The following is a 55,645-nucleotide window of genomic DNA, read 5'->3' on the forward strand; positions in this document are numbered from 1 at the left end:
ATACGCGCATCGCAGACCGACTGATGGAGGCTATTGCCAGCAAGCTGCAAGCTTGAACCAGCTAACAGCTTTGAGCTTGAAGCTTGCGGCCTGAAGCTCAAAGCCGGCAGACTGCGCGGCACTCCGAGCCGACCTATACGCGATGAACGCAGTTACCCGCCAGCCCACCCCCACCCCAACCCGCGTCCGTCCTGCCGACCGACTCGGCTTTACCCTGTTTCTTGCTGCAGTTCTTCACATCGCACTGATTCTCGGGCTCGGGTTCTCGATCGCCGAGCCCGAGCAGATCAGCAAGACACTCGAGATCACTCTGTCAACGTTCAAGAGCGAAGAAAAACCCAAGGAAGCCGACTTCCTCGCCCAGGACAATCAGCAGGGAAGCGGCACGCTGGAACACAAGGCATCGCCCAAGACGACGGTCCAGGCACCGTTTCAGGACACCGAGGTACGCAAGGTGTCACCACCGCCCACTCGCCCGCAGGCCATCCCGCAGGAGGCACCAAAGGCGGCGGTGGCCACGCGGAGCCCGCAACCCGACAAAACACCTACCAAGCAGCAACGACAGCCGCAGCCCGAACCGCAAGCTGCACCGGCGTTCGACAGCTCCCAGCTGAGTGCCGAAATCGCCAGCCTGGAGGCCGAACTGGCACAGGATGTTGAGCGCTACGCCAAGCGGCCGCGAGTCAGCCGGCAGAATAGCGCTGCCACCATGCGCGATATCAGCGCCTGGTACCGGGACGAGTGGCGCAAAAAGGTTGAACGCATCGGCAACCTCAATTACCCAGACGAAGCGCGCCGCCAGCAGATCTACGGCAGCCTGCGTATGCTGGTCACCATCAACCGGGATGGCACGGTACAAGAACTGCGCGTACTCGAATCATCCGGGCAGAACGTACTGGACGAGGCCGCCATGCGGATCGTCCGACTAGCAGCACCCTTTGCACCGTTCACCGGCGAACTGGCGCAGAAATTCGATCAGGTGGAGATCATCCGTACCTGGCGCTTCGAGCGAGGCGACAGGCTGTCCAGCCGCTGAGCGGCCCTCAGCCGCAGCCCTTACCGGGGCAAGCCAGTAGCCGACTGCCACGGCAGGCCTTAAGCTAGCCAGCATGAAAAGCACCACGCCCAGCTACCTCAAGCATCACTTCCTGATTGCCATGCCGCACATGGCCGATCCGAATTTTGCCCAGACGCTGATCTACCTGATCGAACATGGCCCGGAAGGCGCCATGGGCCTGATCATCAATCGCCCCAGCGGCTTGAGTCTGGCCGACGTCCTGGAACAATTGCGACCCGAACAACCGGTCGCGACATGCTGCCAAGCGCTGACGATCTACACTGGCGGCCCGGTACAGACCGATCGGGGCTTCGTCCTCCATCCAGCCGAACAGCAGTTTCAGGCCACCCTGACGCTCGGGCCGCTCGGGATGTCCACCTCCCAGGATGTGCTATTTGCAATCGCCGACGGCTGCGGACCGGACCAGCACTTCATTGCCCTTGGCTATGCAGGCTGGGATGCCGGCCAACTGGAAGCCGAACTTGCCGACAATACCTGGCTCAGCTGTCCGGCGGACCCGCGGATACTGTTCGAGCTGCCTGCCGAGCAGCGATTGCAGGCTGCGGCTGCCAGTCTCGGCGTAGACCTGCGCCTGCTGAGCAGCCAGGTAGGTCACGCATGAGCGCCCCACGCCTGCTGCTCGGCTTCGACTATGGCACCAAGCAGATCGGCGTCGCAGTCGGACAGGTCATCACCGGGCAAGCCCGCGAACTCTGTGTGCTGAAGGCGCAGAATGGTGTTCCGGACTGGAGCCAGATCGACGCCCTGCTGCGCGAATGGCAACCCGATGCGCTGGTGGTGGGGCTGCCACTGAACATGGATGGCAGCCCGAGTGAAATGAGCGCTCGCGCGGAAAAGTTCGCGCGCCGTCTCGGCGGGCGTTTCAACCTGCCGGTACACACTCACGATGAACGCCTGACAACCTTTGAAGCCAAGGGCGAACGCCTGCGTCAGGGCCAGCATGGCGGCTATCGTGAGCGTCCGGTCGACGCCCTTGCCGCCGCACTATTACTGGAAGGCTGGCTGAGCGAGCACGCCGCAGCCTGAGCCGGACACTCAAGGAGAATCCATGACCCTGCCCAAACCCGAGCAGCTGCTGCCCGAGATGACAGCGGCACTGAAGCATCACCTGAGCTGCCGCAATATCACCGCACCATGCTTCATCGGCATCCGTACCGGTGGTGTATGGGTGGCACAGGCGCTGCTCGCCAGCGGCGGGTGGGAAGAGCCGCTGGGTATCCTGGACGTGTCGTTCTACCGTGACGACTTCAGCCAAAGCGGGCTTCATCCCCAGGTCCGCCCGTCGGAGCTGCCGTTCGAGATCGAAGGTCGGCATCTGGTGCTGATCGACGATGTGCTGATGACCGGCCGCACCATACGCGCAGCACTCAACGAACTGTTCGACTATGGCCGCCCCGCCAGCGTGACGCTCGTTTGCCTGCTCGATCTGAATGCCCGCGAGCTGCCGATCCGGCCAGACGTGGTTGGCGCTACGCTGTCCCTGACGCCACAGCAACGCATAAAATTGCTCGGCCCGGCACCGCTCGCGCTTGAGCTGCAGACCCTCGATTCCGCCAACTGAGACATTGCGATGACGCCCATCGACGTTAAGCGCCCGCTGCAGCTGAACGACAACGGCCAGCTGCGCCACTTCCTTTCGCTGGACGGCCTGTCCCGCGAGCTGCTCACCGAGATTCTCGATACTGCCGACTCCTTCCTCGAGGTCGGCGCGCGCGCCGTGAAAAAAGTTCCCCTGCTGCGCGGCAAGACGGTGTGCAACGTGTTCTTCGAGAACTCCACGCGCACCCGCACGACCTTCGAACTGGCCGCGCAGCGCCTGTCGGCGGATGTCATCACGCTCAATGTGTCGACCTCATCGACCAGCAAGGGCGAGACGCTGACCGACACCCTGCGCAACCTCGAGGCGATGGCGGCCGACATGTTCGTGGTGCGACATGCCGACTCCGGCGCGGCGCACTTCATCGCCGAGCATGTCTGCCCCAACGTGGCGGTGATCAACGGTGGCGATGGCCGCCACGCGCATCCGACCCAGGGCATGCTCGACATGCTGACCATCCGCCGGCATAAGGGCGGCTTCGAGAATCTCTCGGTAGCGATCGTCGGTGACATCCTGCACTCGCGAGTGGCGCGCTCCGACATGTTGGCGTTGAAGACCCTCGGCTGCCCGGATATCCGCGTGATAGGACCGAAGACGCTGCTCCCTGCTGGACTCGAGCAGTACGGCGTGCGGGTATTCCACGACATGAACGAGGGCATTCGTGACGTCGACGTGATCATCATGCTGCGCCTGCAGCGCGAGCGTATGCAGGGCGGCCTGTTACCCAGCGAGGGCGAGTTCTACAAGCTCTACGGACTGACCGCACAGCGCCTACGCCTGGCGCGACCAGACGCCATCGTCATGCATCCGGGGCCGATTAATCGCGGCGTGGAGATCGAATCGGCAGTGGCCGACGGCCCGCAATCGGTGATTCTCAACCAGGTGACCTATGGCATTGCGATCCGCATGGCCGTGCTGTCGATGGCGATGAGCGGGCAAGCTGCGCAGCGCCAGCTCGAGTCCGAAACCGCATCCGAGGAGCTGAACTGATGCTTACCCACATTCTCGGTGCGCGTGTGGTCGATCCAAGCAGCGGGCGCGACGAGGTCGCGGACATCTATCTGCAAGACGGCAAGATCGCCGCGATCGGCCAGCAGCCCAGCGACTTCGTTGCGCAACAGAGCATCGACGCCCGCGGCCTGATCGCCGCGCCTGGGCTGGTCGATCTTTCCGTGGCCCTGCGCGAACCCGGCTACAGCCGCAAGGGCAGCATCGCTAGCGAAACCCTCGCCGCCGCCGCCGGTGGTATCACCACGCTGTGCTGTCCACCGCAAACCAAGCCGGTCCTCGATACCGCCGCAGTAACCGAGCTGATCCTCGACCGCGCTCGCGAGTCCGGGCACGCCAAGGTGCATCCAATCGGCGCACTGACCCGCAATCTGGCCGGCGAGCAACTGTCTGAACTCGTCGCCCTGCGCGAGGCCGGTTGCGTGGCCTTCGGCAACGGACTGGCCAGTTTCGGCAGCACACGCAACCTGCGGCGCGCCTTGGAATATGCGGCAACCTTCGACCTGACGATCATCCTGCACTCCCAGGACCATGACCTGGCCGAAGGCGGGCTCGCCCACGAAGGGCCGGCCGCCAGCTTCCTCGGTCTGCCGGGCATTCCCGAAACCGCCGAAACGGTGGCACTGGCGCGTAATCTGCTGCTCGTCGAACAGGCCGGCGTGCGCGCCCATTTCAGCCAACTGACCAGCGCGCGCGGCGTGCAGATGATCGCCGAAGCGCAGGCGCGCGGCCTGCCGGTTACCGCCGATGTCGCGCTGTATCAACTGATTCTCACCGACGAAGCACTGCATGGCTTCTCCAGCCTCTATCACGTGCAACCACCGCTGCGCAGCCGGGCGGATCGCGACGGCCTGCGCGAAGCGGTCAGGAGCGGCGTGGTCTCGGCAATCTCCAGCCACCACCAGCCGCATGAGGCCGATGCCAAACTCGCCCCGTTCGGCGACACGGCCCCGGGCATCAGCAGCGCGGAAATTCTCCTGCCGTTGGCCATGACGCTGGTCGAGGACGGTCTGCTCGACCTGCCGACGTTGATCGCGCGACTCAGCAATGGTCCGGCAAACGCCCTGCGCCTACCAGCAGGCCAACTGGCCGCCGGTCAGGCCGCGGATCTGGTGCTGTTCGATCCGCATAGCTCGACGCTGGTGGGCGAGAACTGGTACTCCAAAGGTCGCAATTGCCCGTTCCTCGGTCACTGCCTGCCGAGTGCCGTGCGCTATACCGTGATGGACGGCCGGATCAGCTATCAGCGCTGATCACGACAGAGCAGCACTCCCCGGCCAATAAAAAAGCGCCTCTCGACCACCGGTCCAGAGGCGCTTTTTATCCAGCTGACTTTAGCCGCGCTCAGCGTTACGCAGAGAAACCTGCTCGTTCAGCGTCCAGAAGTCGTAGAGCACGCCGAGGAAGAACAAGCCCCCGGTGCACAGGTAGATAAGCCCGCTGATCCACTTGCCCTGATACATACGGTGCACACCGAAGACACCGAGGAATGTCAGCAGGATCCAGGCGACGTTGTAGTCGATCGCTCCGGCCTGGAAGCGAAGATCAGCCTCGCGATCCATCGAAGGAATCAGGAACAGGTCGATGATCCAGCCGATGAAGAACAGCCCCAGGGTGAAGAACCAGATGGTTCCAGTGACCGGTCGCCCATAGTAGAAGCGGTGCGATCCGAGAAAGCCGAATATCCACAACAGATATCCGATTACCTTGCTGTGAGTGTCCTGTTGCACGCTCGCCTCCTTTTATCACCGTCCCAAGCAGTGCGACTCAGTATCGCCCCACCGGCGGAAAGCACAACCGCTTCGCCCTTGCGCGCTAGCGGAAGCTGCGTCCCGGATCGTCGTCGCTGACTTCCAGACTCAGCCCCTGCGAGACCGAGCTCAGGTGCTCGCTGTCGGTTTCCGAGCCGAGCTTGATCAGCAGACGCAGGTCGTTGGCCGAGTCAGCATGCGCCAACGCATCCTCGTAAGTGATCTCGCCCTGCACGTAGAGGTTGTATAGCGCCTGGTCGAAGGTCTGCATGCCCAGTTCGGTGGAGCGCTTCATCAATCCCTTGAGTTCGTGCACCTCGCCCTTGCGGATCAGGTCGGCGGCCAGCGGCGTGTTGATCAGCACCTCGATGACCGCCCGACGCCCCTTGCCATCCGGCGTCGGCACCAACTGCTGGGCGACGATGGCCTTGAGATTGAGCGACAGGTCCATCCACACCTGCTGCTGCCGGTCGGCCGGAAAGAAGTTGATGATGCGGTCCAGCGCCTGGTTGGCGTTGTTGGCGTGCAGAGTGGCCAGGCAGAGGTGACCGGTCTCGGCAAACGCCACCGCATAGTCCATGGTTTCGCGAGTACGCACCTCGCCGATGAGAATGACATCCGGCGCCTGGCGCAGGGTGTTCTTCAGCGCCACATCGAAGGACTCGGTATCGATGCCCACTTCGCGCTGGGTGACGATGCAGCTCTGGTGCTGGTGGATGAACTCGATCGGGTCCTCGATGGAGATGATGTGACCACTGGAGTTCTTGTTGCGGTAACCGATCATCGCCGCCAGCGAGGTGGACTTGCCGGTACCCGTCGCGCCGACGAACAGCACCAGACCGCGCTTGGTCATCGCCAGCTTCTTCAGTACGTCGGGCAGTTTGAGGTCTTCGATGGTCGGAATGTTGGTTTCGATGCGGCGCAGCACCATACCCGCCAAATTGCGCTGATAGAAGGCACTAACCCGGAAGCGGCCAATGCCCCGCGCGCTGATGGCGAAGTTGCACTCATGATTTTCGGTGAACTCGCGGCGCTGCTGCTCGTTCATCACGCCGTGCACCGTTTCGCGGGTCATCTCCGGCGACATTGGGGTCTTGCTCACGGGCATGATCTTGCCGTTGATCTTCATCGACGGCGGGACGCCCGCCGTGATGAACAGGTCGGAGCCGCCCTTTTCCACCATCAGGCGCAACAGTTTCTCGAATTCCATCGTCGTACTCGCAAGTCACGGCACGGCCGACTCAAGCGGCGCCGCAGAGGTGATTGTCAGAAGTTTTCCGGCTGTTTGGCCTTTTCCTTGGCACTGTCACGGCTGATCAGGCCTTTGGCGACCAGTCCCTTAAGGCACATGTCGAGCGTCTGCATGCCCAACGCCCCACCGGTCTGAATCGACGAGTACATCTGCGCGACCTTGTCCTCGCGAATCAGGTTACGGATCGCCGGGGTGCCGATCATGATTTCGTGTGCCGCCACCCGACCGCCGCCGATCTTCTTCAGCAGGGATTGGGAGATCACTGCCTGCAGGGATTCAGAAAGCATCGAGCGCACCATCGACTTTTCCTCGGCCGGAAATACGTCGACCACGCGGTCGATGGTCTTGGCTGCCGAGGTGGTGTGCAGGGTGCCGAACACCAGGTGTCCGGTCTCCGCGGCGGTCAGCGCCAGACGGATGGTTTCCAGGTCGCGCATCTCGCCAACCAGGATGATGTCCGGGTCCTCACGCAGGGCCGAGCGCAGCGCCTCGGAGAAGCCCAGCGTGTCACGGTGCACTTCGCGCTGGTTGACCAGACACTTCTTCGACTCGTGGACGAATTCGATCGGATCTTCGATCGTCAGGATATGGTGATACTTGGTGTTGTTCAGGTAATCGAGCATCGCCGCCAGGGTGGTCGACTTGCCCGAACCGGTCGGCCCGGTCACCAGGACCAAGCCACGCGGCACGTCGGTGATCTTGCGGAACACCTCGCCCATGCCCAGATCTTCCATGGTCAGCACCTTGGAAGGAATGGTCCGGAATACCGCACCAGAACCACGGTTCTGGTTGAACGCGTTGACCCGGAAACGCGCGACACCAGGCACCTCGAAGGAGAAGTCGGTCTCGAGGAACTCCTCGTAGTCCTTGCGCTGCTTGTCGTTCATGATGTCGTAGATCAGCGCATGCACCTGCTTGTGGTCCATGGCCGGCAGGTTGATCCTGCGCACATCGCCATCGACGCGGATCATCGGCGGCAGGCCGGAGGAAAGGTGCAGGTCGGAGGCGCCCTGCTTGGCGCTGAAGGCCAGCAGTTCTGTGATATCCATGGGACTCCCCAATTACAGGCAAGCGGGTAGAATGCCGCGCAGACCCTTAGGCGGCGGGCGCAGGTAATGTCCACGATAGCGAACAATATTGCAAAGGTCGCAGCGCGCATCCGTGAGGCGGCGCAAGCTGTGGGCCGGCAGCCGGCCACCGTCGGCCTGCTGGCGGTGAGCAAGACCCAGCCGGCCAGCGCAATCCGCGAAGCCTTTGCCGCCGGCCTGCGCGACTTCGGCGAGAATTACCTGCAGGAAGCCCTGGAAAAGCAGGCGTCTCTCTCTGATCTCCCTCTGACCTGGCACTTCATTGGCCCCATTCAATCGAACAAGACCAAGGCGATTGCCGAGCACTTCGACTGGGTGCATTCGGTGGACCGGCTGAAGATTGCCCAGCGTCTGTCCGACCAGCGCCCCGCCAACCTGCCGCCGCTGAACATCTGCCTGCAGGTGAATGTCAGCGGCGAGCAGAGCAAATCCGGTTGCGCACCGAATCAGGTACAGCAGCTGGCCGATGCCATCGCCGGTCTGCCGCGACTGAAACTGCGTGGTCTGATGTGCATTCCGGCCCCCAGCGACGACCCTGACGAGCAGCGAGCAGCTTTCGCGCGTCTGCGCGGATTGCGCGATGAGCTGAACCATGAGCTGGACACACTATCCATGGGTATGAGCCAGGATCTGGAAGCAGCCATCGCCGAGGGCGCGACCTTCGTCCGCATCGGCACAGCCCTCTTCGGCGCCCGCGATTACGGGCGCTCCGCCTGACTGAATAAGGAACCTCGCATGAGCAATCCCCGCATCGCCTTCATCGGCGCCGGCAACATGGCCGCCAGCCTGATCGGCGGACTGCGCGCCCAGGGCGTCGCGGCCGACGCCATCCGCGCCAGCGATCCAGGTATCGAACAGCGCGCGAAGATCAGCGCCGAGCACGGCATCCGGACCTTTGCCGACAATGGCGAGGCGATTGCCGGCGCGGACGTCGTCGTGCTGGCGGTCAAGCCACAGGTGATGCAAGCGGTCTGTCAGGACCTGCGCCAGCACCTCGACCACGCCCCGCTGGTTGTCTCCATCGCCGCCGGCATCACCTGCGACAGCCTGCAGCGCTGGCTCGGCCCACAGCCGCAGGCGATCGTGCGTTGCATGCCCAACACCCCGGCGCTGCTGCGCCAGGGCGTCAGCGGGTTGTTCGCCAACGCCCAGGTCAGTGCCGAGCAGAAGCTGCAGGCGGAAACGCTGCTGTCGGCTGTCGGCATGGCGCTGTGGCTCGATGAGGAACACCTGATCGACGCGGTCACCGCAGTGTCCGGTAGCGGTCCGGCGTACTTCTTCCTGCTCATCGAGGCGATGACCGCCGCCGGCGAACGCCTCGGCCTGCCGCGTGAGACCGCCGCGCAGCTGACCCTGCAGACCGCTCTCGGCGCGGCGCGGATGGCCTGCGAGAGCGACGTCGACGCCGCCGAACTGCGACGCCGGGTCACCTCACCGAACGGAACCACCGAAGCCGCGATCAAAGCCTTCCAGGCGGGCGGCTTCGAGCAACTGGTGCAACAGGCACTGAACGCCGCCGCGTACCGCTCGGCCGAACTCGCCGAACAACTGGGCAAATAAGGAGCATTCATGTCCCAACTTTCGCAAGCCCTGATCCTGATCATCCAGACGCTCGGCAGCCTGTACCTGCTGATCGTGCTGCTGCGCTTCATCCTGCAACTGGTGCGCGCCGACTTCTACAACCCGCTCAGCCAGTTCATCGTCAAGGCCACGCACCCACTGCTGCGTCCGATGCGTCGCGTCATCCCGAGCATGGGCACGCTGGATCTGTCTTCGTTGCTGCTGGCGCTGATCGTGCAGATAGTGCTGATGGCGGCGATCCTGCTGGTCGCCTACGGCACCACCGGTAATCCGCTGCTGCTGTTGATCTGGGCGCTGATCGGCATCACCGGGCTATTTCTCAACATCTTCTTCTGGGCGCTGATCATCAGCGTCATCCTGTCCTGGGTCGCACCCGGCAGCCACAACCCGGGCGCGCAGCTCGTCGGCCAGCTCTGCGAGCCGGTGCTGGCGCCGTTCCGTCGCCTGCTGCCGAACCTCGGAGGGCTGGATATCTCGCCGATCTTCGCCTTCCTGGCAATCAAGCTGCTGGACATGCTGGTAGTCAACAACCTTGCAACCATGACCCACATGCCCAATATCCTGCGCATGCTGATCTGACGGCGATGACCGCCCGGCCCCCTAACTGGCCCTCCGGGCGGCTGCTGGCCAGCGGTGGATTGACCGCATATCGGCGAATCGGATAATCGCCGCATACCTACTTCCCACACGGACCGGGGATGAGCATGGAACGACTCGATCGACAGGTGGATGCCTACGTCACCTGGAAGCGCGACCTGATCCGCGAGATCACGCGTTATCGCAGCTGGCTGGCGCACAATCGGCTGAGCAGCGAAGCAGTCGAATCCCGTCTCGATCGGGCGCTGCGCATCCTGCGGACCGACCACATCACGATGGCCTTCGTCGGCGAGTATTCGCGTGGCAAGACCGAGCTGATCAACAGCCTGCTGTTCTCCGGCTACGGCCAGCGCATCCTGCCCTCACGCGCAGGCCGTACCACCATGTGTCCGACCGAGCTGTTCTTCGATCCACGCTCGGAGCGTTCCTACATTCGCCTGCTGCCCATTGAGTCGCGCCTGGAAGACACCAGCATCGCCCAGCTCAAGCGCACGCCACGGCACTGGCTGAACATTCCGCTGGACCCGCAGGACCCGGACGAGATGGTCGAGGCCTTCACCCAGGTGGCGATGACCAAGGCCATGCCGGTCGAGCAGGCGATTCAGCTGGGTTTCCATCCCGATGCACTAGAGCGCAGCGATGATCCGGCCGAGGTACTGGTACCCGCCTGGCGCCATGCGCTGGTCAACTTCGATCACCCGTTGCTGCGCCAGGGCCTGCGCATTCTGGATACGCCGGGCCTGAATGCCCTAGGCAGCGAACCGGAACTGACGCTGTCGATGCTGCCCAACGCCCAAGCCGTGCTCTTCATGCTGTCAGCAGATGCCGGCGTCACCGCCAGCGACATGGAGATCTGGCAACAGCATGTGCGCCAGCTCGACGTCGACACCCACGGCAACCTGTTCGCCGTACTGAACAAGATCGATGTGCTCTGGGACGATCTTGCCGGCGACGACTTCGTCAGCGACGCAATCCGCCAGATGCGTGCCAGTACCGCTCAGCAACTGGGCATCGACAGCGAGCACGTGCTGCCGCTGTCTGCCAAGCAGGCACTGCTGGCCAAGGTCCGCGGCGACCAGGCATTGCTCGAGCGCAGCCAGATCGAACAATTGGAGCAGCTGCTGGCCACGCGCATTCTGGCGCAGAAGGAGCGCCTGCTCGAGGAGCAGGTGGTCCAGCAGGTGCTTGCGCTGTTGCACAACAGCCAGCATGTGCTGAACCTGCGTCGCGACAAGGTCATCGAACAGCGCGCCCTGCTCGACAGCCACCAGCAGGGCAACGGCCAGATGCTGCTGGAACTGACCGCACGCACCCGCCATGACCACAATCGCCATCACAAGCGCCTGTTAGAACTGCGAACCAACCAGCACCTGCTGCAGCGTCAGGGCGAGCTGCTTGGCGCGGCGATTCGTGCCGCGCGGCTGGAAGAGCATCTCACGCGTCTGCGCCGCAGCCTCACCGGCAGTCTGACGACGCTGGGCATCAACCTCGCCATCCTGCACTTCTTCCGCTCGGTGGAGCAGGATCTGAATGCGCTGGAGCTGGAGGCTGCACGCGCCAACAAGATGGTCGCCGCCATCTATAACCGGCACAACGAGGAAAACCCGTTGCAGGGTATCGACGCGCCGCAGTTCGAGATCCAACCGTTCCAGCGCGAACTGCGCAGCCTGCAGCTCAAGGCCGACCAGTTCCGCCTGCAGCTCAAGACTCTGCTCACCGAGCAGCGCACCCTCACCCGCCGCTTCTTCGCCACCCTGGTGCAGGAAGTGATCGGCTTGCACCAGCGCCTGCGGCAGGAAGCCACGCGTTGGGCCGGCGATGCTCTCACGCCACTGCTGCAGCACTCGCTGGAAAACAAGCAACAGCTGGAAACCCACATGCTGCGACTCAAGAGTCTGGCGCAGACCAACCAGCAGAACAGCCAGCGAGGCCAGCTGCTGACCCGCTATTGCAGCGAACTGGACCAGCAGCTGGCGCAGGCAGCGGAAATGCTGCGCGCACTGCGCCTGCCCGCGCCGCTGCGACGACAGGCCAAGGTGGTCAGCCTGACCGGCGCCGCTCGACACTGAGCCGCCGCTGCAATTGCAGGTGAATTGCGGCGCGCTTCCCTTTAGACTTTGCCGCCTTCTTTTCGCAAGAGCCAGGGTCGATGCCCACTGCTATCCCAGCCGATTCCGTTGGCCTGGTGAGTCCGAAGGTCGCGCACTTTGCCGAACCGCTGGCACTCGCCTGTGGCCGCACGCTGGCCGACTACCAGCTGATCTATGAAACCTATGGCGAACTGAACGCGGCACGCAGCAACGCCGTGCTGATCTGCCACGCGCTCTCCGGCCACCACCATGCCGCCGGCTATCACAGCATGGACGACCGCAAACCGGGCTGGTGGGACAGCTGCATCGGCCCCGGCAAGGCCATCGACACCGAACGCTTCTTCGTCGTCAGCCTGAATAACCTCGGTGGCTGCAACGGCTCGACCGGGCCAAGCAGTCTCAACCCGGCTACCGGCAAGCTCTACGGCGCCGATTTTCCGGTGGTCACGGTCGAGGACTGGGTACACAGCCAGGCGCGCCTCGCCGACCATCTGGGCATCGCGCAATGGGCGGCGGTGGTCGGCGGCAGCCTGGGCGGCATGCAGGCACTGCAGTGGACCATCAGCTACCCCGAGCGGGTACGGCACTGCCTGGCCATCGCCTCCGCGCCCAAGCTGTCTGCGCAGAACATCGCCTTCAATGAGGTGGCACGCCAGGCGATCCTCTCCGATCCTGAGTTCCATGGCGGTCATTTTCAGGAGCTAGGCGTAATTCCCAAGCGCGGGCTGATGCTGGCGCGCATGGTCGGCCACATCACCTACCTGTCCGATGATGCGATGGGTACCAAGTTCGGTCGCGGGCTGAAGAGCGAGAAGCTCAACTACGACTTCAACAGCGTGGAATTCCAGGTCGAAAGCTACCTGCGCTACCAGGGTGAGGAGTTCTCTGCACGCTTTGATGCCAACACCTATCTGCTGATGACCAAGGCGCTGGACTACTTCGACCCGGCAGCGGCGCACGACGATGACCTGGCCAAGACCTTCGCTGGCGCCCAGGCCAGCTTCTGCGTGATGTCGTTCACCACCGACTGGCGCTTCTCACCGGAGCGCTCGCGGGAGATCGTCGATGCGCTGCTCGCCGCGCGTAAGAACGTCTGCTACCTGGAGATCGACGCGCCGCAGGGCCACGATGCCTTCCTGATACCCAATCCTCGCTACCTGCAAGCCTTCCGCGGTTACATGAACCGCATAGCCGTATAAGGAACCAAGATGCGCGCCGATCTGGACATCATCCAAGACTGGATTCCGGCCGGCAGCCGGGTGCTCGACCTCGGCTGCGGCAACGGCGAGCTGCTGGCGTGGCTGCGTGACAACAAACAGGTCAGCGGCTACGGCCTGGAGATCGACCCGGACAACATCGCCGCCTGCATCGACAAGGGCGTCAACGTCATCGAACAGGATCTGGACAAGGGCCTGGGCAATTTCGCCAGCGACAGCTTCGACATGGTGGTGATGACCCAGGCCCTGCAGGCCGTGCACTATCCCGACAGGCTGATGAAGGAAATGCTGCGGGTCGGCCGCGAATGCATCATCACTTTCCCCAACTTTGGTCACTGGCGCTGCCGCTGGTACCTGGCGAGCAAGGGCCGCATGCCGGTTTCCGAGTTCCTCCCCTACACTTGGTACAACACACCGAACATTCACTTCTGCACCTTCGAGGATTTCGAGCGGCTCTGCCAGGAACGCGGCGCGCGGGTGCTGGAGCGACTGGCGGTGGATCGCGATCACCGACACGGCTGGGCCAGTCGACTGTGGCCCAACCTGCTAGGCGAGATCGGTATCTACCGCGTTACCGGACCGGCCCGATGACCGGCTGCACTGCTGGAGGTATATGACCATGAAACGTGCCCTGATCTGCCTGCTGGTCGCGCTGTTCGCGTTGCCGGCGTTCGCCGAGCGCAAGCACAGCGTCGGCGAATACGACATTCACTACATCGCCTTCAACTCCAGCTTCCTGCAGCCGGATGTCGCCGCGGCCGCCGGCCTGGTACGCAGCAAGGCGCAGGGCGTGGTCAACGTCTCGGTACTCAAGAGCGGCAAGCCGGTGCCGGCGCTGGTCAGCGGCACGGTGAAAAACCTGCTCGGCCAGGATCGCACGCTGACCTTCAAGCAGCTCAAGGAGAGCAACGAGGCGATCTACTACCTGGCGCAGTTCCCGATCGACTCCCAGGAAACGCTGCGCTTCAGCCTGACGGTGCAGCCGATGGATGCCGAGCCGGTCACTTTCGACTTCAATCAGGAAATCTATCCCGACGAATGATGCCTTTCACGCAACTGGTGCTGGCCAGCCACAACGCCGGCAAGCTCAAAGAACTTCAGGCCATGCTGGGCGACACCGTGCGTGTGCGCTCGATTGGCGAATTCAGTGACGTCGAGCCGGAAGAAACCGGCCTTTCCTTCGTCGAGAACGCCATCCTCAAGGCGCGCAATGCGGCAAGGATTTCCGGGTTGCCGGCACTGGCCGACGACTCCGGGCTGGCGGTCGATGCGCTGGGCGGGGCGCCTGGCATCTACTCGGCGCGCTATGCCGACGGCCAGGGCGATGCAGCGAACAATGCCAAGCTGCTGCAGGTGCTGCAGGATGTGCCGGACGCCGAGCGCAGTGCGCAGTTCGTCTGCGCGCTGGCACTGGTGCGGCATGCCGAGGATCCGCTGCCGATCATCTGCGAAGGTCTCTGGCACGGACGCATTCTGCATGCACCGCGCGGCGAACACGGCTTTGGCTATGACCCGCTGTTCTGGGTGCCCGAATGCGACTGTTCCAGCGCCGAGCTGCCGGCAGCCGAGAAGAACCAGCTCAGCCACCGCGCGCGTGCCATGTCCCTGCTCAAGCAGCGCTTGGGCATCGCGTGATCATTGCCTCGGACACGGCAGCCAGAGCGGTATCCGGGCAACACCAAACGGCGCCGCTCGACCCGCTACCACCGCTGGCGGCGTACGTGCATATCCCCTGGTGCGTGCGCAAATGCCCGTACTGCGACTTCAACTCCCACGCTGCCGGGCCCGAGCTGCCCGAGAGCGCCTATGTCGACGCGCTGCTGGCTGATCTTGAAGGCGACCTCGAGCATGTCCAAAGCCGCCGGCTGAATTCGATCTTCTTCGGCGGCGGCACGCCGAGCCTGTTCAGTGCCCGGGCGCTGGAGCGCATCCTCGCCGGGCTGGAGCGGCGGGTCGGCTTCGCCGATGACATCGAGATAACCCTGGAGGCTAATCCGGGTACCTTCGAACAGGCAAAATTCCGCGACTATCGCCAGCTCGGCATCAATCGCCTGTCGATCGGCGTGCAGAGCTTCCAGGCCGACAAGCTCAAGGCGCTGGGGCGCATCCACGACGGCGACGAGGCCATTCGCGCCGCCGACATGGCGCGCGCAGCCGGCTTCGACAATTTCAATCTGGACCTGATGCACGGCCTGCCACAGCAGAGCCTGGAGGACGCGCTGACGGATCTGCGCATCGCCATTGAGCAGCAGCCGACGCACCTGTCCTGGTACCAGCTGACCGTCGAGCCGAACACCGAGTTCTGGAGCCGGCCGCCGCAGCTGCCGGACGACGACATCCTCTGGGACATCCAGGAAGCCGGACGGGCGCTGCTTGCCGAACACGGCTATCGCCAGTACGAAACCTCGGCCTATGCGCAGCCCGGCCGGCAGGCCCGACACAACCTGAACTACTGGACCTTCGGCGACTTCCTCGGCATCGGCGCCGGCGCCCACGCCAAGCTCAGCCAGGCCGACGGGCGCATCCTGCGCAGCTGGAAGACCCGCGCGCCGAAGGATTATCTCGACCCGGGCAAACCCTTTCGCGCCGGTGAAAAGCAGCTGCTGGCGGACGAGCTGCCCTTCGAATTCCTGATGAATGTGCTGCGCCTCACCGACGGCGTGCCGGCGCTGCTGTTCACTCAACGCACCGGCTTGCCGCTGGACCTGCTCGCTGCCGGGCGGCGCGAGGCGGAAGCCCGGGGCCTGCTGGCAGCCGATCCGCAGCGTCTGGTCGCCACACCCAAAGGCCAGCTGTTTCTCAACGACCTGCTACAACTCTTCCTGCCCTAAGGACACCGCATGGATTTGCTACTCGACCTGATCGCCAGCCTGTCGCGCTGGAGCCGCAGTCACCTGTCGGACATCTCGCTGGCGATCATGGCCACGCTGTTCGTACTGTTCGGCCCGGCACTCAATGCCTGGGTGCAGAAGAACATCGGCGGGCTGAATTTCGTCCTGCGCACGCTGCTGTTCGTGATCTTCTGCGCAATCGTCTACGGCCTCGGCATCATCTACCTGAGCCCCTGGCTTGCGAAGGGACTGGCGCAGTTCAACAACTACACCCTGGCACCGGTATTGTTGCTGGTGCTGTTCATCATCGGTGTGATTGCCGATCGCAACTGAGCACGGCGTCGGCCGTCATGAAAACGCCGCCCGAGGGCGGCGTTTTTCGTTGCACGCGACTCAGTTGGCGCCACGCCGCAGCGCCTGCGGCGAGAAGTCGTGGGGGCTCAGGCGCACGCCGAAGTCGTACATCGGCTCGCCGTTGTCCAGTCCATCGACGAAGTAGTTGCCATCCTTGAGGTGATACAGCGTCTCCAGGGTGCTGTTGAACATCGGCACCTCGTAATAGCTGATCGGATGGCTTTCCTGCAGACCGATCAGCTGGCCGCCGTCATCGAACAGGTCCACCGCGAGAATCTGCCAGCTGTCCTCGTCGAGGTAGAAGCGCCGCTTGGCGTAGGGATGGGTGAAGCCGGTGCGCAGAGTTGCCTCGACCACCCACACGCGATGCAGCTCGTAACGCAGCAGCTCGGGATTGAGCGTGCGCGGCAGCACGATGTCATCGTAGGGAATGCCCTGCTGATGCACCGCGTAGCTGTTGTAGGGCATCAGCATCTCGCGCTTGCCGAGCAGCTGCCAGTCGTAGCGGTCCGGCGCGCCGTTGAACGAATCGACCACGTCGGCAGTGGCCAGGCCACTGGTATCCGGCTGCACCGAATCGTAGGCCAGCGACGGCAAACGGCGGACTCGGCGATCCCCCGGACTGTAGCGCCAGGCCTTGCGGGTGGTCAGCACCTGATCCATCGGGTCCTGTACCACCAGCGAGGTGCCGGCCAGCTTGGCTGGTGCGGTCACCCGGTACTTGTAGTACAGCAGGGTGTTGTTCAGATCACCCTGCTCCATGCCCTCGCGGTTGTAGACGTAATACACGTGACGATCGCGCTTGATGTAATTGGCACGGCCGCCGATCACCACCGCCTGGTGGTTGATCATGTGGGTCTGCTCGCCCTTGTAGTGCAGCACGTGGTTCCAGATCGCTTCCATGCCGTTCTGCGGCAATGGGAAGGGAATGCCGGCCGCCGCGCCCTGGATACCGTTACCGTTGGCGATCAGCTCGGCGGACTGCGCATTGGCGCGGGTCGCCTCATAGATGCGCTGCGGTGCGGCGGCACTGCGGCGAGTCGGGAATACACGCAGGTGGAAATCGGGATAACGCTCAAGCAGCGCGGCGAGGCCCTCGGGTAGCCGCTCGGCATGCTCGGCGAGGTTGTTCTTGTCGACGCGGTAGAGCAGCGGGTCGTCGGCAAACGGATCAGGATGGTGCATGCCCGGCTCATAACCGGCCGGCGGAGTGACACCGCCGGTCCAGGCCGGAATGGTCCCGGCAGCGTTGCCCGGTCGTTCCGCACCGAGCGGCGTGAGGTCCTGCCCCAGGCGCGCGGCCTGGCTGGCATCCACCTTGGCCTGCGCCTGCCAACTGGCACAGGCTGCCAGCAACAGCACTCCAATCTTCACGTACATCGTCTATCCCCCTTGCGGCGGACGACGATTGGCTGTGCGCGTATGCAGGCCCGCCGCCATCCGCTGGCGTTGTTTTGTCGGTTTGGGCAGGCAAGCCATCCTGGCGCGGCGCTTTCCTACGGCCGCTTCGATGCGGCTCTATGGATACGGGCGTCGCGCGTCACTTCAATCGACGCGCTGGAACTTCAGGTCCCAGACACCGTGGCCAAGACGCTCGCCACGGCGCTCGAACTTGGTCACCGGGCGCTCTTCGGGCCGCGGCACGAAACGCCCGTCAGCAGCCAGATTGCGATAGCCCGGTGCCGCGCTCATCACCTCGAGCATGTGTTCGGCATAGGGCTCCCAGTCGGTGGCCATATGCAGCACGCCGCCGATCTTGAGTTTCTGCCGAATCAGCTCAGCAAAAGCTGGTTGCACGATACGGCGCTTATGGTGCCGGCTTTTGTGCCAAGGATCGGGGAAAAACAGCAGAACCCGATCGAGACTGGCGTCGGCGACGCATTCACGCAAGACCTCGAGCGCGTCGCAACTGTAGACGCGCACATTCTGCAGATTTTGTGACAGAAGTCCGCTCAGCAGCGCCCCCACCCCCGGCTTGTGCACTTCGACGCCGATGAAATCCTGCTCCGGCGCCGCCGCGGCCATCTCCAACGTGGAGTGCCCCATGCCAAAGCCGATCTCGAAGGTACGCGGCGCGCAGCGACCAAAGACCTGATCGAAATCGCGCATGCCATCCGCCAGTTCCAGGCCGAACTTCGGCCAGCCCTGCTCGAGGCCGCGCTGCTGGCCGAGAGTGGTGCGCCCGGCGCGCATCACGAAGCTCTTGATGGTGCGCCGGTGCTCGGGCGCGGGAGTCTGCTCTGTCATGGTGTACCTGCGAGAAATAAAAAAGCCGGTCCCGACCCGATGTCAGGACCGGCCACGAAGCGTTGTCAGCGAATCAGCCCTTCCAGGGGCGACGAAGCGCTGGCATAGAGTTTCTTCGGCATGCGCCCGGCGAGATAGGCCAGGCGCCCGGCCTCGATGGCGTACTTCATCGCCTGGGCCATCAGCACCGGATTCTGCGCATGGGCGATGGCGCTGTTCATCAGCACCGCCTCGCAGCCCAGCTCCATGGCGATGGTGGCATCGGATGCGGTGCCGACGCCGGCATCCACCAGCACCGGCACGGTCGCCTCCTCGAGGATGATGCGCAGGTTGTACGGATTGCAGATGCCCAGGCCGGTGCCGATCAGGCCGGCCAGCGGCATCACTGCAATGCAGCCCATCTCGGCCAGCTGGCGAGCGATGATCGGGTCGTCGCTGGTGTAGACCATCACGTCGAAGCCATCCTTGATCAGTACTTCGGCGGCCTTGAGCGTCTCGATCACGTTGGGGAACAGGGTCTTCTGGTCGGCCAGCACTTCCAGCTTGACCAGCTTGTGGCCATCGAGCAGTTCGCGCGCCAGGCGGCAGGTGCGCACCGCATCCTCGGCGGTGAAGCAGCCGGCGGTGTTCGGCAGGATGGTGTAGCGCTCCGGGCTGATCACGTCGAGCAGATTCGGCTCATCGGGATTCTGGCCGATGTTGGTGCGGCGCACGGCGACGGTGACGATTTCGGCGCCGGAAGCTTCGATGGCCGCGCGCGTCTCCTCAAGGTCCTTGTACTTGCCGGTACCGACCAGCAGGCGTGACTGATAGGTGCGACCGGCCAGGGTGAAAGGCTTGTCGTTCGGAACTGGGCGCATGGGAAATCCTCGTCGGACGTGTTGCAGCAGACTGGACGCCGCACTGGCGGCGCAATTCGGTAATGGAGTGCGGACCGGGCTAGCCGCCACCGATGGCGTGCACCACTTCAACATGGTCGCCTTCGCGGAGCTCGGTGGAAGCATGCGCGCTGCGCGGAACGATATCGCGGTTGAGTTCGACAGCCAGGCGTCGGCCGGTCAGTTCCAGCCGCGCCAGCAGCTCAGCCACCGTCTCGCCGGCGGGCAGCTCGTAGGGTTCGCCATTCAACTGAATCTGCATAGGATCGCCGCCATTGCGAAGGGGACGGCATTCTAGCCCGAACCACCGATGCGACCAAGGCGAAGGCCGCGGCCGTTCGTCCCGCTCAGCTGCGTATACGCCAGCCAGCCAGTGCCAGGCAGAGCCAGCCAGCCAGGAAGGCCGTGCCACCCAGCGGCGTGATGACACCCAGCTTGCCGACGCCACTCAGGGTCAGCAGATAGAGGCTGCCGGAGAACAGCACGACGCCGGCGCAGAACAACGCTCCGGCGGCGGTCAGCAGACGACTGGGCGCGTGCAGCCCCAGCAGCGCCACGCCGAACAGCGCCAGCGCATGAATCAGTTGGTACTGCACGCCGGTCTGGAAAATCGCCAGGTAAGCGGCGCTCAAGCTGGCCTTGAGACCGTGGGCGGCAAAGGCGCCAAGTGCGACGCCGCTGAAGCCGAACAGAGCGGCAAGCACGAGATAAGAACGAATCATGCCCTTTTCCGGTCGATGGCTTTAGGGGTCGCTATAATGCCCGCTCTTTTTGCCCACGACCACGTCCCATGCTCCGCTCTCTGCTGCGTCGCTCGTTCAAGCTGCTGCTCTGGCTCGCCGCCCTCTCGGCGGTGCTGGTCCTGCTGCTGCGCTGGGTGCCGCCGCCGTTCACCGCGCTGATGGTCGAACGCAAGATCGAGTCCTGGACCACCGGCGAGCCCATCGACCTGCAACGCGACTGGCGCCCCTGGCGCGAGCTGCCGGACGATCTGAAGATGGCGGTGATCGCCGCAGAGGACCAGAAGTTCGCCGGGCACTGGGGCTTCGACATCGCCGCGATCCGCGCCGCCTTCAGCCACAACGCCAGCGGCGGCTCGCTGCGTGGCGCCTCCACCTTGAGCCAGCAGGTTGCGAAGAACCTGTTTCTCTGGTCCGGCCGTAGCTGGCTCCGCAAGGGCATGGAGGTCTGGTTCACCGCCTTGATCGAGCTGCTGTGGCCAAAACAGCGGATTCTCGAGGTCTACCTCAACAGCGTGGAATGGGGTTCGGGGATTTTCGGTGCGGAAGCCGCCGCGCGCCATCACTTCGGCGTCCGCGCGCCCTACCTGTCGAGCCGTCAGGCCAGCCTGCTGGCCGCGGTGCTACCGAACCCGCGACAATGGAGCGCTGGCAAACCCAGCAGCCATGTGAACAATCGCGCCGCCTGGATTCGCCAACAGGTACGCCAGCTTGGTGGCAGCCACTACCTGCAGCGACTCGAAGCCGACCGCCCCAGTTGGTGGCCGGCATGGCTGTGAAGCAACCGGACCAATGGCGTGACATCAGCTGACCTGCCTGCGTCTAGTTGCGCAGCTTCTGCTCAACGGATTGAGTTCCCGACACCACAGCGCACCCTGTGGTTTTTTCGTGCAGCATCTTGAACGGATCCGTAAGCAGGATATGAATACGCCTCTCCTCCGGCTGAGCCTGGGTTACTTCTCCCTAGCAATGCTGTGGATTCTGATCAGCGACCCGCTACTGCGGCTGCTGACCCACGGCCAGGACGCCAGGTGGCAAACCGCCAAGGGCGCGCTGTTCGTGGTAATCACCAGCGTGCTGCTGTATCTGCTCGGACGCCAGTACTTCCGCCGGGTCGCCGAGCAGCAACAGGCTCAGCGCCGACAGGAAAGCAGCCTGCGCCAGGCCGCCGCGGTCTTCGACAGCACCCAGGAGGGCGTACTGGTGACCGATCCCCAGCAGCGCATCGTGCACGTCAATCCTGCCTTCAGCCGCATCACCGGCTACAGCATCGACGAGGTGCTCGGCCAGACACCCAAACTGTTCGCCTCCGGCAAGCACGACGCGCAGTTCTATCTGGACATGTGGCAGGCGCTACGCAGCGACGGCGTCTGGAGCGGCGAAATCTGGAACCGCCGCAAGAGCGGCGAGGTGTATCCGCAATGGCAGAACCTGCGCTGCATCCATGACGATCAGGGCGAGGTCAGCCATTACGTGGCGGTGTTCTCCGACCTCTCCGCACTCAAGCAGTCGCGCGAGGAGCTGGAACAGCTGGCGCACTACGATCCGTTGGTGCAGCTGCCGAACCGCCTGTTGTTCAGCGAGCGCGCCAAGCAGGATATCGAGCGTGCCCGTACGCTCAAGCGCGGCGGCGCGATGCTGCTGATCGACCTCGACCACTTCAAGAACATCAACGAAAGCCTGGGCCACAGCCTGGGTGACGCGCTGCTGCAGGCAGTCGCCAAGCGACTGGGTGAGCATCTGAAGGAGGGCATGACGCTGGCGCGCCTGGGTGGCGACGAGTTCGCCCTGCTCTGCGAGGACTGCAGTGCCAACCAGGCGGCGGCGCTCGCATTGCGCATTCTCGACTCACTGAACGCCCCCTTCCACCTCGGCGGTACCGATCTGTTCAGCAGCGCCAGCGTCGGCATCGCGCTCTACCCCTACCCGACCAATGTGCAGGACGTCGAGCAGCTGATGCGCAACGCCGATTCCGCGCTGTTCAAGGCTAAAAACAGCGGGCGTTCGACCTATGCCTTCTACTCAGAAGAGCTGACCAGCCAGGCGCGCCAGCGTGTCGCCCTCGCCACCGCACTGCGCCAGGCACTGGAACAGCAGCAGCTGCAAGTGCATTACCAGGCGATCTACGACCTGCCGCACGGCACGATCGTCGGGTTCGAGGCACTGGTGCGCTGGCACCATCCGGAACAGGGGCCGATCTCGCCGGCGACGTTCATTCCCATCGCCGAGGACAGTGGGCTGATCAACAGCATCGACCGCTGGGTGATGACGCAGGCCTGTCAGCAGATGCGGACCTGGCTGACCGAGGGCCGGCCGGTGCGCTTCATCGCGGTCAATGTTTCCAGCCGCATGTTCGGGCATGGCGAACTGGATCTGCAGGTGGCAACCATCCTCGCCGAAACCGGCCTGGCAGCGAAGCACCTGGAACTGGAGATCACTGAAAGCGCGATGATGCAGGACCCGGACGGCGCCATCGAACTGTTGGCGCGGTTGCGCGCGCTCGGTGTGCATCTGGCCATCGACGACTTCGGTACCGGCCATTCGTCGCTGCTACGCTTGAAGCGCATGAACGTGCACAAGCTGAAGATCGATCAGGGTTTCGTCCGCGGCCTGCCGGACAATCGCGAGGACGCGGCGATCACCCGCTCGGTCATCAGCCTGGCGCGCAACCTCGGACTGCAGGTCGTCGCCGAGGGCATCGAACAGCCGCAACAGGCGGCGTTCCTGCTGGAGCATGGCTGCGACTATGGCCAGGGCTTCGGTTTCGCCCGTCCGCAGGCTTCCGACGATATCGACTGGCAGAGCAGTGGCATGGAGTACGGCCAGCATTCGCTTGTTCGCTGAGCCGAATATCAGATTGCCAGCACGACAGGTAGGCATTCCCGCGCCAGTGCTCTACCCTGCGCAACAAGGCAGCCGCCCATAGGCGCATCGACACCTAGCCGTAGCCTGGCTGGCGACAGACATCAGGCGTTTCCCTGAAACACCGGCGATTGGCCGCTGAATTCGTCTCTATTCGCGCCCTGCGGCGCATGGCAGTGGACAGTATGGACGAACCCGCTATCGACAATGGTTCCACCACCGGCTTGCGTCAGCACGTCGCCTGGCGCAACGGCGTCGCCTGGCTGGTTCTGCTGTTCACCTTGCTGGTGCAGCTGGTGGTCTTCCAGCACCTGCGCAGCAATGAAACTCGCGCCGCCAACCAGCAGTTCGAGCTGCTCAGCGACAAGGTCACCGAAGCCATCCGCAAACGCCTGCACGACCACGAGCAGATCCTGCTCGGCGGCGCCGGATTGATCGATGCCGGCGGTCAGATCAGCCGCGAACAATGGCACACCTACGTGCAGCGTCTGCAGCTCAAGGAGCGCTACCCCGGTATCCAGGGCGTCGGTTTCAGCCTGGCGGTCAGGCCCGATGAGCGCGCGGCCCACGTCGCAGCGATCCGTGCCGCCGGCTTCCAGGACTACACCATCCATCCTGACGGCGAGCGACCGCTGTACACCTCGATCATCTACCTGGAACCGTTCGACCGCCGCAATCGCGCGGCTTTCGGCTACGACATGTATGCCGAACCGGCGCGGCACCAGGCCATGCGACGCGCGGCCACGTTGGGCAAGGCCAGCATCACCCGCAAGGTCACGCTGATGCAGGAAACCCACGGGAAGGTGCAGGCCGGCGTGTTGCTCTACGTTCCGGTGTACCGTCCCGGCCTGCCGCTGGATACTTCCGAGCAACGCCTGGCAGCGTTGCGCGGTTTCGTCTACAGCCCCTACCGGCTGGGCGATTTGATGCATGGAATTCTCGGCGACGTCGACCTACCGCTGGATCTCAGCATCTATGCCAGCGACCGCGAGCAGCCCGAGCACCTGCTGTTCACCACACGCCAGGCCGAGGCCCCCGATCGCTCGCCAACCTACACGCAGCTGCAGCAGCTGCACCTGTACGGGCAGACGTGGACGCTGCGCCTGGACAGCCTGCCGGAGTTCGAGGAGCGCTTTCATTCCAACGACACGCTGGTGGTCAGCCTGGGTCTCGGCCTGAGCCTGCTGCTGTTCTTCCTCACGTCCTCGCTCGCAATGCGCCACCAGCGGGCGCAGGCCCTTGCCGAGCAGATGACCTGGCACATCCGGCGCAACAAGCACGCCCTGCGACTGAGCGAGGAGCGCCTGTCACTGGCGCTCAAGGGCAGCAACGATGGCCTCTGGGACCTCGATCTCGAGGCCGGCACGCTGTACGCGTCGCCACGCGCCTGGGAGATGCTCGGCTATCGCCCCGGCGAGCTGCCGTCGGATCTCAAGCTGTGGGAGCGGGTCATGGTGTCCGAGGACGTGAGTCGCGAACGGGCTCGCCTGGCCCAGACGATGCTCTCCAATGTCGAGCACTTCACCACCGAGCTGCGCATGCAGCACAAGGGTGGCCAGGTCGTACCGGTGCTGTTGCGTGGCTACATCCAGCGCGATAGCCAGGGGCAGGCGCAGCGCATCAGCGGCACCATCATGGATCTGACCGAACGCAAGCGTATCGAGCAGATGAAGAACGAGTTCGTCTCCACGGTCAGCCATGAACTGCGCACTCCGCTGACCTCGATCAGCGGCGCCCTCGGCCTGATCACCGGCGGTGCGCTGGGCGAGGCACCGGAACCGATGCAGCAGATGCTCGATATCGCCTATCGCAACAGCCAGCGGCTGGGCCACCTGATCAACGACCTGCTCGACATGGAGAAGATGGCCGCCGGCAAGATGACCTTCGACCTGCGCGAACACGCCTTGCCGCGCCTGCTGGAAGATGCTGTGGCGAGCAACCAGGCGTTCGCCGAACAGCATCGGGTTCGCTGCGTGCTCGAGCCACCAGTCAACGTTAACGTCTGGGTCGACGGTCTGCGCCTGCAGCAGGTGCTGAACAATTTTCTCTCCAACGCCATCAAGTTCACGCCCGAGAATGGCGAGGTCCGCGTACGCAGCAGCCTGCGCGGCACGCAGGTGCGCATCAGCGTCAGTGATCAGGGACCGGGCATCCCGCAAGCGTTCCGCGAACATGTCTTCGAGAAGTTCGCCCAGGCCGACGCCTCCGACAGCCGCAAGATCGCCGGGACCGGGTTGGGGCTGGCGATCAGCAAGGAGCTCATGGAGCGGATGGGCGGCACCGTCGGCTTCGATTGCGTGGAGGGCGCCGGCACCACCTTCTGGTGCCAGCTGCCGATCCAGACACCGCTGTTCGGCGATAGCGCCACCAGCGAGGGTCAGCCTCGCCTACTGGTGGTCGAAGACGAGCCGGACACGGGCCGTCTGCTGCATCTGATGTTGCGCGAAGGCGGCTACGCCGTGGATCGTGTGCAGAGCCTGCACGCGGCGCGGGAAAAACTGGCCACCGGCAGCTACCAGGCCATGACCCTGGACTTGCACCTTCCCGACGGCAGCGGTCGTCAGCTGATCGAGGAGATCCGCCGCAACCCGGCGCTGCGGAATCTGCCGGTGATCGTCATCTCCGCCGCCAACCAGTTCGATCAGAGCGCACTGGCCGAACAGATCGTCTGGCTGCACAAGCCGATCACCAGCGCACAGCTGCTGACCAGCGTGCATAGCGCGCTGCAACCGACGTCGTCACCAGCCAAATAGTTACCACCGTCGCGGCGCTACCGACTCATCGGCAAAGCAAAGAAAAACGCGGGAGAGGCCGTCTGACCTCTCCCGCGTTTGATACAGCCGGATCGTCTGGCGTATCAGGCCTGGATCGAACCCTTGAGCTTGGTCATCGCATTCTTTTCCAGCTGACGAATGCGCTCGGCAGAGACGTTGTACTTGGCAGCCAGGTCATGCAGGGTCGCCTTGTCTTCGCTCAGCCAGCGCTGCTGGAGGATGTCACGACTGCGCTCGTCGAGACCTTCGAGCGCTTCATGCAGACTCGAGGTGGAGCTGTCGCTCCAGTCGGCATCTTCCAGCTGACGGGCCGGATCGTAGCGGTGGTCTTCCAGATAGTGCGCCGGCGACTGGAATGCGCTGTCGTCGTCAGCATCGGCGGCCGGATCGAAGGCCATGTCATGGCCGGTCAGACGGCTTTCCATCTCCCGCACTTCGTGCGGCTCGACGCCGAGGCTGTCGGCCACCCGGTTGACCTCGTCGTTGTTCAACCAGGCCAGGCGCTTCTTCTGGCTGCGCAGATTGAAGAACAACTTGCGCTGCGCCTTGGTAGTGGCGACTTTGACAATGCGCCAGTTGCGCAGGATGAACTCGTGGATCTCGGCCTTGATCCAGTGCACCGCGAAGGACACCAGACGCACGCCCATTTCCGGGTTGAAACGCTTGACCGCCTTCATCAGGCCGACATTGCCTTCCTGGATCAGATCGGCCTGGGCCAGCCCATAGCCGGAATAGCTGCGGGCGATGTGCACTACGAAACGTAGATGAGCCAGGACCATCTGGCGGGCAGCCTCGAGATCCTGGTGATAGAAGAGCCGCTCGCCCAGCTCGCGCTCCTGCTCGACGGTAAGCAGCGGCAGGCTGTTTACGGTCTGCACGTAGGCCTCGAGGTTGGCTCCCGGGACTAGGGCGTGAACAGGTTGCAGAGTAGTTGTCATGCAGTTCCTCCGATAGTGAAGCTGCAGCAGTTTAGCACTGCCGCATGAGACTGCAAGCGCTCGGAAAAGTTCACTTACTCATCCATTAAATTCTTATTTTTCAATAAGTTATCATCGAGGCGCGAGTTCACTGAGATGCCTCGCCACGGCCAGCCAGGCACCAATGTAGCCCAGCAGTACGGCACCCAGCACCAGCGAGAAACCATCCCCGGACGGCACGCCGGCCAGCCCGAAATCGCTGCCATACAGACCGGCCAGGCGGGTCACCGCCTCGTTCAGCCAGCCCAGCCCATAAGCCAGCAGCAGCCAGGCGATCAACCCGGCACCCAGACCGTAGAGCGCGCCCATGTAGAGAAATGGCCGCCGCACATACCCATCGGTGCCGCCCACCAGTTTTACCACCTCGATCTCGGTGCGGCGGTTTTCGATGTGCAGGCGGATGGTGTTACCGATCACCAGCAGCAACGTGGCGATCAGCAGCAGACTGAGGCCGAAGACGAAGCGGTCACCGAGCTTGAGGATCGCCGTCAGGCGTTCCACCCAGAGCAGGTCCAGCTGCGCCTGCTGCACGCCCGGCAGTTCGGCCAGCCGCTGGCGCAATGCCTCCAGCTTGTCCTTGTCGACTTCCTCGGGCGTCACCAGCACCACACCGGGCAGCGGATTCTCCGGTAGCTCCTTGAGCGCCTCGCCAAGCCCGGAAAGCTGCTGGAACTCTTCCAGCGCGGCCTCGCGACTGATCCACTCAGCTTCGGCCACATCGGGTAGCGCAGCCACCTCGTCGCGCAGCTTCTCGCCGCCGGCTGAATCCACCTCCAACTGCAGGAACAGCGAGATCTGTGCCGCGCGCTGCCAGGAGCCACCGAGCCGCTCGACGTTGTCCAGCAGCAGCGCCAGCCCCATCGGCAGGCTCAGGGCAACCGCCATTACCAGGCAGGTGAAGAAACTGCCGATCGGCTGCTTGAACAGCCGGCTGACGCTGTCCACCAGGCTGGCCCGATGGCTTTCCAGCCAGGCATGCAACAGCGCCTTGAAGTCCGGTTCGTCATTCTTGTGGTCAGTTTTCTTCACCGAGCCGCCAACTCGCTCGGCAGTGCTCGGATTCGATTTGGCGGTGGGCTTGTGTTCGGTGCTCATCAGCTGGCCTCCCCGTCACCGATCAGGCGACCTCGTTGCAGCGTGAGCATGCGGTGACGCATGCGCGCGATCAGCGCCAGGTCATGGCTGGCAATCAGCACGGTGGTGCCCAACCGGTTGATGTCCTCGAAAACTCCCATGATCTCGGCGGCCAGCCGCGGATCGAGGTTGCCGGTGGGTTCGTCGGCGAGCAGCAGCGCCGGCCGATGCACCACGGCGCGGGCAATACCGACACGCTGCTGCTGACCGGTGGACAGGTCCGCCGGGAACTGCAGCGCCTTGTCCTTTAGGCTGACGCGCTCCAGCGCGGTCATCACCCGCTGACCAATCTCGCGCTTGTTCAAGCCGAGGATCTGCAAGGGCAACGCGACGTTGTCGAACACCGTGCGGTCGAACAGCAACTGGTGGTTCTGGAACACCACGCCGATCTGTCGACGCAGGAAGGGAATCTGCGCATTGGTGATGCGCGACAGATCCTGGCCGGCCAGCAGCAGCTTGCCACTGGTAGGCCGCTCCATCGCCAGCAACAGGCGCAACAGGGTGCTCTTGCCGGCGCCGGAGTGCCCGGTAACGAAGAGGAATTCACCACGCTGCACATGGAAGGAAAGCTCGTGCAGCCCGACGTGACCGTTGGGATAGCGTTTGCCGACCTGATCGAAGCGGATCATTTGCCGTCCTGTTGACCGAACAGTGCCTTGACGAAGGCGTCCGCCTCGAAGGTACGCAGATCGTCGATTCCCTCGCCGACGCCAATGAAGCGGATCGGCGTGCCGAACTGCTTGGCCAGAGCGAAGATCACTCCGCCCTTGGCGGTGCCGTCGAGCTTGGTCAGTGCCAGGCCGGTAAGTTCGACCGCCTGGTTGAACTGGCGCGTCTGGTTGATCGCGTTCTGCCCGGTGCCGGCGTCGAGCACCAGCAGCACTTCGTGCGGCGCTGTTTCGTCGAGCTTGCCGATGACTCGACGGACCTTCTTCAGCTCCTCCATCAGATTGTCCTTGGTGTGCAGCCGCCCGGCGGTATCGGCGATCAGCACGTCGATGCCGCGCGCCTTGGCGGCCTGCACCGCATCGAAGATCACCGAGGCTGAATCGGCGCCGGTGTGCTGGGCAATCACCGGAATCCGGTTGCGCTCGCCCCACACCTGCAGCTGCTCGACCGCAGCGGCGCGGAAGGTGTCGCCGGCAGCGAGCATGACCTTCTTGCCTTCGAGCTGCAGCTTCTTGGCCAGCTTGCCGATGGTGGTGGTCTTGCCGACACCGTTCACCCCAACCACCAGGATCACGTACGGCCGCGCCTGGCTGTCGATGATCAGCGGCTGCTCGACCGGCTTGAGCAGGCCGCTCAGCTCTTCCTGCAGCGCGCCATACAGCGCACCGCTGTCGGCCAGCTCCTTGCGCGACACGCGGCGGGTGAGGTTCTGCATGATCACGCCGGTCGCCTCGACGCCGACGTCGGCGGTCAGCAGACGGGTTTCCAGCTCTTCCAGCAGGTCGTCGTCGATGGCCTTTTTACCGAGGAACAGGCTGGCCATGCCCTCGCCGATACTGGCGCTGGTCTTCGACAGCCCCTGCTTTAAGCGAGCGAAGAACCCGAGTCGACTTGGCGCCTCGGGTTCAGCCGTCGGCGCCGCCTCGACGACGGCTGTCGGCTCGGGTTCGGGTTCGGGCTCGGGTTCGGGTTCGGGTTCGGCCAAAACAACCGGCTCGACTGCAGCGGCAGGCTGCTCCGCTTCGGCTGCGGCAACGGGCTGCTCGGCGAGCGCCTCGGCAGTTTCGGCGGCGCGGCTGTCAGGCTGCTCGGCAAACGGCTGGCTATCTTCCGGCGCTTCGGTAGCAGGCGGCTCGGCGGCAGGCGCTTGGGGCTTCTTGCGCAGCCAGCCGAACAGGCCTTTCTTCTCGCCGGCATCGCCCGGCGTCTTCTTGTCGTCGTTGGAACCAAACATGGAGAAGATATTCTCAAGGATGCAAAACACCGGCAGTCACGCTGCCGGCCAGACGGGGGCTATCCTAGCACCTCCCCGCCGGGGTGCGCTAAACGCGGCCGGGCCAGCTTCGCCGGGAGCCGGCGCGGCCATCGTGGAACGCCCTGCTTTGCCTGATCCAGTCGCGCCAGTACCATGGCCGACGCGTTGCCCGCCCGGCCAGCCTGCCCCGACGGAATTCTACTGGGAAACCCTGCATATGCCCCTGATGTTATGCCGCGCCGCCGCCCTGCTGTTCGGCGCCCTGTACCTGCCGCTGCTCGCTGCGGCCGATAGCCAGCCCACCCACGAATTCTTCCTCGACAACGGGCTGAAAGTGATCGTGCGTGAGGATCATCGCGCGCCGGTGGTGGTCTCGCAGCTCTGGTACAAGGTCGGTTCCAGCTACGAGACCCCCGGCCACACCGGACTGTCCCACGCGCTCGAACACATGATGTTCAAGGGCAGCCGCAAGCTCGGCCCCGGCGAAGCCTCACGTATCCTGCGCGAGCTGGGCGCCGAGGAAAACGCCTTCACCAGCGATGACTACACCGCCTATTACCAGGTCCTGGCCCGCGACCGCCTGGCCGTCGCCTTTGAACTCGAGGCCGATCGCCTCTCCAGTCTCAAACTGCCGGTCGAAGAGTTCACCCGCGAGATCGAGGTCATCAAAGAAGAACGCCGCCTGCGTACCGACGACAAGCCCAGCTCGCTGGCGTTCGAGCGTTTCAAGGCGCTGGCCTACCCGGCGAGCGGTTACCACAACCCCACCATCGGCTGGATGGCCGATCTCGAGCGCATGCAGGCGGACGAGCTGCGCGCCTGGTACGAGCAGTGGTATGCGCCGAACAACGCCACTCTGGTGGTGGTCGGTGACGTCACCCTCCCCGAGGTGCGCGAGCTGGCCGAGCGCTATTTCGGTGCAATCGCCAAGCGCCCGGTGCCGTCAGCCAAGGCACCGCTGGAGCTGAGCGAGCCCGGCGAACGGCGCCTGCAACTGCACGTCAACACCCAGCTACCGAGCCTGTTGATGGCCTTCAACGTGCCGAGCCTGTCCACCGAGACGAACGCACGGCAGGTGCATGCCCTGCGCCTGATCGCCGCGCTGCTCGACGGCGGCTACAGCGCACGCCTGCCGCAACAGCTCGAGCGCGGCGAGGAACTGGTGACCAGCGCCTCGGCCTGGTACGACGCCTACGCCCGCGGCGATAGCCTGTTCGTGCTCTCGGCAGCGCCCAACGTACAAAAGGGCCGCACGCTGGCCGAGGTCGAAAGCGGATTGTGGAGCGAACTCGACAAGCTCAAGCAGGAAGCTCCCAGCCGCGAAGAGCTGGAGCGCGTGCGGGCCCAGGTCATCGCCGGACTGGTCTACGAGCGCGACTCGATCACCCGTCAGGCCACCACCATCGGCCAGCTGGAGACCGTCGGCCTGTCCTGGCGGCTGATGGACGAGGAGCTGGCGGCACTGGAAGCCGTTACTCCCGAAGATATCCAGCAAGCGGCACGCAGCTACTTCACCCGCACGCGCATGAGCGTGGCTCATGTGCTGCCCAAGGAGACTGGCAATGAATAACCCCGGCATTTTGCGGCACGGCCTGACCGGCCTACTGCTGGCGGCCTGTCTCGGGCTCGCCGGCTGTGACAAGGACACGCCCATCACGCCGCCGACCACGCAAACGGCGCCCGCGGCGACCGAGACCAATGCCGGCGGTCCAGCGCCCGCGTCGAACGAAAGCAGCACCGACCAGCCGCGACTGGAATCACTCGCCAGCCTCGGCGACCAGCCCCTGGCGCGGCGCAAACTGGACATCCAGACCTGGCAGACCGCCGAGGGCGCCAAGGTGCTGTTCGTCGAGGCCCACGAGCTGCCGATGTTCGACCTGCGCCTGACATTCGCTGCCGGCAGCAGCCAGGACAACGGCACGCCGGGCCTGGCGCTGCTGACCAATGCGATGCTCAACGAAGGCATCGCCGGCAAAGACGTCACGGCCATCGCCCAGGGCTTCGAGGGGCTCGGCGCGGACTTCAGCAACGGCTCCTACCGCGACATGGCGGTCGCCAGCCTGCGCAGCCTGAGCGCACCGGACAAACGCACCGCCGCGCTCGAGCTGTTCAGCGAAGTGGTTGGGCGGCCGACTTTCCCCGAGGACTCGCTGCAGCGGATCAAGAACCAGCTGCTGGCCGGCTTCGAATTCCAGAAGCAGAACCCCGGCAAGCTGGCCAGCCTGGCGTTGTTCGAGCAGCTCTATGGCGAACATCCCTACGCCCACGCCAGCGAAGGCACGGCCGAATCGGTGCCGACGATCAGCGTGCAGCAGCTACGCGATTTCCATCGCCAGGCTTACGCTGCCGGCAATCTGGTGATCGCGCTGGTCGGTGACCTCACTCGGGCGGATGCCGAGGCCACCGCCGCGCAGATTTCCGCGGCGCTGCCATCCGGCCCCGCGCTGCCGCCAACCCCGGCACCTAAGGCGCCGCCGGCCGGCAAGCACCACATCGAGTATCCGTCCAACCAGACTCACCTGCTGCTCGCCCAGCTCGGCATTCCCCGCGGCCATCCGGACTACGCAGCTCTGTATCTGGGTAACCAGATTCTCGGCGGCGGCGGCTTCGGCACCCGACTGATGGAAGAGGTGCGCGAGAAGCGCGGACTCACCTACGGCATCTACTCCGGCTTCAGCCCGATGCGTGCCAACGGCCCGTTCATGATCAGCATGCAGACCCGCGCCGAGCTTACCGACGGCGCGCTGGAGCTGGTGCAGCAGCTGGTACGCGACTACCTCGCCGAAGGCCCCAGCGAGGCAGAACTGGAACGCAGCAAGCGCGAGATCGCCGGCAGTTTCCCGCTGTCCACCGCCAGCAACGCCGACATCGTCGGCCAGCTCGGCAGCATCGGTTTCTACGATCTGCCGCTGACCTACCTGGAGGACTTCATGGGCGAGATCCAGACACTCACGGTCGAACAGGTCAAGACGGCGATGAACAAGCACCTGCAGGGCGACGGTTTCGTCATCGTCACTGCCGGCCCCAGCGTCGAGCAGCAGCCGCTGCCGCCCCCCACCGAACGACCTGTCGAACAGCCCAGCGCGGTTCCGGAGCATTGATGGCCAACCCACCGATTCGACCCAGCGCCCATGGCGGCCAGGGCCAGCTACGCATCATCGCCGGCGACTGGCGCTCGCGCCGCTTCAGCTTCCCCGACGCCGAAGGCCTGCGACCGACACCGGATCGCGTGCGCGAAACCCTGTTCAACTGGCTGATGCCCTACCTCTCGGGCGCACGGGTACTCGACCCCTTCACCGGCAGCGGTGCGCTCTACCTCGAGGCACTGTCACGTGGCGCGGGCATGGCGCTGGCGCTCGACGTCAACGCCAACGCCATCGCCAGCCTGCGCAAGCACCTGGACACGCTGAATTGCGGCAACGGCCAGCTGCTGCAGAGCGATGCCCTGCGCTATCTGGAAACCCAGACGCCGACACCGTTCGATCTGGTGTTCCTCGACCCGCCGTTCAACAAGAACCTGCTGCAGCCGGCCTGCACCTTGCTGGAAAGCAAGGGCTGGCTGGCCGAGCGCGCCTGGATCTACACCGAAAGCGAAGCGCTGCCGTCGAGCCTCGGGCTGCCGGGCAACTGGCGTCTGCATCGCGAGAAAAAGGCCGGCAAGGTGTATTACGCGCTGTGGGAGCGCACGGCCTGAGCGGATCAGGGGCCGCGGCTGACGCGCGGCACCGTGCGGTTCAGTAGAAGTCGACCGTCTGTCCGTCGCGGTCGAACGCAAGGAAGCGACCGATGTTGCCGGTCTCGATGGCACCGACCATCATCTTCAGCGGCTCCTCGGCGTCGTCGGAGCCGGGCGTAAAGCCCGCCTGACCGGGCAGTGCGGCGGCGAAGAACAGGTCCCAGGCCACACCGGTGCGCCGGGACTCCTCGCGCAGCGCGGCGAAGTCGGCCAACTCCTCGGGCAGCTTGTCGACGCAGAGCACCGGCTTGAGCGAGCCGCCGGCCTTTTCCTCGAAGCGCTGGCGCTCCGCCTCGGTGGCGTCGTCGGGGAGTTCCGCCGTGACGAAAACGAACAGCAGCCGCTGCGGCTCGCGTTCTTGCCGCGCGGCATTCAGGAGTTCATCGAACGGGGTGGTGGTCATGGCTTGGTTTCCAGGCTGCGAATTCACCGTGCACTGTTTACCCGCGGCGGCGCGCTGACCATATCTCCAAAGGCATATGCCCGCCGCAAGGCACTGCCATTCAACGCCTGCATGACGCTTTTCTTCCCGCTTGCGAGGCACTAACGTCGAGGCGATTCCGACGCTTGCGAGCAACCGTGACCGACCTTTTCCAACCCGCCTGGTGGCTGCCGGGGCCGCATCTGCAGACCCTGTGGAACCCGTTCTTCCGCACCGCGCCGACAATCGCGCGGCAGCGCGAACGACTGTGGCTGGCCGATGGCGACTTCATCGACCTCGACTGGCACGGCCCACACGAGGCCACGGCGCCGCTGGTGCTGGTGCTGCACGGGCTCACCGGCTCGTCCAGCTCGCTCTACGTGCTCGGTCTGCAGCAACAACTGGCCGCACGCAACTGGGCCAGCGTCGCCATCAACTGGCGCGGCTGCTCGGGCGAACCCAACCTGCTGCCGCGCGCCTATCACTCCGGCGCCAGCGACGATCTCGGCGAAGTTATCGCTCATCTGCAGGCCAAGCGCCCGCTGGCGCCGCTGTATGCCGTCGGCTACTCGCTGGGCGGCAACGTGCTGCTCAAGTACCTCGGCGAAAGTGGTGTCAGCAGCCCGCTGCGCAAGGCGGTGGCGGTGTCCGTGCCGTTTCGCCTGGACCAGTGCGCCGACCGCATCGGCCTGGGCTTCTCCCGCATCTACCAGGCGCACTTCATGAAAGCCATGGTCGCCTACGTGAAGAACAAGCAGCAGCGCTTCCAGCGCGAGGGGCTGGTCGAACACCTTGGCGCACTGCACCGCCTCGGCCCGCTGCAGGGCATGCGCACCTTCTGGGATTTCGACGGCCGCATCACCGCGCCGCTGCATGGCTACAAGGACGCCCAGGATTATTACCGGCGCGCCTCCAGCCGCTACTACCTGCCGACGATCGCGACACCGACGCTGCTGATCCAGGCCGCCGACGACCCCTTCGTGTTCCGCCACAGCGTGCCGGAAGCTGCCGAACTGTCACCAACCACCACGCTGGAGCTGCACGCCCACGGCGGGCACGTCGGCTTCATCGAGGGCACGCCACGCCGCCCGCGCTACTACCTGGAGCGGCGCATTCCGCAGTGGCTGGCGGGCTGAGACGTTTCAGCCGCCAAATGGCAACCATCGGTGCGGGAACCGTGCCTTGAGACCGAGCCGGTCAATACGCCACTCAGGCGGCAGGCCATCATGCACCCGCGCAATCACGCGCAGCCTGCGTGTCGGCGCACTGAACGGTGGGCGCAGTTCGACCGGCACCGGCGCGGCATCGTCCACCGCCTGAATCACTACCGCCTGGCGTTGGCTATGGTCGGGAAAGATCAGCGTCAGCAGCTTTCCGGGTGTGGCCTCGGCAGCGTGGCGCGGATCGAGATAAACCCAGACCTGCGCCTCGCCGTCGCCCTCGACGCGCAACAGGGGCGTGCCCGGCCCGACGTTCTCGCCAGGCGCGACGAGGATTTCGCCGACGCGGCCATCGTTCTCGGCACGCATTTCCAACCCCTGCAACCGGCTGTCCAGCCAGGCAAGCTCCAGGTCGCGCTGGCGCTGCTCGGGTCCGATCTCGGGCTGGAGCCGCTGCTCCAGCTGATACAGGTCGCGCAGCCGCGCGTCACGCTGGTCGGTGGCCGCCAGCAGTTCGCCACGGGTAGCCGCGCCCGCTTCGAACAGGCGCTGGACCTGCTGCACACGCGCCTCGGCACGAGAGAGCAAGCCCTGCAACAGTGCACGCTCCGCGGCCAGAGTCTCTGCGCCGGGACTATTCGATGGCACGCTCGCCGCCTGCAGCAGGAAGCGCCGCGCACGCCACTCCGGATTATCCAGACGAACCAGCACGTCGCCCGCCGTCACCCGTTGCCCCGGCTGCACCAGCACCTGCTGGACCTGCGCTCCGTCGCGCGCGCGCAACTCACTGCCCGGCAGGTGCAGCTGCGCAGGCGCCTCGATCAGCCAGAGCGTAAGCATCCAGCGGCCGACCAGCCACAACAGCGGGCTGAGCACCGCCAACAGGATGAGGTACCAGCGCAGCCGGAAGGCCAGGCGCTTGCCCGGCGCGTAGAGCACCTGCAGGCCCTGCTCCTGGGTCGGTTGCTGCTCCTTGGCGCTGGAGAATTTGATCTTCATGCGATGTGCTCAATGGGGATAGTGAGACCAGTCCTGCCAGTCGATGCCGGTGATGGCCTGCGTCTGCAGACCCTGACGCCAGCGTTCAGTCTGTGCCTGCAATCGCGCACGAGATGCGCCACTCCAGCTCTCATCCGGCGCCAGCTGCGGCTCCACGCTCTGTGCCAGCCGGAACGACAAGTCCGGCCAGCGCCGCGCGATCTCCGTCGCCAGCCCCGCGCTGCGTTCAGGGTTGCGGGTATAAATCATCAGGCTGACCCGATGCACGCCACGCTGCTGCAACCGACAGGGCACGCAGTATTCGCCGGCGCGCGGTGCGGCGAACCAGCGGTGATGGCTGGACAGCTCAAGGGGCCAGGGACTGACGCTCGCGGCCGCCGTCAGCGTATCCATCCAGTCGCGCAGCCGCGCCTCGGGGACCGGCCAGCCGAGCTGCTCGACTTCCAGATCCAGATGCAGACCGGCGAACGGCAGCGCCGTCAGCTCACCGAGCAGATCGAGCAACCCCCGACGACCCTCGGGTTGCAGCCAGTGCGGATCGCCGAGCAGCAGCAGCACCTCGAATCCCTGTTCGCGCGCGGCACCGAGCAACACGCGCAACTGGCCGCGCAAACGCTCCGGCTCAGCCACTTGGGCAGCGTCGAGGCCGAGGTAAAGACGCTGCATGCCGGCCGCTCGCAGTTGCGCCAGCACCTCGGCGCGCTGGCGCTCGTCGAACAGTGCGTGGCTGTTCCAGACATACACACCCTGGCGCCAGCTTGCTGAGTCAGTCGCCACGCGCTTGTACCGGTCCGGCTGCAGCGCCTGCCAGTCGTTCTCCGCTGGCCCCAGCAACGACGAACGTCCTCCACCCTCGTCAACGAACAAGCGCAACGCTGCTTCCCGCAGCCACAACCCGTGCCAGGCGGCAATCAGGCGCAAGCCGGCGTAGCCATGCTCCAGCTCGGCGGCCAGGCTGCCGAGGTAGGCCTGCTCGACATCGCCGTCGCGGCGCAGGCGCTGCTCGCGCACGGCTAACGCCGCCGCTTCCAGTTGCTCGCGCGCCTGCAGCAGTTCATCCGCGGCCAGGCGCTGGGCACGCAGCGCCTGCCCGAGCCCCTGTAGCAACTGCTCACGCTCGGCTTCGAGCTGGGCCAGTGCCACCCGATGACGCGCCTCACCCTCGTTGTCCCGCGCCTGACCGTAGGACAGCGGATCGAACGGAGCCGACAGGCTGATGCTCGCCACCAGGCCATTGCCTGGCTTGCTGCCACCGTTACGGTCTTCGTAGCTCTGCGCCACGCTGAAATTCGAGTCGACCGCTGCATACCAAGGGCTTTGCCGATTCCGCTCCGCCTGACTTACCTGGCCGCGCCGCTCCTGCAGACGTGGATGCACCTCGAGCTGCTGCAACCAGGCGCTCAGGGGCTGCGCGCTTGCCGCCAGTGCTTCGGCCTGGGCCTGGCTTTGCGGCTCGATGGGCTGCGCACTGAGTGACTGCAGGCTGTAGCGAGTTTCTTCCAGCACCGGCTCGACCGCCGCACAACGACGCTGCAACGCCTGCCAGCGGCCATCCTGCAGGCGCGCCTCGGAAGCCAGCAGCCAGCCCTCGCGCAGACGCGCCGCCAGCTGCTCGCGCGCGCGTCGCGCAGGCTCGGCCATCCCGTCGCACCAGCGCAGCTCCTCCTGTGCCCGCCACCAGTCGGCATAGGCGCTGCGCAGCGCCAGCCGTTGCTCGACGCGGGCCAGCTGCAGACGGGCCTGCTGTTGCTGACGCTGGTCTTCCACGCTGCGTACCGCATCCAGCTGGCGTTTCAGGCTGCCCAGCAGCGGATGGCGCAAACCAAGCGCCAGATCCCGACCGTAGTAGTCGTCGCGCACCGCTTCGGTCACCAGCTCCCGATAGCGCCCGGTCCCTGCCGAAGCGAACCACTGCCAACCGGCCTCAGCTTCGCGCTGCCGCTGCAGCGCCTCGAGGGCCACGCGTTCGGCCTCTGCCGCACGCAGGGCCGGCGCGCTATCGACGCGATCCAGCAACGTCGGCAGCGGCAGCACATCCGCCAGACAAGGCGAGCCCAGCCACAGCAGACCGAGCACAAAGAACGCTCGCAGCATCAGAACCTCTTCGCCTTGCGCAGCACCCACCAGGGCGCCATCGCGGTTTCCTCATGGCCACGCCGGATCATTTCGTTGAGGATCGCCACCGCGCTCCAGCAGCGCATGACGAACATGAACAGCGGGAACAGCGGCACAGCCCAGCACAGTCGCAGGTCCTGCCTCGGCCGCTCGGATACCATTGCCAGCAGCACCAGATAGGCCAGCAGGGTGTTGGCCAGATAGACCAGATACACCAGCAAGGCGAGCACGAGGAAGGTCGAAAGCGCCAGCGAATAGAGCCCGACGACGAAGTAGCCGAGGATGATGAACGGCAGCACCAGCTGGAAGAAGAAGCCGCTGACCAGCACCATCAGAAAGTTCGGCCAGCCCAGCAGGCGCGGCGTGAAGCTGTGACGATGCTTGCGCACATAGAGGAAGAACAGATCGCCGTCCCAGCGCAGGCGTTGCATGAGGAACTGGCGGAACGTCACCGGCGCGTCGGTATGGCCGATGGCGCAGGGCTCGAAAGGAATGCGCAGCGGGCGGCGGCCGAAGTAGTTCTTGATGCGCAGGGTGAGGTCCAGGTCTTCGGCAGTATGGGTGTCCCAGCCGCCGATCATCTGCAGGAAACTGCGGCGAAAAGCGCCGAACGCGCCGGACACGTTATTCACCAGATTCCATTCGCTGAGGCCGATCTTGGCCATCTGGATCGACAGCAGGTATTCCAGCGCCTGCATCGCCGTGGTCAGCGAGGCGCGCGCGTTGCGCACCCGCAGGCTACCGGCCACCGCCGGCACGTCCGGGTCCTGAAAATGCCGCACCACGTTGACCACCATGTCGTTGTCGAACGAGGTATCGCCATCCAGCGCCATGACGATCTCACCGGTGCTGTATTCCAGCCCGGCGTTCAGTGAAGACACCCGGCCGCCACGCTGCCATTTGGCGATCGGCCGCAGAAAGCGCCGCGGATAAAGCTGCGCATCGACACGGAAATCGCGCACGGCCTGCATCGTCGCGTGGTTGGCCGCGGCGCCGTCGACCACCGGAATCATCTCGATCTCGCCGCGATAGGTCTGCTCGCACAAGCTGAGCAGCGTGGTCTGCACATCACGACCTTCGCTGTAGCAGGTGATGACGCACGACACGCGCGGCTGGTAGCTGTTGCCTTCCGGCAGCTCGAACGGCTTGCGCACGAACCAGCGCAGCACGCCGAGCATGATCACCAGATTGAGTGGCACCTCCAGCAGCAGAAAGGCCGGAAACAGCATCACCAGCAGATAGCCCAGGCCGTCGGGCTTGTCGATTTCGCCGAGGACTCCCAGCCACTGCAGCCAGAACGCCTCCATCTCAGCCAAGCTCCCCGTTCAGACGCGCCAGCAGCAAGGCAGCATCTTCCTGATCGAGCAGATCAACCGGCGCAGTGAAGCCGACCTGGCGCAGCTGCAGCTGACCGATCTGCTCGCTGGCCAGGCGCTCGGCGCCTTCCTGCAGGCGTTTGCGCACGACTGCCAGACCGGCGGCGTCGGTGTGCGGCATCATGATCCAGAGAATCTCTTCGCTGACCCGGCTGCAGCGGTCGGTGTCGCGCACGGCTTCCTGCAGGCGCTCCACCAGACTGTCCACCAACGCATGGCCGCGCAGCTCGCCCAAGGCGCTGATGGTCGCCGCCAGATTGACGAACCGCAGCCCGAGCAGGGAGAACGCCGGCTGCTTGTAGCGCCGCACCAGCTGCAGCTGCCAGTTGAGCAGCTCGTGGAAGGACTTCTGGTTGAGCAGATTGAGCGTGCCGAACTGGTCAGTCTCCACCGCGCTGGCGGTGTAGCCCTGCCGACAGCGCAGCCGCCCGGCCTCGGCGAGGCGGAAGTGGCGGACCTCGCGCACCCGCAGCTTGTCCGGCGCATGGGCCTGGCCACAGTCCAGACAACGCGCCTCAACTTCGGCATCAACGAAGAAGGCCTGACAGCTGCGGCAGCGGTAGTTCTCCAGCGGGCGATCGTAGTCGCTGCCGATATGGCGCAGACGTGAGAAGCAGTTCGGGCAGAGCAGCAGGCCATCCTTGAGGAAGTGCTCCTGGGCGCCGACGTGGCCGCAGGTAAAACAGTGCAACGATGGCTGGCGGGCGATTTCCAGCGCCTGACACTCCGGGCAGACGTCCACGTAGTTCAGCCGGCCGGAGCCGCAGCTCACGCACAGGCGCACCCGATCGACCAGTTCGCCCTCCTCCAGCCAGCCCTGCTGGGTCATCAGCTGCAGCCAGGCGAACGCATTCGGCGACTCGTCGTCTTCCAGCGCCTCCAGCAGCGGATAGTGATAGTGCTGCGCCACGCCGGCATCGCGCACCGCGTGAATGGCACCATGCGGGCGCAGCCACAGCCAGGCCAGCACCCGCGCCTCGAAACGCTCCGGCGCCACCCCGCGGTTGAATAGCGCGAAGCGTTCCTGCCAGAGCCGCCAGAGCGGCACCAACGCGCTCAGGTCCACGGGTGGCGTACCGTCGCCCAGCGCCTTGCAGGACGCGTCCTGATCCTGGCAGCAGTAGATCAGACTGAAGCGGTAGCGCTTGTCCATGCGCAGGCTGCGCAACGCTTCGCCGGCACGAACCGGCGGCAGGTCCAGCAGCACAATGTCATACGGCGGCACTGCCGTGAGCGCGGACAGCTCTGTGTGCCGCTCGTAATCGATACCGACAACAGGAGAGGAAGACGCACCGAGGACGGCGACACGTGGCATGGAGGACATGGAAAATAAACCGAGTGATGGCAATACGACACTTTATCGCCATCATTGTACTGTTTCTCGTGGGGTTATTCGCCAGCTATTCGTCGTCTCGACGCATGTTTATTGATCAGCACCGGCTTAGTGCCATAAATCCGACGAAACGCCATGTCAACCATCCGTCAGGTACCGGCAGAGCAGCTCGGAGACCTCTTTTGCCGCGCCCGGCGACACGAAGCCGACCTCCAGCGCCAGCAGCTGGTAGATACCCCGGCGCAGCAGCTCGGGCTTGAGCTCGGCCGACGGCTCGCCGACGGTGCCGAGAAACCGGATCCAGGAGGTCATGATGATCCAGGCGTTGAGCGCCAACGCTTCAACCTCGGCCGGTTCCATCTGCAGGATGCCGACGTCGACGAAGCCCTGATAGATCGCCCGGGCGTTATCCAGACAGCGCGCAGCAAAGGTGCGGTAGCTCTGCGCCAGCTGCGCGTCGGCCTCCAGCAGATGCTCGAGATCCCGATGCAGGAAACGAAAGTCCCACATCGCGGCCAGCAGCGCCTCGAGATAGACGACCTTGTCGCCGAGGGTCAGCGCGCGCTCGGGAGGACGCAGGAAATCGTCGATCCGGGCCTCGTAACGCCTGAACAGCTCGGCGATGATCGCCTGCTTGTTGGCGAAGTGGTAATAGAGGTTGCCCGGCGATATCTGCAGGTGCGCGGCGATATGGTTGGTGGTCACGTTGCGCTCCCCCTGGGCATTGAACAGCTCGAGGCTGGCATCGAGGATGCGGTCGCGGGTCTTTGCTCGGGGCGCCATGGACGGGTGGATCTCGGAGAGAAAGTGGAGCCTGCAACGGTACAGCTGCGAGCCGGTACAGGCGAGTCGCGTTGACAGTCTAGAGCAATTACTCTAGAAATCTTCTTCCCTTTCCTGCCGCGCTGAGGAGGCTGCATGTCAGCCGCTATCCCGGACCCGCTCGCCGCACTGCAGCCGCTCTTCGCCCGTCAGCGCCAGGCCTTTGCCGCCGCGCCAATGCCCTCGACACAGACGCGCCGGCAAGGTCTGGAAGCGCTGCGCGACGTACTGGCGCGCAATCAGCAGGAGCTGATCGAGGCGATCTCGGCAGATTTCGGCAATCGCTCGGCCGACGAGACGCTGCTGGCCGAGATCATGCCGAGCCTGCATGGCATCCGCTACGCGCGGCGTCATCTGCGCGGCTGGATGAAGCCGTCGCGGCGCCGGGTCGGCCTGGCGTTCCAGCCGGCCAGTGCGCGGGTGATCTACCAGCCGCTGGGCGTGGTCGGCATCATCGTGCCGTGGAACTATCCGCTGTATCTGGCCATCGGCCCACTGGTAGGCGCATTGGCCGCCGGCAACCGGGTGATGCTGAAGATGAGCGAAGCGACACCGGCCACCGGCGCGCTGCTGCAACGGCTGCTGGCGCAAGTCTTTGCCGACGATCAGGTGGCGGTGGTGCTCGGCGACGTCGAGGTCGGCAAAGCCTTCGCGCGGCTGCCATTCGATCATCTGCTGTTCACCGGCGCGACGCATGTCGGTCGCGACGTGATGCGCGCCGCGGCAGACAACCTGACACCGGTGACGCTGGAGCTGGGCGGCAAGTCGCCGGCCATCGTTTCGGCCGAGGTGCCGCTGGCCGACGCCGCCGAGCGCATCGCCTTCGGCAAGACGCTCAACGCCGGGCAGACCTGCGTCGCGCCCGACTATGTGCTGGTGCCGCGCGCACGCCTCGACGACTTCGCCGAGGCCTACCGTGCGGCGGTGCGCCGCCTGCTGCCGAGCCTGGCGGACAACCCGGACTACACCGCGATCATCAATGCGCGGCAGTTCGCCCGGCTGCAGGATTACCTGGACGATGCCCGGGCCAAGGGCGCGCGAGTCATACCGCTGTTCGAGGAAGGTCAGCAGCGCCGCCTGCCCCATCATCTGCTGCTCGACGTCAACGAGCACATGCGGGTGATGCACGAGGAAATCTTCGGCCCGCTGCTGCCCGTGGTGCCGTACGACGATCTCGACGAGGCCATCGCCTACGTCAACGCCCGCCCGCGCCCGCTGGCGCTGTACTACTTCGGTTACGATCGCGCCGAGCAGCACCACGTGCTGCAACGCACCCATTCCGGCGGCGTCTGCCTCAACGACACGCTGTTGCACGTGGCCCAGGATGACCTGCCGTTCGGCGGCGTCGGTGCGTCCGGCATGGGCCACTATCACGGCCACGAAGGCTTCCTCACCTTCAGCAAAGCCCGAAGCATTTTCAGCAAGCCGCGCCTCAACACGGCGCGGCTGATCTATCCGCCGTACGGCAGATGGTGGCAGAGGCTGCTCTACCGGCTGCTGGTGCGCTGATGGCCGGCCCTGCACGCGCGCCCGCCGGTCTGTCGCTGAGCCGCCGCGGCCTGCTGCGCATCGGCCTGCTCGGCGGCGTCGTGTTGACCACCTCCAGCCTGGCCGCAAGTCTCGGAGGCTGCAGCCGCGAGCCACCGGCCCAAGGGTTTGCCCTGCTGCGTACCAGTGACCTGCCCTTGCTGCAGCGGCTGATCCCGCTGGTGCTGGCCGGCGCGGTCGCCACGCCGATACCGCCGGCGGTCATCGACGGCACGCTGTCCAGTCTGGATCGCAGCCTGGAGCATCTGTCGCCAGCCCTGGCCAAGCAGGTGCTGCAGCTGTTCGATCTGCTCGGACTACCACTCGCACGCGGCCCGCTGACCGGCATCTGGGGCAGCTGGGATGCGGCCAGCGACCAAGCCATGCAGGCCTTCCTGCAACGTTGGCAGAACAGTCCGCTGGCGCTGCTACGCCAGGGTCACAACGTCCTGCTGCAACTGGTGCTCATGGCCTGGTACGGGCGCCCGGAAGCCTGGGCACATTGCGGCTACCCCGGCCCGCCTGCGGTCTGATCATCAGGAGCGAACCGATGCCTGTTCCCGACCTCTTCACCGCCGGCCTTGCCCGCGGCTGGAAAACCCATGACGGCTCGCGCCTCGAAGACGACCTTTCCCTGGAAGCGGACGTCGCCATCGTCGGCAGTGGCGCGGGCGGCGCCACCAGCGCGGAGATTCTCAGCGCCGCCGGCTTCAAGGTGCTGCTGATCGAAGAAGGACCGCTGCGCACCAGCAGCGATTTCGACCTGCAGGAACCCACTGCCTATCAATCGCTATACCAGGAAGGCATCGGCCGCATGAGCAAGGACGGCGCCATCACCATCCTGCAGGGCCGCGCGGTGGGTGGCACCACGCTGGTGAACTGGACCTCGAGCTTTCGCACTCCGCCGCAGACACTCGAGCACTGGGCGCGCGAGCACGCCGTCAGCGGCCTCTCGGCAGAGGCGCTGGCACCCTGGTTCGAGCGCATCGAATCTCGCCTGGGCATCGCGCCCTGGACCATGCCACCGAACGCCAACAACGCAGTGCTGCAGCGTGGCTGCGAGCGTCTCGGCTATCGCTGGGCGGTGATTCCGCGCAATGTGCGCGGCTGCTGGAATCTCGGCTACTGCGGCATGGGCTGCCCGACCAATGCCAAGCAGTCGATGCTGGTAACCAGTATTCCCGCCACGCTGGATAGCGGTGGTGAGCTGCTCTACCTGGCACGTGCCGAGCGCCTGCAGATCCGCGCCGGGCGCATCGACGGGCTCGACTGCGTTGGCATGGATCGCCGCAGCGTAGCACCCAGCGGCCGGCGGATTCACGTCAGGGCCAGGCATTACGTGCTGGCCGGCGGCGGCATCAACAGCCCGGCGCTGTTGCTGCGTTCGGACGCGCCCGACCCGCACGGGCGCGTCGGCAAACGCACCTTCCTGCACCTGACCAGTTTCTGCGCGGCACAGTTCGACGAGGTCATCAATCCGTTCTACGGTGCACCGCAGTCGATCTATTCGGATCACTTCCAGTGGCGCGACGGCCCGCGTGGCCGCATGTCCTACAAGCTGGAAGTACCGCCACTGCATCCGGCATTGGCGGCAACGCTGCTCGGCCGCTTCGGCGTCGACAATGCCCTGCGCATGGAACAACTGCCGCATACCCACGCGATGATCGCCTTGCAGCGCGACGGCTTTCACCCGGACAGTGCCGAAGGCCGCGTCGAGCTACGCAGCGACGGCACGCCGGTGCTCGACTACCGCATGACCGCCTACAGCTGGGACGGCATCCGCCGCGCCTTCCACAGCATGGCCGAGATCCAGTTCGCCGCCGGCGCCCGCTCGGTGCTGCCGCTGCACGCCGATGCCGACTACGCGAACACGCCACGCGCCGCTCGCGAGCTGATCGATCGACTCGATCTGGCGCCGTATCGCACGCGTCTTGGCAGCGCCCACGTCATGGGGGGCTGCGCGATGGGCGATGACCCGCGCCAGGCGGTGACCGACAGCCTGGGACGGCACCACCTGCTGGAAAATCTCTCGATCCACGATGGCTCGTTGTTTCCCACCAGCATCGGCGCCAACCCGCAGCTGTCGATCTACGCGCTGTGCGCGAAACTCGCCAGTCAGCTCGCCGATCACCTGCGAAAGACCTGAGATCGCCTGCTTATCAGCGCAGATCGCCACACGGCCATTGAGGCTTTACGCTGCCGACATCCAGCCGCTACCATCCACACCCCCACGCATGCGTCAGGACGCCGCGATGAATCGAGTGTTGTATCCGGGAACCTTCGACCCCATCACCATGGGCCACGCCGATCTGGTGGAGCGCGCTTCTCGCCTGTTCGATCAGGTGATCATCGCCGTGGCGGCTAACCCGAAGAAGAACCCGCTGTTCCCGCTGGAGCAACGCGTCGAGCTGGCTCGCGAAGTCACCAAGCACCTGCCGAACGTCGAGGTTATGGGCTTCTCCACCCTGCTCGCCCACTTCGTCAAGGAGCAGCAGGCCAACATCCTGCTGCGCGGCCTGCGCGCGGTTTCCGACTTCGAATACGAATTCCAGCTGGCCAACATGAATCGTCAGCTGGCGCCGGACGTCGAAAGCCTGTTCCTCACGCCGTCGGAGAAGTATTCCTACATTTCCTCCACACTGGTGCGCGAGATCGCCTCGCTCCAGGGCGACGTGTCCAAGTTCGTGCATCCGGCGGTGATGGATGCGCTGAAGGTGCGCTTCGGCCAGCACTGAACGCTTCCCAGTGTGCACAGCGCCCGCCGATGCGGCACAATTACGCGTCGTTATTCTGCTGTGCCGTGGTCTGAGCCGCGGCAGGAGTTCGCTGGATGTCCCTGAAAATCACCGATGACTGCATCAACTGCGACGTATGCGAGCCCGAGTGCCCGAACGGCGCGATTTCCCAGGGCGAGGAAATCTACGTCATCGACCCCAATCTCTGCACCGAATGCGTCGGCCATTATGACGAGCCGCAGTGCCAGCAGGTCTGCCCGGTAGACTGCATCCCGCTCGACGAGAACAACGTCGAGAGCAAGGAAGAGCTGATGCAGAAGTACCTGATCATCACCGGCAAGGCCTGATGCACGCGGTGCGGCAGGCACGCCGGAGCGCATCGCGCGAGGGCGTCCGGGCCTGCCTCGCCGCCCTCCTGCTGTTCACCACCCTAGCCGCGCAGGCGCAGCCGCCGGCAGCGGGCGCCGTTGCTACCGCACACCCGCTGGCCAGCGAAGTCGGTCGCGACATCCTCCAGGCTGGCGGCAATGCCTTCGATGCCGCCGTGGCGGTGAGCGCCGCGCTGGCGGTAGTCGAACCCTACGGTTCCGGCCTTGGCGGCGGCGGCTTCTTCCTCCTGCGCGAAGCCGGTAAGCCGGCCCGTTTCAGCTTCCTCGATGCGCGCGAACGCGCCCCGCTGGCGGCCACTCCCGACCTCTACTTGCGCGATGGCCAGGTGCAGCGCGAGCTGTCACTGGATGGCGCGCTGGCAGCGGCGATTCCGGGCACGCCGGCCGCGCTCGCCGAACTGGCCGAGCGTCGCGGGCGGCTGCCGCTGGCGCAAACGCTGGCTCCGGCGATTGCCCTGGCCCGCGAGGGCTTCATCGTCGACGCGGTCTATCGCCAGCGCGCCAGCTGGCGCCTCGACGCCTTGCGCGCCGACGCCGAAAGCGCCCGCCTGTTCCTCGCTGACGGCGCATTGCCAGCCGAGGGTTATCGACTACGCCAGCCGGAACTGGCCGTCACGCTAGAGCGGCTGGCCGCGCAAGGCCGCGACGGCTTCTATCGCGGCGCCGTGGCCGAACGCCTGGTAAACGGCGTGCGCGCCGCTGGTGGTATCTGGACACTGCAAGATCTGGCCGAGTACCAGACCGTCGAGCGCGCACCGCTGCGTTTCCAGCTGGCCGAAGGGCGCGAGCTGATCGGTGCGCCGCCGCCCTCAGCCGGCGGGGTGATTCTCGCCCAGAGCCTGGGCATGCTGGAGCACCTGCCCTGGCGCGAGGCCGAGCCGGTGCCGCGCAGCCATCTGGTGGTCGAGGTACTGCGTCGCGCCTATCGCGACCGCAGCCTGCTGGGCGACCCGGATTTCGTCCGCGCACCGCTGCCGCGGCTGCTGGCACCGGACTACCTGAAGGCGCTGGCGACCGCCATCGACCCTGCGCGCGCCACGCTGAGCAGCACGCTGCCACCGGCGCCGCGCTGGCACGAAGGCGAGCACACCACCCATTTCACGGTGCTCGACGCGCAAGGCAATGCGGTCGCGGCAACGCTGTCGTTGAACATGATGTTCGGTGCCGCCTTCACCGTGCCCGGCACTGGCGTCATTCTCAATGATGAGATGGACGACTTTGCCGCCGACATCGCCGGCAGCAACGCCTATCAGTTGAAGGGCAGCAGTGCCAACGCGATTTCCGGCGGCAAGCGCCCGCTGTCGAGCATGAGCCCGACGTTCATCGAGAGCGACAGCGAGTTCACCAGCTTCGGCACCCCCGGCGGCAGCCGCATTCCGAGCATGGTGCTGCTCTCGGTACTGTCCTACCTGGACGGCGAGCCGGTAGCCGCCTGGCCGGCGGCACCGCGTTATCACCATCAGTACCTGCCCGACGTGCTGCAGTACGAGGCCGCCACCTTCAGCTCCGCGCAACTGCAGGCGTTGCGCGCGCTCGGCCACCAACCGCGACTGATCGAACGTGATTACGGCAACCAGCAGGTGCTGTACTGGAACAAGCGCAGTGGCCGCGTCGAAGCCGCCAGCGATCCGCGCGGCATCGGCCGGGCGCTGCTGGCGCCGGCGCGCGAAGCGCCCGGCGTCACGGGTACTGAATGATCGGCCCGTCGTCCTCGGGCAGCTGACGCAGCTGGCGGATCAGCTCCTGACCCTCGCCGAGCAGCAGGGCGTTGCGCAGGCTCTGGATGATGCGGCTGGCATAGCCCAGGTCGTTCATCAGCGAACTGGTCTGCAGACCGTCCAGCTCGCGGCCACGCACCGCCTCGAAGAGGTGCTTGCGAAACGCAGCGTCGAACTCGGCAGCGCGGTCATCGAGCCACTGCAGACGCTCGCGCCAGAGGTCGTCCGGCAACCTGGAACTGTTCAGTGAACGGATCTCGCGTAGTGCCTCGAGCAGATGCCGACGCAGCTCGACGTAGGCGCGGCGGGCGGCCGACTCGTTCTGACGCAAGTAGTAGCCGAGATTCTTCTGCAGGTGCTTGGCATCCTTGACCGCATCCACCAGCTGCAGCGCCGCGATCTGACAACTGAGCCAGAACTCCTGGTGCTTGTCGTCCAGCGGCACGTCCAGACGTCCCATGAAGCTCAGCAGGTCCGCGTATACACCCTTGATATGCCGCCGGTAGAGGCTCTCGGCATCCAGCGCACCCGGCTCCGGACGCGCAGTCAGCACCGCCTCGTCGAGTCTGCCCTGGCGCACCAGCTGCTCCACTGGCAGGAACATCGCGTGGCAGATCACTTCCAGGCTCAGCCGCGCCAGGTGCTGCAGCTCCTGCGCCACCGCACTGATCGCCGCGTCGGCCGAATCCAGTGCACGTTCGTTTAGGTAACGCGCATGCGTGCGCAACTCGGGTTCGTCCGGCTGCGCCAGCTCGGTGATCAGCACCACCGGCTCGACCCGGTCCGGCAGCACCCGTATCAGCAAACTGGCCAGTTGAGTCTGCCAGGGCCAGAACAACAGGATGCCCAGGGCGTTGAACAGCGTATGGAACAGCGCCAGCTGGATCAGCGCATTGCCACCCAGACCGACCGGCGCCACCAGCCACTGCACCAGTGCCGTCAGCGGCAGCAACAGCACCAGCGCCACCAACGCAGTAAGCAAATTGAACAGCACATGGGCCAGCGCCAATCGCTGGCCGCTGCGGTTGCCTCCGAGCGAGCCGACGAACGCCGTGGTGACGCTGCTACCGACGTTCGCGCCGATGGCAATGGCCAACGCCGGGCCAAGCGCCAGTTGACCGGCACCGAGCGCGGCGAGGGTCAGCATCAGCGTCGCGTGACTGGACTGCAGAATTACGGTGGCGACCAGACCGACACCGACGAACAGCAGCTGCCCCACCAACCCCTCGGCCTGATAGGCGGACATGTCCACGCCGCTGCCGAAGCTGGCAAAGCCGTCCTTGATCTGGTCGATGCCCAGGAAGATGAAGGCGATCCCGAGCACGATGCGGCCGGCCGCCTTGCCCTTGTCGCCGAGGAAACTGGCCATCACCCCGAACACCAGCAGCGGCAGTGCCAGCGGCGCCAGACTGAGATCGTGGCCGGCCAGCGCCAGTAGCCAGATTCCGCTGGTGGAACCCAGATTGGCACCGAACAGGATCGGGATACCGCCGGCCAGCTTGATCAGGCCGGTGGTGATGAAGGCAATGGTCAGCAGCGACACCAACGTGCTCGATTGCAACAGCATGGTGCCGCTGATGCCGAACATCAGGCCCTTGAATGGCGTTGCAGTGGTACGCGTCAGGATCTGCTCCAGCTTGCTGCCGGCGAGCTGGCGCAGGCCTTCCTCCAGGCACTGCATGCCGAACAGGAACAGCGCCAGCCCGGCGCACAGTTCCAGCCAGGGCTGGCTGCTCCAGAAGCCGACGCCGAGCAGGATGCACCCCGCTACGATCAGGAACACCCTGAGATGCTTTCTAAACGTGCCCATTCTTATTTGATCGTTACCTGTCGCGCGCCAATAAATATATAAGAATCAGAAACTTGACTCGAAGTAACAACAGCATGCCGAAACGCGGAATGGCAGTTGCTCCTGAGTGCTGCGCGAAAGGACTTTTCCTGCAACAACCACAGTGCTGGAGGCCGACGGCAGCGCGGCGCTGGAAATCGCATGCTCAGCCGCGGCTGTGGCCGATCATTCTATGGGATCAGGTGAGCGGCGACGATGATTCGATAGTCCACAACCACCCAGCGACCCTCGCAAGTATGCGCAAGGACAAACTGCAAGGGTGAAGAACAACGCAACGAGGCGTGCGAGACAGCGGCGTGACAGCGCGAAGGTCAGCGCCGGATTGATGAGGAGTCCCGTACAGAAGAAAGGGCGCCTCGGCGCCCTTTCTTCTGTAACAACCGTCAGTACTGATTCTGACTCGAGCTGCTGCAACCCAGGCAGCGCACGAAGGCTTCACGTCCTGGGTCGACCACCAGGGCCTTGCCGGCTTCGCCGACGTTACCGCCCAGCGCGGTGAACGGCAGGCTGACCACGAACGCGGCGGCGCCGATCAGGGTAGCGCCGATCAGCAGCGGGCGCGCGATGATCAGGTCGCCGAGCATGGAATAGGCTGGCGGCGCTTCGACCGTGTAGGTCGGATCGCCACTGGCATTCTGTGGGACTGTTTCCGCCTGTGCCGGCATCGCCAGCAGGCCGGTGGTCAGAGCCAAGACAACAGCGGTGGAGCGGAACAGATTCATGGTGTGGTCCTTCAGCTGTGCGAAACGCGGCATTTTCAAGTTGTGGCGGCCACTATAGCAGTGGCCACGCCTCTGCGAGCGTGAACGCCGTCAATGCCCGGGCAGTGACAGGCGCCGTGGAGCCTGCCGATCAACGCTGACAGCGACCACAGTAGACACTGGCACGCTGGCCGAGGCGAACCTCGCGCAGGGTCGCCCCGCACTGCTTGCAGAATTCGCCACCCCGTCCGTAGACGAACAGCTCCTGCTGGAAATACCCCGGTTTGCCATCGCCGCCGACGAAGTCGCGCAGCGTCGTTCCACCGCGCTCGATAGCCATCGCCAGAATCCGTTTGATCTCCTCGGCCAGCTTCAGGTAGCGCGCCCGCGAGATGCTGCCAGCCGGCCGGCGTGGATCGATGCCGGCGGCGAACAGCGCCTCGCTCGCATAGATGTTGCCGACGCCCACCACCACGGCGTTATCCATGATGAACGGCTTCACCGCCATGCTGCGTCCGCGCGACAGCTGGAACAGCCGCTCGCCGTCGAACGCCTCGCTCAGCGGTTCCGGGCCGAGACTGGCGAGCAACGCATGGTTGAGCGGATCCGAGCTCCATAGCAGCGCCCCGAACCGCCGCGGATCGGTGTAGCGCAGCGCCTGGCCGGATTCGAGCAGCAGGTCGACATGTTCATGCTTGGCCGGCGGCAGCTCCCCCGCCACCAGGCGCAGACTGCCGGACATGCCCAGATGAGCGATCAACGTGCCCACCTCGAAACGGATCAGCAGGTACTTCGCGCGGCGCTCCACGGCCTCGATCCGCTGACCGGACAGGCGCACATCCAGATCTTCGGGAATCGGCCAGCGCAGCCGTCGATCGCGCACGATCACGCGGCTGACGCGCTGGCCAACAAGGTGTGGCTCGATGCCACGGCGGGTGGTTTCGACTTCGGGAAGTTCGGGCATTGCAGGCGTTCGATGAGTGGACCGGGAGGCGACCTTAGCAGGCCGTTGCTGTCGCGTCAGCCGGCACCCGGCTCTGACATGGCGCAAGCGCGGCGCGCGGATCCGCTAGCGTGAGTCCGATGATCAGCGTCGGAAGCCAGCGCATTGCCGCAGCAGCGCACGATGAACGCGCAATGCGAACTTTGACCAGGACGATGGTCCGAATTCAGGTGTCCCGCATCCCGCGGGCACTCCCCCAGACAGAAGGAGACCCGCCCATGACTCATCCATTGCGCGGCAAGCATGTGGCCGCATTGGTGACCGATGGCTTCGAGCAGGTCGAGCTGACCCAGCCACAGCAGGCGCTCGAGCATGCCGGCGCTCGAGTCGACATCGTGTCCGCCAAGCCCGGCAAGGTCAGAGGCTGGAACCACACCACGCCAGCCGACGCCTTCACCGTGAACCATACGTTCGACAGCATCCGCATGGACGACTACGACGCAGTGCTGCTGCCAGGCGGCGTGGTCAACGCCGATACCATTCGCACCGACGAAATGGCCCAGGAACTGGTGCGCGATGCCGCGCGCGACAACAAGCCGATCGCAGTGATCTGCCACGGCGGCTGGCTGCTGATCTCCGCCGACCTGGTGCGCGGCAAGCGCATGACCAGCTGGCCGTCGCTGGTCGACGACCTGAAGAACGCCGGTGCCGACTGGGTCGACGAGCAGGTGGTGGTTGATGGCCAACTGATCAGTAGCCGCAAGCCAGACGACATTCCTGCCTTCAATCAGGCGCTGATCAAGGCCCTGTCCGCCTGAAGTCGCATCCTGGCAGGTGTCGCGCGGCTTTTTCCGGCAGCCCCGGCGCGCGTAGCCTGCCGCTCGTTTAGAATGCCCGTCTTTTTCCCGGAGCCCTGCCGATGACCCTGCCCAGCCTGCGCCTCAAAGCCAACGCCGACCGTCGCCTGCGTGCCGGTCATCTGTGGGTCTACAGCAACGAGGTGGACACCGTAGCCACCCCGCTCAATGGCTTCGTTGCCGGCGACCAGGCGATTCTCGAAGCGGCCGGCGGCAAGCCGCTGGGCATCGTCGGTGTATCGCCGAACAACCTGATCTGTGCCCGCCTGCTGTCGCGCGACCTCAAGCACAGCCTGGACAAGTCGCTGCTGGTGCACCGCATCAAGGTCGCCTTGAGCCTGCGCGAGCGGCTGTTCGAGCAGCCCTGCTACCGCCTGGTCTATGGCGACTCCGATCTGCTGCCGGGTCTGGTGGTCGACCGCTTCTTCGACATCCTCGTCGTGCAGCTCGCCTCCGCCACCATGGAGCGCAGCAAGGACGCCGTGCTCGAAGCGCTGGTGCAGGTGCTCAAGCCCAGCGGCGTGCTGTGGAAGAACGACTCTAGCGCGCGCGATGCCGAAGGCCTGGAGCGCTACGTCGACACCGCCTTCGGCGTGGTGCCCGAGTGGGTCGCGCTGGAGGAGAACGGCGTGAAGTTCGAGGCACCGGTGATCGCCGGACAGAAAACCGGCTGGTTCTATGACCACCGCATGAACCGCGCGCGCCTGGCGCCCTACGTCAAGGGCAAGCGCGTGCTCGACCTGTTCAGCTACATCGGCGGCTGGGGCGTGCAGGCCGCGGCCTTCGGTGCTAGCGAGGTGTTCTGCGTCGACGCCTCGGCCTTCGCGCTGGATGGCGTCGAGCGCAACGCCGCGCTCAACGGCGTTGCCGAGAAGATGACCTGCGTCGAGGGAGATGCCTTCGAGGCGATGAAGGAACTGAAGAACGCCGAGGAGCGCTTCGACGTGGTGATCACCGATCCGCCGGCCTTCATCAAGCGCAAGAAGGACCTGAAGAATGGCGAGGCCGCCTACCGTCGTCTCAACGAAACCGCCATGCGCCTGCTGAACAAGGACGGCATCCTGGTCAGCGCATCCTGCTCGATGCACCTGCCCGAAGACGATCTGCAGAACATCCTGCTCGGCAGTGCGCGGCACCTGGATCGCAACATTCAGCTGCTCGAACGCGGCGCGCAGGGGCCCGATCATCCGGTGCATCCGGCGATCCCGGAGACGCGCTACATCAAGAGTCTGACCTGCCGCATCCTGCCCAACAGCTGACTGGCAGACTGCAGGGTGGACAATGGCGCAGCCTTGTCCACCTGCCCCCCTGGCGGAAAAGCCTGCGGCTGTTTCCACCCCTGCCCTCGACGACCGATCGCCCTTCAGGTTCAGTGACCGCCTTCGGCCAGCCACCCGGCAGAGCCAGCCTCACGCCTGCGCACCGGCGCCCGACCGTCAGCCTTTCCCGCTCCGGCCACCGCGCGTAGAATCGGGCGCATTCCTCGCCATCATCCCCCGGCGGGCCCGTGAGCCCTGGCCGTCCGAGCGGTGACCCCGCTTCGATCCGGCCCCTGTGCAGCGACGGCATCCTCCGTTGCAAGCGCCGCAGGCGGTGCTCACCATATGCATACTTCGCACAGCCGATCAGCCGCAGGAACCGTCATGCCCGATTACCGCTCGAAAACCTCCACCCACGGCCGCAACATGGCCGGTGCCCGCGCGCTCTGGCGTGCCACCGGGATGAAGGACGAGGACTTCAAGAAGCCGATCATCGCCATCGCCAATTCCTTCACCCAGTTCGTGCCCGGTCACGTGCACCTGAAGGACATGGGCCAGCTGGTCGCCCGCGAGATCGAGAAGGCCGGCGGCGTGGCCAAGGAATTCAACACCATCGCGGTCGACGATGGCATCGCCATGGGCCACGACGGCATGCTCTACTCGCTGCCATCGCGCGAGATCATCGCCGATTCGGTGGAGTACATGGTCAATGCGCACTGCGCCGACGCCATCGTCTGCATCTCCAACTGCGACAAGATCACCCCCGGCATGCTGATGGCCGCACTGCGCCTGAACATCCCGGTGGTGTTCGTCTCCGGCGGGCCGATGGAAGCCGGCAAGACCAAGCTGGCCAGCCATGGTCTGGACCTGGTCGACGCCATGGTGGTGGCGGCCGACGATTCCTGCTCCGACGAGAAGGTCGCCGAATACGAGCGCAGCGCCTGCCCCACCTGCGGCAGCTGCTCGGGCATGTTCACCGCCAACTCGATGAACTGCCTGACCGAGGCCCTGGGCCTGTCGCTGCCGGGCAACGGCACCACGCTGGCCACCCACGCCGACCGTGAGCAGCTGTTCCTGCGCGCGGGGCGCATCGCCGTCGAGCTGTGCAAGCGCTACTACCAGGACGGCGACGACTCCGTCCTGCCGCGCAACATCGCCAGCCACAAGGCGTTCGAGAACGCCATGACTCTGGACATCGCCATGGGCGGCTCGACCAACACCATCCTGCACCTGCTGGCCGCGGCCCAGGAAGCCGAGGTCGACTTCGACCTGCGCGACATCGACGCGCTGTCGCGCAAGGTGCCGCAGCTGTGCAAGGTGGCGCCGAACATCCAGAAGTACCACATGGAAGACGTGCACCGCGCCGGCGGCATCATGTCGATCCTCGGCGAGCTGGCCCGTGGCGGTCTGCTGCACACCGACGTGCCGACGGTGCACAGCCCAAGCATGGCCGAAGCGATCGCCCAGTGGGACATCACCCAGACCCAGGACGCCGCCGTCCACGAGTTCTTCAAGGCCGGCCCGGCCGGCATCCCGACCCAGGTCGCGTTCAGCCAAGCCACCCGCTGGCCGAGCCTGGACCTGGATCGTGCCGAAGGCTGCATCCGCAGCGTCGAGCACGCCTATTCCGAGGAAGGCGGCCTGGCGGTGCTCTACGGCAACATCGCGCTGGATGGTTGCGTGGTGAAGACCGCCGGCGTGGACGAATCCATCCATGTCTTCGAA

54 protein-coding genes (2 of these 54 cut by a window edge) are annotated in these 55,645 nt (G+C 65.0%); 33 read left to right on the plus strand and 21 right to left on the minus strand.

Annotated features, from left to right (window positions below):
• The 7 genes from gshB to N8H22_RS02475 form a co-directional block, all read left to right on the plus strand.
• Window positions 1-56: the 3' portion of a glutathione synthase gene (gene gshB, locus N8H22_RS02445; protein ID WP_264589331.1), read on the plus strand. Its footprint begins 895 nt before the window's first position; the window shows 56 of its 951 coding nt (coding positions 896-951); its start codon lies off the left edge, out of view; its stop codon occupies window positions 54-56.
• An 86-nt stretch (window positions 57-142) separates the two neighbouring features.
• Window positions 143-1,036: an energy transducer TonB gene (locus N8H22_RS02450; RefSeq protein ID WP_264589034.1), complete on the plus strand. Its 894-nt coding sequence runs from the start codon at window positions 143-145 to the stop codon at window positions 1,034-1,036.
• Window positions 1,037-1,109: 73 nt separating this feature from the next.
• Complete coding sequence (locus N8H22_RS02455) at window positions 1,110-1,679, plus strand: YqgE/AlgH family protein (RefSeq protein WP_264589035.1); 570 nt, start codon at window positions 1,110-1,112, stop codon at window positions 1,677-1,679.
• Window positions 1,676-2,104, plus strand: a complete 429-nt coding sequence (gene ruvX, locus N8H22_RS02460; RefSeq protein ID WP_264589036.1) for a Holliday junction resolvase RuvX — start codon at window positions 1,676-1,678, stop codon at window positions 2,102-2,104. The genes N8H22_RS02455 and ruvX overlap by 4 nt, the downstream gene beginning before the upstream one ends.
• 22 nt (window positions 2,105-2,126) lie before the next feature.
• Entirely contained in the window at window positions 2,127-2,639 is a 513-nt protein-coding gene (gene pyrR, locus N8H22_RS02465; protein ID WP_264589037.1) for a bifunctional pyr operon transcriptional regulator/uracil phosphoribosyltransferase PyrR, read from the plus strand.
• A 9-nt stretch (window positions 2,640-2,648) separates the two neighbouring features.
• Entirely contained in the window at window positions 2,649-3,665 is a 1,017-nt protein-coding gene (locus tag N8H22_RS02470; RefSeq protein ID WP_264589038.1) for an aspartate carbamoyltransferase catalytic subunit, read from the plus strand.
• On the plus strand, window positions 3,665-4,936 hold the full coding sequence (locus N8H22_RS02475; protein WP_264589039.1) for a dihydroorotase: 1,272 nt from the start codon (window positions 3,665-3,667) through the stop codon (window positions 4,934-4,936). Before N8H22_RS02470 ends, N8H22_RS02475 begins: the two co-directional genes overlap by 1 nt.
• 81 nt (window positions 4,937-5,017) lie before the next feature.
• Here the strand turns inward: N8H22_RS02475 and N8H22_RS02480 are convergent, their stop codons facing one another.
• The 3 genes from N8H22_RS02480 to N8H22_RS02490 all read right to left on the minus strand — a co-directional run bounded on the left by N8H22_RS02480 (window position 5,018) and on the right by N8H22_RS02490 (window position 7,735).
• Window positions 5,018-5,413 carry a TM2 domain-containing protein gene (locus N8H22_RS02480; RefSeq protein WP_264589040.1) on the minus strand — a complete coding sequence of 132 codons (396 nt, stop codon included), beginning with the start codon at window positions 5,411-5,413 and terminating at the stop codon, window positions 5,018-5,020.
• An 85-nt stretch (window positions 5,414-5,498) separates the two neighbouring features.
• Complete coding sequence (locus N8H22_RS02485) at window positions 5,499-6,644, minus strand: PilT/PilU family type 4a pilus ATPase (RefSeq protein ID WP_264589041.1); 1,146 nt, start codon at window positions 6,642-6,644, stop codon at window positions 5,499-5,501.
• Window positions 6,645-6,700: 56 nt separating this feature from the next.
• The gene (locus N8H22_RS02490; protein ID WP_264589042.1) at window positions 6,701-7,735 is read right to left on the minus strand and encodes a type IV pilus twitching motility protein PilT; all 1,035 of its coding nucleotides are present in this window, start codon (window positions 7,733-7,735) and stop codon (window positions 6,701-6,703) included.
• 66 nt (window positions 7,736-7,801) lie between these two features.
• Here N8H22_RS02490 and N8H22_RS02495 point away from each other — a divergent pair, with 66 nt between their 5' ends.
• From N8H22_RS02495 to N8H22_RS02540, 10 genes are all read left to right on the plus strand, one after another.
• On the plus strand, window positions 7,802-8,491 hold the full coding sequence (locus tag N8H22_RS02495; RefSeq protein ID WP_264589043.1) for a YggS family pyridoxal phosphate-dependent enzyme: 690 nt from the start codon (window positions 7,802-7,804) through the stop codon (window positions 8,489-8,491).
• Window positions 8,492-8,509: 18 nt separating this feature from the next.
• Window positions 8,510-9,334 carry a pyrroline-5-carboxylate reductase gene (gene proC, locus N8H22_RS02500; RefSeq protein WP_264589044.1) on the plus strand — a complete coding sequence of 275 codons (825 nt, stop codon included), beginning with the start codon at window positions 8,510-8,512 and terminating at the stop codon, window positions 9,332-9,334.
• Window positions 9,335-9,343: 9 nt separating this feature from the next.
• The gene (locus N8H22_RS02505; RefSeq protein WP_264589045.1) at window positions 9,344-9,934 is read left to right on the plus strand and encodes a YggT family protein; all 591 of its coding nucleotides are present in this window, start codon (window positions 9,344-9,346) and stop codon (window positions 9,932-9,934) included.
• A gap of 119 nt (window positions 9,935-10,053) precedes the next feature.
• Window positions 10,054-12,021 carry a dynamin-like GTPase family protein gene (locus N8H22_RS02510; RefSeq protein ID WP_264589046.1) on the plus strand — a complete coding sequence of 656 codons (1,968 nt, stop codon included), beginning with the start codon at window positions 10,054-10,056 and terminating at the stop codon, window positions 12,019-12,021.
• Between the two features lie 80 nt (window positions 12,022-12,101).
• Complete coding sequence (locus tag N8H22_RS02515; RefSeq protein WP_264589047.1) at window positions 12,102-13,241, plus strand: homoserine O-acetyltransferase; 1,140 nt, start codon at window positions 12,102-12,104, stop codon at window positions 13,239-13,241.
• 9 nt (window positions 13,242-13,250) lie between these two features.
• Window positions 13,251-13,850: a methionine biosynthesis protein MetW gene (metW, locus tag N8H22_RS02520; RefSeq protein ID WP_264589048.1), complete on the plus strand. Its 600-nt coding sequence runs from the start codon at window positions 13,251-13,253 to the stop codon at window positions 13,848-13,850.
• A 28-nt stretch (window positions 13,851-13,878) separates the two neighbouring features.
• Window positions 13,879-14,301 (plus strand): DUF4426 domain-containing protein, encoded by a 423-nt coding sequence (locus N8H22_RS02525; protein WP_264589049.1) that lies wholly within the window; start codon window positions 13,879-13,881, stop codon window positions 14,299-14,301.
• Window positions 14,298-14,894 carry an RdgB/HAM1 family non-canonical purine NTP pyrophosphatase gene (rdgB, locus tag N8H22_RS02530; RefSeq protein ID WP_264589050.1) on the plus strand — a complete coding sequence of 199 codons (597 nt, stop codon included), beginning with the start codon at window positions 14,298-14,300 and terminating at the stop codon, window positions 14,892-14,894. Before N8H22_RS02525 ends, rdgB begins: the two co-directional genes overlap by 4 nt.
• 74 nt (window positions 14,895-14,968) lie before the next feature.
• Window positions 14,969-16,090 carry a radical SAM family heme chaperone HemW gene (gene hemW, locus N8H22_RS02535; RefSeq protein ID WP_264589332.1) on the plus strand — a complete coding sequence of 374 codons (1,122 nt, stop codon included), beginning with the start codon at window positions 14,969-14,971 and terminating at the stop codon, window positions 16,088-16,090.
• A gap of 9 nt (window positions 16,091-16,099) precedes the next feature.
• Window positions 16,100-16,423, plus strand: a complete 324-nt coding sequence (locus tag N8H22_RS02540; RefSeq protein WP_264589051.1) for a DUF3392 domain-containing protein — start codon at window positions 16,100-16,102, stop codon at window positions 16,421-16,423.
• Window positions 16,424-16,483: 60 nt separating this feature from the next.
• Here the strand turns inward: N8H22_RS02540 and N8H22_RS02545 are convergent, their stop codons facing one another.
• The 5 genes from N8H22_RS02545 to N8H22_RS02565 form a co-directional block, all read right to left on the minus strand.
• The gene (locus N8H22_RS02545) at window positions 16,484-17,824 is read right to left on the minus strand and encodes a DUF1329 domain-containing protein (protein WP_264589052.1); all 1,341 of its coding nucleotides are present in this window, start codon (window positions 17,822-17,824) and stop codon (window positions 16,484-16,486) included.
• 165 nt (window positions 17,825-17,989) lie between these two features.
• Entirely contained in the window at window positions 17,990-18,691 is a 702-nt protein-coding gene (trmB, locus tag N8H22_RS02550) for a tRNA (guanosine(46)-N7)-methyltransferase TrmB (RefSeq protein ID WP_264589053.1), read from the minus strand.
• Window positions 18,692-18,756: 65 nt separating this feature from the next.
• Entirely contained in the window at window positions 18,757-19,551 is a 795-nt protein-coding gene (locus N8H22_RS02555; protein ID WP_264589054.1) for a thiazole synthase, read from the minus strand.
• 79 nt (window positions 19,552-19,630) lie between these two features.
• A complete protein-coding gene (gene thiS / locus N8H22_RS02560) occupies window positions 19,631-19,831 on the minus strand; it encodes a sulfur carrier protein ThiS (RefSeq protein ID WP_264589055.1) in 201 nt (66 codons plus the stop codon).
• Window positions 19,832-19,916: 85 nt separating this feature from the next.
• Window positions 19,917-20,291, minus strand: a complete 375-nt coding sequence (locus N8H22_RS02565) for a DUF423 domain-containing protein (RefSeq protein WP_264589056.1) — start codon at window positions 20,289-20,291, stop codon at window positions 19,917-19,919.
• A gap of 68 nt (window positions 20,292-20,359) precedes the next feature.
• Here N8H22_RS02565 and mtgA point away from each other — a divergent pair, with 68 nt between their 5' ends.
• The 3 genes from mtgA (at window position 20,360) to N8H22_RS02580 (ending at window position 25,924) form a co-directional block, all read left to right on the plus strand.
• Window positions 20,360-21,088, plus strand: a complete 729-nt coding sequence (mtgA, locus tag N8H22_RS02570; protein WP_264589057.1) for a monofunctional biosynthetic peptidoglycan transglycosylase — start codon at window positions 20,360-20,362, stop codon at window positions 21,086-21,088.
• A 142-nt stretch (window positions 21,089-21,230) separates the two neighbouring features.
• The gene (dibA, locus tag N8H22_RS02575; protein WP_264589058.1) at window positions 21,231-23,153 is read left to right on the plus strand and encodes a phosphodiesterase DibA; all 1,923 of its coding nucleotides are present in this window, start codon (window positions 21,231-21,233) and stop codon (window positions 23,151-23,153) included.
• Window positions 23,154-23,356: 203 nt separating this feature from the next.
• Window positions 23,357-25,924 (plus strand): CHASE domain-containing protein, encoded by a 2,568-nt coding sequence (locus N8H22_RS02580; RefSeq protein ID WP_264589059.1) that lies wholly within the window; start codon window positions 23,357-23,359, stop codon window positions 25,922-25,924.
• A gap of 104 nt (window positions 25,925-26,028) precedes the next feature.
• Here N8H22_RS02580 and rpoH read toward each other — a convergent pair whose 3' ends face one another.
• The 4 genes from rpoH to ftsY all read right to left on the minus strand — a co-directional run bounded on the left by rpoH (window position 26,029) and on the right by ftsY (window position 29,959).
• On the minus strand, window positions 26,029-26,883 hold the full coding sequence (rpoH, locus tag N8H22_RS02585) for an RNA polymerase sigma factor RpoH (RefSeq protein WP_264589060.1): 855 nt from the start codon (window positions 26,881-26,883) through the stop codon (window positions 26,029-26,031).
• 111 nt (window positions 26,884-26,994) lie between these two features.
• Window positions 26,995-28,017, minus strand: a complete 1,023-nt coding sequence (gene ftsX / locus N8H22_RS02590) for a permease-like cell division protein FtsX (protein WP_264589061.1) — start codon at window positions 28,015-28,017, stop codon at window positions 26,995-26,997.
• Window positions 28,017-28,685 (minus strand): cell division ATP-binding protein FtsE, encoded by a 669-nt coding sequence (gene ftsE, locus N8H22_RS02595; protein WP_264589062.1) that lies wholly within the window; start codon window positions 28,683-28,685, stop codon window positions 28,017-28,019. Before ftsE ends, ftsX begins: the two co-directional genes overlap by 1 nt.
• Window positions 28,682-29,959, minus strand: a complete 1,278-nt coding sequence (gene ftsY, locus N8H22_RS02600; protein ID WP_264589063.1) for a signal recognition particle-docking protein FtsY — start codon at window positions 29,957-29,959, stop codon at window positions 28,682-28,684. The genes ftsE and ftsY overlap by 4 nt, the downstream gene beginning before the upstream one ends.
• Before the next feature lie 238 nt (window positions 29,960-30,197).
• Here ftsY and N8H22_RS02605 point away from each other — a divergent pair, with 238 nt between their 5' ends.
• From N8H22_RS02605 to rsmD, 3 genes are read left to right on the plus strand one after another with little or no spacing between them, the layout of a single operon-like run.
• On the plus strand, window positions 30,198-31,550 hold the full coding sequence (locus N8H22_RS02605) for a pitrilysin family protein (protein ID WP_264589064.1): 1,353 nt from the start codon (window positions 30,198-30,200) through the stop codon (window positions 31,548-31,550).
• Entirely contained in the window at window positions 31,543-33,081 is a 1,539-nt protein-coding gene (locus tag N8H22_RS02610; protein WP_264589065.1) for a pitrilysin family protein, read from the plus strand. The genes N8H22_RS02605 and N8H22_RS02610 overlap by 8 nt, the downstream gene beginning before the upstream one ends.
• On the plus strand, window positions 33,081-33,674 hold the full coding sequence (gene rsmD, locus N8H22_RS02615) for a 16S rRNA (guanine(966)-N(2))-methyltransferase RsmD (RefSeq protein ID WP_264589066.1): 594 nt from the start codon (window positions 33,081-33,083) through the stop codon (window positions 33,672-33,674). The genes N8H22_RS02610 and rsmD overlap by 1 nt, the downstream gene beginning before the upstream one ends.
• Before the next feature lie 40 nt (window positions 33,675-33,714).
• Here the strand turns inward: rsmD and N8H22_RS02620 are convergent, their stop codons facing one another.
• Window positions 33,715-34,119, minus strand: coding sequence for a ribonucleotide reductase subunit alpha (locus N8H22_RS02620; protein WP_264589067.1), 405 nt, complete (start codon window positions 34,117-34,119; stop codon window positions 33,715-33,717).
• Window positions 34,120-34,295: 176 nt separating this feature from the next.
• On the opposite strand from N8H22_RS02620, the gene N8H22_RS02625 reads away from it, so the two are divergent.
• Window positions 34,296-35,273 (plus strand): hydrolase, encoded by a 978-nt coding sequence (locus N8H22_RS02625; protein WP_264589068.1) that lies wholly within the window; start codon window positions 34,296-34,298, stop codon window positions 35,271-35,273.
• Window positions 35,274-35,279: 6 nt separating this feature from the next.
• Here the strand turns inward: N8H22_RS02625 and N8H22_RS02630 are convergent, their stop codons facing one another.
• The 5 genes from N8H22_RS02630 to N8H22_RS02650 all read right to left on the minus strand — a co-directional run bounded on the left by N8H22_RS02630 (window position 35,280) and on the right by N8H22_RS02650 (window position 41,903).
• Window positions 35,280-36,296, minus strand: a complete 1,017-nt coding sequence (locus tag N8H22_RS02630; protein ID WP_264589069.1) for an HlyD family efflux transporter periplasmic adaptor subunit — start codon at window positions 36,294-36,296, stop codon at window positions 35,280-35,282.
• 9 nt (window positions 36,297-36,305) lie between these two features.
• A complete protein-coding gene (locus tag N8H22_RS02635) occupies window positions 36,306-38,390 on the minus strand; it encodes a TolC family protein (RefSeq protein WP_264589070.1) in 2,085 nt (694 codons plus the stop codon).
• Entirely contained in the window at window positions 38,390-39,718 is a 1,329-nt protein-coding gene (locus N8H22_RS02640; protein WP_264589071.1) for a glycosyltransferase, read from the minus strand. The genes N8H22_RS02635 and N8H22_RS02640 overlap by 1 nt, the downstream gene beginning before the upstream one ends.
• Before the next feature lies 1 nt (window position 39,719).
• Window positions 39,720-41,102, minus strand: coding sequence for a diguanylate cyclase (locus N8H22_RS02645; protein ID WP_264589333.1), 1,383 nt, complete (start codon window positions 41,100-41,102; stop codon window positions 39,720-39,722).
• A gap of 156 nt (window positions 41,103-41,258) precedes the next feature.
• Window positions 41,259-41,903 (minus strand): TetR/AcrR family transcriptional regulator, encoded by a 645-nt coding sequence (locus tag N8H22_RS02650; protein WP_264589072.1) that lies wholly within the window; start codon window positions 41,901-41,903, stop codon window positions 41,259-41,261.
• A gap of 135 nt (window positions 41,904-42,038) precedes the next feature.
• On the opposite strand from N8H22_RS02650, the gene N8H22_RS02655 reads away from it, so the two are divergent.
• The 6 genes from N8H22_RS02655 to ggt all read left to right on the plus strand — a co-directional run bounded on the left by N8H22_RS02655 (window position 42,039) and on the right by ggt (window position 48,290).
• Window positions 42,039-43,451 (plus strand): coniferyl aldehyde dehydrogenase, encoded by a 1,413-nt coding sequence (locus tag N8H22_RS02655; protein WP_264589073.1) that lies wholly within the window; start codon window positions 42,039-42,041, stop codon window positions 43,449-43,451.
• Window positions 43,451-44,002, plus strand: a complete 552-nt coding sequence (locus tag N8H22_RS02660; RefSeq protein ID WP_264589074.1) for a twin-arginine translocation pathway signal protein — start codon at window positions 43,451-43,453, stop codon at window positions 44,000-44,002. Before N8H22_RS02655 ends, N8H22_RS02660 begins: the two co-directional genes overlap by 1 nt.
• A 17-nt stretch (window positions 44,003-44,019) precedes the next feature.
• Complete coding sequence (locus N8H22_RS02665; RefSeq protein ID WP_264589075.1) at window positions 44,020-45,615, plus strand: GMC family oxidoreductase; 1,596 nt, start codon at window positions 44,020-44,022, stop codon at window positions 45,613-45,615.
• A gap of 106 nt (window positions 45,616-45,721) precedes the next feature.
• Window positions 45,722-46,204: a pantetheine-phosphate adenylyltransferase gene (gene coaD, locus N8H22_RS02670; protein ID WP_264589076.1), complete on the plus strand. Its 483-nt coding sequence runs from the start codon at window positions 45,722-45,724 to the stop codon at window positions 46,202-46,204.
• 95 nt (window positions 46,205-46,299) lie between these two features.
• On the plus strand, window positions 46,300-46,551 hold the full coding sequence (locus N8H22_RS02675; RefSeq protein WP_264589077.1) for a YfhL family 4Fe-4S dicluster ferredoxin: 252 nt from the start codon (window positions 46,300-46,302) through the stop codon (window positions 46,549-46,551).
• Entirely contained in the window at window positions 46,551-48,290 is a 1,740-nt protein-coding gene (ggt, locus tag N8H22_RS02680; RefSeq protein WP_264589078.1) for a gamma-glutamyltransferase, read from the plus strand. The genes N8H22_RS02675 and ggt overlap by 1 nt, the downstream gene beginning before the upstream one ends.
• On the opposite strand, the gene N8H22_RS02685 is transcribed toward ggt, so the two are convergent.
• From N8H22_RS02685 to mutM, 3 genes are all read right to left on the minus strand, one after another.
• Window positions 48,274-50,121 (minus strand): Na/Pi symporter, encoded by a 1,848-nt coding sequence (locus tag N8H22_RS02685; protein WP_264589079.1) that lies wholly within the window; start codon window positions 50,119-50,121, stop codon window positions 48,274-48,276. The genes ggt and N8H22_RS02685 overlap by 17 nt on opposite strands.
• 422 nt (window positions 50,122-50,543) lie before the next feature.
• Window positions 50,544-50,882 carry a multidrug transporter gene (locus tag N8H22_RS02690; RefSeq protein ID WP_264589080.1) on the minus strand — a complete coding sequence of 113 codons (339 nt, stop codon included), beginning with the start codon at window positions 50,880-50,882 and terminating at the stop codon, window positions 50,544-50,546.
• 130 nt (window positions 50,883-51,012) lie between these two features.
• Window positions 51,013-51,825, minus strand: a complete 813-nt coding sequence (mutM, locus tag N8H22_RS02695) for a bifunctional DNA-formamidopyrimidine glycosylase/DNA-(apurinic or apyrimidinic site) lyase (RefSeq protein ID WP_264589081.1) — start codon at window positions 51,823-51,825, stop codon at window positions 51,013-51,015.
• A 257-nt stretch (window positions 51,826-52,082) separates the two neighbouring features.
• Between mutM and N8H22_RS02700 the strand changes: the two genes are divergently transcribed.
• The 3 genes from N8H22_RS02700 to ilvD all read left to right on the plus strand — a co-directional run.
• Window positions 52,083-52,622 (plus strand): type 1 glutamine amidotransferase domain-containing protein, encoded by a 540-nt coding sequence (locus tag N8H22_RS02700; protein WP_264589082.1) that lies wholly within the window; start codon window positions 52,083-52,085, stop codon window positions 52,620-52,622.
• Between the two features lie 101 nt (window positions 52,623-52,723).
• Entirely contained in the window at window positions 52,724-53,920 is a 1,197-nt protein-coding gene (locus N8H22_RS02705) for a class I SAM-dependent rRNA methyltransferase (RefSeq protein WP_264589083.1), read from the plus strand.
• A gap of 384 nt (window positions 53,921-54,304) precedes the next feature.
• A protein-coding gene (gene ilvD / locus N8H22_RS02710) for a dihydroxy-acid dehydratase (protein WP_264589084.1) crosses the window boundary here: on the plus strand, window positions 54,305-55,645 show its 5' portion. It continues 498 nt past the right edge of the window; only the first 1,341 of its 1,839 coding nucleotides appear in the window; it begins with the start codon at window positions 54,305-54,307; the stop codon falls past the right edge of the window.

It is taken from the genome of Stutzerimonas sp. S1 (assembly GCF_025966695.1).
In the GTDB taxonomy this organism is placed as follows: domain Bacteria; phylum Pseudomonadota; class Gammaproteobacteria; order Pseudomonadales; family Pseudomonadaceae; genus Stutzerimonas.

What these genes read in the sequence shown, in the direction of transcription:
- N8H22_RS02665 (WP_264589075.1), top strand. Translation starts at nt 44,020, where the DNA reads ATGCCTGTTCCCGACCTCTTCACCGCCGGCCTTGCCCGCGGCTGGAAA.
- mtgA (WP_264589057.1), top strand. Translation starts at nt 20,360, where the DNA reads ATGCTCCGCTCTCTGCTGCGTCGCTCGTTCAAGCTGCTGCTCTGGCTC.
- N8H22_RS02580 (WP_264589059.1), top strand. Translation starts at nt 23,357, where the DNA reads ATGGACGAACCCGCTATCGACAATGGTTCCACCACCGGCTTGCGTCAG.
- N8H22_RS02470 (WP_264589038.1), top strand. Translation starts at nt 2,649, where the DNA reads ATGACGCCCATCGACGTTAAGCGCCCGCTGCAGCTGAACGACAACGGC.
- rdgB (WP_264589050.1), top strand. Translation starts at nt 14,298, where the DNA reads ATGATGCCTTTCACGCAACTGGTGCTGGCCAGCCACAACGCCGGCAAG.
- rpoH (WP_264589060.1), bottom strand. Translation starts at nt 26,883, where the DNA reads ATGACAACTACTCTGCAACCTGTTCACGCCCTAGTCCCGGGAGCCAAC.
- N8H22_RS02660 (WP_264589074.1), top strand. Translation starts at nt 43,451, where the DNA reads ATGGCCGGCCCTGCACGCGCGCCCGCCGGTCTGTCGCTGAGCCGCCGC.
- N8H22_RS02490 (WP_264589042.1), bottom strand. Translation starts at nt 7,735, where the DNA reads ATGGATATCACAGAACTGCTGGCCTTCAGCGCCAAGCAGGGCGCCTCC.
- N8H22_RS02690 (WP_264589080.1), bottom strand. Translation starts at nt 50,882, where the DNA reads ATGAATCTGTTCCGCTCCACCGCTGTTGTCTTGGCTCTGACCACCGGC.
- N8H22_RS02565 (WP_264589056.1), bottom strand. Translation starts at nt 20,291, where the DNA reads ATGATTCGTTCTTATCTCGTGCTTGCCGCTCTGTTCGGCTTCAGCGGC.
- ftsX (WP_264589061.1), bottom strand. Translation starts at nt 28,017, where the DNA reads ATGAGCACCGAACACAAGCCCACCGCCAAATCGAATCCGAGCACTGCC.
- N8H22_RS02620 (WP_264589067.1), bottom strand. Translation starts at nt 34,119, where the DNA reads ATGACCACCACCCCGTTCGATGAACTCCTGAATGCCGCGCGGCAAGAA.
- N8H22_RS02525 (WP_264589049.1), top strand. Translation starts at nt 13,879, where the DNA reads ATGAAACGTGCCCTGATCTGCCTGCTGGTCGCGCTGTTCGCGTTGCCG.
- N8H22_RS02610 (WP_264589065.1), top strand. Translation starts at nt 31,543, where the DNA reads ATGAATAACCCCGGCATTTTGCGGCACGGCCTGACCGGCCTACTGCTG.
- N8H22_RS02555 (WP_264589054.1), bottom strand. Translation starts at nt 19,551, where the DNA reads ATGCGCCCAGTTCCGAACGACAAGCCTTTCACCCTGGCCGGTCGCACC.
- N8H22_RS02655 (WP_264589073.1), top strand. Translation starts at nt 42,039, where the DNA reads ATGTCAGCCGCTATCCCGGACCCGCTCGCCGCACTGCAGCCGCTCTTC.
- ftsY (WP_264589063.1), bottom strand. Translation starts at nt 29,959, where the DNA reads ATGTTTGGTTCCAACGACGACAAGAAGACGCCGGGCGATGCCGGCGAG.
- N8H22_RS02630 (WP_264589069.1), bottom strand. Translation starts at nt 36,296, where the DNA reads ATGAAGATCAAATTCTCCAGCGCCAAGGAGCAGCAACCGACCCAGGAG.
- N8H22_RS02540 (WP_264589051.1), top strand. Translation starts at nt 16,100, where the DNA reads ATGGATTTGCTACTCGACCTGATCGCCAGCCTGTCGCGCTGGAGCCGC.
- dibA (WP_264589058.1), top strand. Translation starts at nt 21,231, where the DNA reads ATGAATACGCCTCTCCTCCGGCTGAGCCTGGGTTACTTCTCCCTAGCA.
- N8H22_RS02675 (WP_264589077.1), top strand. Translation starts at nt 46,300, where the DNA reads ATGTCCCTGAAAATCACCGATGACTGCATCAACTGCGACGTATGCGAG.
- N8H22_RS02510 (WP_264589046.1), top strand. Translation starts at nt 10,054, where the DNA reads ATGAGCATGGAACGACTCGATCGACAGGTGGATGCCTACGTCACCTGG.
- trmB (WP_264589053.1), bottom strand. Translation starts at nt 18,691, where the DNA reads ATGACAGAGCAGACTCCCGCGCCCGAGCACCGGCGCACCATCAAGAGC.
- ggt (WP_264589078.1), top strand. Translation starts at nt 46,551, where the DNA reads ATGCACGCGGTGCGGCAGGCACGCCGGAGCGCATCGCGCGAGGGCGTC.
- mutM (WP_264589081.1), bottom strand. Translation starts at nt 51,825, where the DNA reads ATGCCCGAACTTCCCGAAGTCGAAACCACCCGCCGTGGCATCGAGCCA.
- N8H22_RS02455 (WP_264589035.1), top strand. Translation starts at nt 1,110, where the DNA reads ATGAAAAGCACCACGCCCAGCTACCTCAAGCATCACTTCCTGATTGCC.
- N8H22_RS02685 (WP_264589079.1), bottom strand. Translation starts at nt 50,121, where the DNA reads ATGGGCACGTTTAGAAAGCATCTCAGGGTGTTCCTGATCGTAGCGGGG.
- N8H22_RS02700 (WP_264589082.1), top strand. Translation starts at nt 52,083, where the DNA reads ATGACTCATCCATTGCGCGGCAAGCATGTGGCCGCATTGGTGACCGAT.
- N8H22_RS02635 (WP_264589070.1), bottom strand. Translation starts at nt 38,390, where the DNA reads ATGCTGCGAGCGTTCTTTGTGCTCGGTCTGCTGTGGCTGGGCTCGCCT.
- metW (WP_264589048.1), top strand. Translation starts at nt 13,251, where the DNA reads ATGCGCGCCGATCTGGACATCATCCAAGACTGGATTCCGGCCGGCAGC.
- N8H22_RS02515 (WP_264589047.1), top strand. Translation starts at nt 12,102, where the DNA reads ATGCCCACTGCTATCCCAGCCGATTCCGTTGGCCTGGTGAGTCCGAAG.
- N8H22_RS02505 (WP_264589045.1), top strand. Translation starts at nt 9,344, where the DNA reads ATGTCCCAACTTTCGCAAGCCCTGATCCTGATCATCCAGACGCTCGGC.
- coaD (WP_264589076.1), top strand. Translation starts at nt 45,722, where the DNA reads ATGAATCGAGTGTTGTATCCGGGAACCTTCGACCCCATCACCATGGGC.
- N8H22_RS02450 (WP_264589034.1), top strand. Translation starts at nt 143, where the DNA reads ATGAACGCAGTTACCCGCCAGCCCACCCCCACCCCAACCCGCGTCCGT.
- ftsE (WP_264589062.1), bottom strand. Translation starts at nt 28,685, where the DNA reads ATGATCCGCTTCGATCAGGTCGGCAAACGCTATCCCAACGGTCACGTC.
- proC (WP_264589044.1), top strand. Translation starts at nt 8,510, where the DNA reads ATGAGCAATCCCCGCATCGCCTTCATCGGCGCCGGCAACATGGCCGCC.
- N8H22_RS02485 (WP_264589041.1), bottom strand. Translation starts at nt 6,644, where the DNA reads ATGGAATTCGAGAAACTGTTGCGCCTGATGGTGGAAAAGGGCGGCTCC.
- N8H22_RS02475 (WP_264589039.1), top strand. Translation starts at nt 3,665, where the DNA reads ATGCTTACCCACATTCTCGGTGCGCGTGTGGTCGATCCAAGCAGCGGG.
- N8H22_RS02545 (WP_264589052.1), bottom strand. Translation starts at nt 17,824, where the DNA reads ATGTACGTGAAGATTGGAGTGCTGTTGCTGGCAGCCTGTGCCAGTTGG.
- N8H22_RS02640 (WP_264589071.1), bottom strand. Translation starts at nt 39,718, where the DNA reads ATGGAGGCGTTCTGGCTGCAGTGGCTGGGAGTCCTCGGCGAAATCGAC.
- rsmD (WP_264589066.1), top strand. Translation starts at nt 33,081, where the DNA reads ATGGCCAACCCACCGATTCGACCCAGCGCCCATGGCGGCCAGGGCCAG.
- pyrR (WP_264589037.1), top strand. Translation starts at nt 2,127, where the DNA reads ATGACCCTGCCCAAACCCGAGCAGCTGCTGCCCGAGATGACAGCGGCA.
- ruvX (WP_264589036.1), top strand. Translation starts at nt 1,676, where the DNA reads ATGAGCGCCCCACGCCTGCTGCTCGGCTTCGACTATGGCACCAAGCAG.
- N8H22_RS02645 (WP_264589333.1), bottom strand. Translation starts at nt 41,102, where the DNA reads ATGCCACGTGTCGCCGTCCTCGGTGCGTCTTCCTCTCCTGTTGTCGGT.
- thiS (WP_264589055.1), bottom strand. Translation starts at nt 19,831, where the DNA reads ATGCAGATTCAGTTGAATGGCGAACCCTACGAGCTGCCCGCCGGCGAG.
- N8H22_RS02705 (WP_264589083.1), top strand. Translation starts at nt 52,724, where the DNA reads ATGACCCTGCCCAGCCTGCGCCTCAAAGCCAACGCCGACCGTCGCCTG.
- N8H22_RS02495 (WP_264589043.1), top strand. Translation starts at nt 7,802, where the DNA reads ATGTCCACGATAGCGAACAATATTGCAAAGGTCGCAGCGCGCATCCGT.
- N8H22_RS02605 (WP_264589064.1), top strand. Translation starts at nt 30,198, where the DNA reads ATGCCCCTGATGTTATGCCGCGCCGCCGCCCTGCTGTTCGGCGCCCTG.
- N8H22_RS02650 (WP_264589072.1), bottom strand. Translation starts at nt 41,903, where the DNA reads ATGGCGCCCCGAGCAAAGACCCGCGACCGCATCCTCGATGCCAGCCTC.